This window comes from Moellerella wisconsensis (assembly GCF_022592395.1).
GTDB lineage: Bacteria > Pseudomonadota > Gammaproteobacteria > Enterobacterales > Enterobacteriaceae > Moellerella > Moellerella wisconsensis.
In genome coordinates, this window is the sequence record NZ_CP093242.1 from 865,073 (window position 1) to 922,743 (window position 57,671).

General features: G+C 41.2%; 49 protein-coding genes and 9 tRNA genes (1 of these 58 cut by a window edge). 34 read left to right on the forward strand and 24 right to left on the reverse strand.

The window, feature by feature from the left end; all coding sequences use genetic code 11:
- The 5 genes from leuS to MNY66_RS03705 all read right to left on the reverse strand — a co-directional run.
- A protein-coding gene (leuS, locus tag MNY66_RS03685) for a leucine--tRNA ligase (RefSeq protein WP_241501456.1) crosses the window boundary here: on the reverse strand, window positions 1–1,123 show its start. It extends 1,460 nt beyond the left edge of the window; only the first 1,123 of its 2,583 coding nucleotides appear in the window; it begins with the start codon at window positions 1,121–1,123; the stop codon falls past the left edge of the window.
- A gap of 317 nt (window positions 1,124–1,440) precedes the next feature.
- Window positions 1,441–2,166, reverse strand: a complete 726-nt coding sequence (locus tag MNY66_RS03690) for an amino acid ABC transporter ATP-binding protein (protein ID WP_047255762.1) — start codon at window positions 2,164–2,166, stop codon at window positions 1,441–1,443.
- Complete coding sequence (gene gltK / locus MNY66_RS03695) at window positions 2,163–2,843, reverse strand: glutamate/aspartate ABC transporter permease GltK (RefSeq protein WP_047255761.1); 681 nt, start codon at window positions 2,841–2,843, stop codon at window positions 2,163–2,165. The genes MNY66_RS03690 and gltK overlap by 4 nt, the downstream gene beginning before the upstream one ends.
- 1 nt (window position 2,844) lies before the next feature.
- Entirely contained in the window at window positions 2,845–3,585 is a 741-nt protein-coding gene (locus MNY66_RS03700; protein WP_241501457.1) for an amino acid ABC transporter permease, read from the reverse strand.
- A 131-nt stretch (window positions 3,586–3,716) separates the two neighbouring features.
- A complete protein-coding gene (locus tag MNY66_RS03705; RefSeq protein WP_047255759.1) occupies window positions 3,717–4,610 on the reverse strand; it encodes a glutamate/aspartate ABC transporter substrate-binding protein in 894 nt (297 codons plus the stop codon).
- Window positions 4,611–5,410: 800 nt separating this feature from the next.
- Between MNY66_RS03705 and MNY66_RS03710 the strand changes: the two genes are divergently transcribed.
- From MNY66_RS03710 to MNY66_RS03725, 4 genes are read left to right on the forward strand one after another with little or no spacing between them, the layout of a single operon-like run.
- A complete protein-coding gene (locus MNY66_RS03710; RefSeq protein ID WP_052956385.1) occupies window positions 5,411–5,812 on the forward strand; it encodes a hypothetical protein in 402 nt (133 codons plus the stop codon).
- 49 nt (window positions 5,813–5,861) lie between these two features.
- Window positions 5,862–7,967 (forward strand): protein-disulfide reductase DsbD family protein, encoded by a 2,106-nt coding sequence (locus tag MNY66_RS03715; RefSeq protein WP_047255758.1) that lies wholly within the window; start codon window positions 5,862–5,864, stop codon window positions 7,965–7,967.
- Window positions 7,964–8,707, forward strand: a complete 744-nt coding sequence (locus tag MNY66_RS03720; RefSeq protein WP_241501458.1) for a DsbA family protein — start codon at window positions 7,964–7,966, stop codon at window positions 8,705–8,707. The genes MNY66_RS03715 and MNY66_RS03720 overlap by 4 nt, the downstream gene beginning before the upstream one ends.
- A gap of 8 nt (window positions 8,708–8,715) precedes the next feature.
- Entirely contained in the window at window positions 8,716–9,216 is a 501-nt protein-coding gene (locus tag MNY66_RS03725; protein WP_047255756.1) for a protein disulfide oxidoreductase, read from the forward strand.
- A gap of 99 nt (window positions 9,217–9,315) precedes the next feature.
- Here MNY66_RS03725 and lnt read toward each other — a convergent pair whose 3' ends face one another.
- The 5 genes from lnt to miaB all read right to left on the reverse strand — a co-directional run bounded on the left by lnt (window position 9,316) and on the right by miaB (window position 14,801).
- Entirely contained in the window at window positions 9,316–10,851 is a 1,536-nt protein-coding gene (gene lnt / locus MNY66_RS03730; RefSeq protein WP_241501459.1) for an apolipoprotein N-acyltransferase, read from the reverse strand.
- Window positions 10,851–11,735: a CNNM family magnesium/cobalt transport protein CorC gene (gene corC, locus MNY66_RS03735; RefSeq protein ID WP_047255754.1), complete on the reverse strand. Its 885-nt coding sequence runs from the start codon at window positions 11,733–11,735 to the stop codon at window positions 10,851–10,853. Before corC ends, lnt begins: the two co-directional genes overlap by 1 nt.
- Before the next feature lie 82 nt (window positions 11,736–11,817).
- Window positions 11,818–12,285 (reverse strand): rRNA maturation RNase YbeY, encoded by a 468-nt coding sequence (gene ybeY / locus MNY66_RS03740; RefSeq protein ID WP_047255753.1) that lies wholly within the window; start codon window positions 12,283–12,285, stop codon window positions 11,818–11,820.
- A complete protein-coding gene (locus tag MNY66_RS03745; protein ID WP_047255797.1) occupies window positions 12,282–13,283 on the reverse strand; it encodes a PhoH family protein in 1,002 nt (333 codons plus the stop codon). The genes ybeY and MNY66_RS03745 overlap by 4 nt, the downstream gene beginning before the upstream one ends.
- An 87-nt stretch (window positions 13,284–13,370) precedes the next feature.
- Window positions 13,371–14,801, reverse strand: a complete 1,431-nt coding sequence (gene miaB / locus MNY66_RS03750) for a tRNA (N6-isopentenyl adenosine(37)-C2)-methylthiotransferase MiaB (protein ID WP_047255752.1) — start codon at window positions 14,799–14,801, stop codon at window positions 13,371–13,373.
- A 510-nt stretch (window positions 14,802–15,311) separates the two neighbouring features.
- Here miaB and ubiF point away from each other — a divergent pair.
- Complete coding sequence (gene ubiF / locus MNY66_RS03755) at window positions 15,312–16,493, forward strand: 3-demethoxyubiquinol 3-hydroxylase (protein WP_241501460.1); 1,182 nt, start codon at window positions 15,312–15,314, stop codon at window positions 16,491–16,493.
- A gap of 189 nt (window positions 16,494–16,682) precedes the next feature.
- Here the strand turns inward: ubiF and MNY66_RS03760 are convergent.
- From MNY66_RS03760 to nagB, 9 genes are all read right to left on the reverse strand, one after another.
- Window positions 16,683–16,756, reverse strand: a tRNA-Gln gene (locus MNY66_RS03760).
- Window positions 16,757–16,761: 5 nt separating this feature from the next.
- A tRNA-Met gene (locus MNY66_RS03765) sits at window positions 16,762–16,838 on the reverse strand.
- Between the two features lie 53 nt (window positions 16,839–16,891).
- A tRNA-Gln gene (locus MNY66_RS03770) sits at window positions 16,892–16,966 on the reverse strand.
- A 39-nt stretch (window positions 16,967–17,005) separates the two neighbouring features.
- Window positions 17,006–17,080: transfer RNA gene (locus MNY66_RS03775), tRNA-Gln, on the reverse strand.
- Window positions 17,081–17,133: 53 nt separating this feature from the next.
- Window positions 17,134–17,218: transfer RNA gene (locus MNY66_RS03780), tRNA-Leu, on the reverse strand.
- 12 nt (window positions 17,219–17,230) lie between these two features.
- Window positions 17,231–17,307, reverse strand: a tRNA-Met gene (locus tag MNY66_RS03785).
- Between the two features lie 563 nt (window positions 17,308–17,870).
- Complete coding sequence (gene nagC / locus MNY66_RS03790; protein WP_241501461.1) at window positions 17,871–19,094, reverse strand: DNA-binding transcriptional regulator NagC; 1,224 nt, start codon at window positions 19,092–19,094, stop codon at window positions 17,871–17,873.
- Window positions 19,095–19,112: 18 nt separating this feature from the next.
- Complete coding sequence (gene nagA / locus MNY66_RS03795; RefSeq protein WP_241501462.1) at window positions 19,113–20,270, reverse strand: N-acetylglucosamine-6-phosphate deacetylase; 1,158 nt, start codon at window positions 20,268–20,270, stop codon at window positions 19,113–19,115.
- A 94-nt stretch (window positions 20,271–20,364) separates the two neighbouring features.
- The gene (gene nagB / locus MNY66_RS03800) at window positions 20,365–21,168 is read right to left on the reverse strand and encodes a glucosamine-6-phosphate deaminase (RefSeq protein ID WP_241501463.1); all 804 of its coding nucleotides are present in this window, start codon (window positions 21,166–21,168) and stop codon (window positions 20,365–20,367) included.
- A 362-nt stretch (window positions 21,169–21,530) separates the two neighbouring features.
- On the opposite strand from nagB, the gene nagE reads away from it, so the two are divergent.
- Together nagE and glnS are read left to right on the forward strand one after the other, a co-directional pair.
- Window positions 21,531–23,558 carry an N-acetylglucosamine-specific PTS transporter subunit IIBC gene (nagE, locus tag MNY66_RS03805; RefSeq protein WP_241501464.1) on the forward strand — a complete coding sequence of 676 codons (2,028 nt, stop codon included), beginning with the start codon at window positions 21,531–21,533 and terminating at the stop codon, window positions 23,556–23,558.
- Window positions 23,559–23,937: 379 nt separating this feature from the next.
- Window positions 23,938–25,608, forward strand: coding sequence for a glutamine--tRNA ligase (glnS, locus tag MNY66_RS03810; RefSeq protein WP_241501465.1), 1,671 nt, complete (start codon window positions 23,938–23,940; stop codon window positions 25,606–25,608).
- Between the two features lie 170 nt (window positions 25,609–25,778).
- Here glnS and MNY66_RS03815 read toward each other — a convergent pair whose 3' ends face one another.
- The gene (locus tag MNY66_RS03815; protein WP_047255745.1) at window positions 25,779–26,207 is read right to left on the reverse strand and encodes an EamA family transporter; all 429 of its coding nucleotides are present in this window, start codon (window positions 26,205–26,207) and stop codon (window positions 25,779–25,781) included.
- Window positions 26,208–26,590: 383 nt separating this feature from the next.
- Here MNY66_RS03815 and MNY66_RS03820 point away from each other — a divergent pair, with 383 nt between their 5' ends.
- Together MNY66_RS03820 and MNY66_RS03825 are read left to right on the forward strand one after the other, a co-directional pair.
- A complete protein-coding gene (locus MNY66_RS03820; RefSeq protein ID WP_047255744.1) occupies window positions 26,591–26,803 on the forward strand; it encodes a YbfA family protein in 213 nt (70 codons plus the stop codon).
- Between the two features lie 543 nt (window positions 26,804–27,346).
- Window positions 27,347–28,090 (forward strand): type 2 GTP cyclohydrolase I, encoded by a 744-nt coding sequence (locus MNY66_RS03825; RefSeq protein WP_047255743.1) that lies wholly within the window; start codon window positions 27,347–27,349, stop codon window positions 28,088–28,090.
- A 538-nt stretch (window positions 28,091–28,628) separates the two neighbouring features.
- On the opposite strand, the gene MNY66_RS03830 is transcribed toward MNY66_RS03825, so the two are convergent.
- Complete coding sequence (locus MNY66_RS03830) at window positions 28,629–29,933, reverse strand: citrate synthase (RefSeq protein WP_047255742.1); 1,305 nt, start codon at window positions 29,931–29,933, stop codon at window positions 28,629–28,631.
- 631 nt (window positions 29,934–30,564) lie between these two features.
- Here MNY66_RS03830 and sdhC point away from each other — a divergent pair.
- The 22 genes from sdhC to MNY66_RS03940 all read left to right on the forward strand — a co-directional run bounded on the left by sdhC (window position 30,565) and on the right by MNY66_RS03940 (window position 50,871).
- Complete coding sequence (gene sdhC / locus MNY66_RS03835; RefSeq protein ID WP_156171010.1) at window positions 30,565–30,945, forward strand: succinate dehydrogenase cytochrome b556 subunit; 381 nt, start codon at window positions 30,565–30,567, stop codon at window positions 30,943–30,945.
- Window positions 30,939–31,283 (forward strand): succinate dehydrogenase membrane anchor subunit, encoded by a 345-nt coding sequence (gene sdhD, locus MNY66_RS03840; protein ID WP_047255740.1) that lies wholly within the window; start codon window positions 30,939–30,941, stop codon window positions 31,281–31,283. The genes sdhC and sdhD overlap by 7 nt, the downstream gene beginning before the upstream one ends.
- On the forward strand, window positions 31,284–33,050 hold the full coding sequence (sdhA, locus tag MNY66_RS03845; RefSeq protein WP_053909039.1) for a succinate dehydrogenase flavoprotein subunit: 1,767 nt from the start codon (window positions 31,284–31,286) through the stop codon (window positions 33,048–33,050).
- Between the two features lie 35 nt (window positions 33,051–33,085).
- The gene (locus tag MNY66_RS03850; RefSeq protein ID WP_047255738.1) at window positions 33,086–33,802 is read left to right on the forward strand and encodes a succinate dehydrogenase iron-sulfur subunit; all 717 of its coding nucleotides are present in this window, start codon (window positions 33,086–33,088) and stop codon (window positions 33,800–33,802) included.
- A 310-nt stretch (window positions 33,803–34,112) separates the two neighbouring features.
- A complete protein-coding gene (gene sucA / locus MNY66_RS03855; RefSeq protein WP_047255737.1) occupies window positions 34,113–36,920 on the forward strand; it encodes a 2-oxoglutarate dehydrogenase E1 component in 2,808 nt (935 codons plus the stop codon).
- 14 nt (window positions 36,921–36,934) lie between these two features.
- A complete protein-coding gene (gene odhB, locus MNY66_RS03860) occupies window positions 36,935–38,152 on the forward strand; it encodes a 2-oxoglutarate dehydrogenase complex dihydrolipoyllysine-residue succinyltransferase (protein ID WP_241501466.1) in 1,218 nt (405 codons plus the stop codon).
- A 133-nt stretch (window positions 38,153–38,285) separates the two neighbouring features.
- On the forward strand, window positions 38,286–39,452 hold the full coding sequence (sucC, locus tag MNY66_RS03865) for an ADP-forming succinate--CoA ligase subunit beta (RefSeq protein WP_047255735.1): 1,167 nt from the start codon (window positions 38,286–38,288) through the stop codon (window positions 39,450–39,452).
- Window positions 39,452–40,327, forward strand: coding sequence for a succinate--CoA ligase subunit alpha (gene sucD / locus MNY66_RS03870; RefSeq protein WP_047255734.1), 876 nt, complete (start codon window positions 39,452–39,454; stop codon window positions 40,325–40,327). Before sucC ends, sucD begins: the two co-directional genes overlap by 1 nt.
- 1,164 nt (window positions 40,328–41,491) lie before the next feature.
- Window positions 41,492–43,060 (forward strand): cytochrome ubiquinol oxidase subunit I, encoded by a 1,569-nt coding sequence (cydA, locus tag MNY66_RS03875; protein WP_047255733.1) that lies wholly within the window; start codon window positions 41,492–41,494, stop codon window positions 43,058–43,060.
- A gap of 14 nt (window positions 43,061–43,074) precedes the next feature.
- Window positions 43,075–44,214 carry a cytochrome d ubiquinol oxidase subunit II gene (cydB, locus tag MNY66_RS03880; protein ID WP_053909034.1) on the forward strand — a complete coding sequence of 380 codons (1,140 nt, stop codon included), beginning with the start codon at window positions 43,075–43,077 and terminating at the stop codon, window positions 44,212–44,214.
- 12 nt (window positions 44,215–44,226) lie between these two features.
- Window positions 44,227–44,343 carry a cytochrome bd-I oxidase subunit CydX gene (gene cydX, locus MNY66_RS03885; RefSeq protein ID WP_072057345.1) on the forward strand — a complete coding sequence of 39 codons (117 nt, stop codon included), beginning with the start codon at window positions 44,227–44,229 and terminating at the stop codon, window positions 44,341–44,343.
- Window positions 44,343–44,630, forward strand: a complete 288-nt coding sequence (ybgE, locus tag MNY66_RS03890) for a cyd operon protein YbgE (protein WP_047255731.1) — start codon at window positions 44,343–44,345, stop codon at window positions 44,628–44,630. The genes cydX and ybgE overlap by 1 nt, the downstream gene beginning before the upstream one ends.
- A gap of 131 nt (window positions 44,631–44,761) precedes the next feature.
- Window positions 44,762–45,157 carry a tol-pal system-associated acyl-CoA thioesterase gene (ybgC, locus tag MNY66_RS03895; protein ID WP_053909033.1) on the forward strand — a complete coding sequence of 132 codons (396 nt, stop codon included), beginning with the start codon at window positions 44,762–44,764 and terminating at the stop codon, window positions 45,155–45,157.
- The gene (gene tolQ, locus MNY66_RS03900) at window positions 45,154–45,837 is read left to right on the forward strand and encodes a Tol-Pal system protein TolQ (protein ID WP_047255729.1); all 684 of its coding nucleotides are present in this window, start codon (window positions 45,154–45,156) and stop codon (window positions 45,835–45,837) included. Before ybgC ends, tolQ begins: the two co-directional genes overlap by 4 nt.
- Window positions 45,838–45,854: 17 nt before the next feature.
- Window positions 45,855–46,277, forward strand: a complete 423-nt coding sequence (tolR, locus tag MNY66_RS03905; protein ID WP_047255728.1) for a colicin uptake protein TolR — start codon at window positions 45,855–45,857, stop codon at window positions 46,275–46,277.
- 38 nt (window positions 46,278–46,315) lie between these two features.
- A complete protein-coding gene (tolA, locus tag MNY66_RS03910) occupies window positions 46,316–47,500 on the forward strand; it encodes a cell envelope integrity protein TolA (RefSeq protein WP_241501467.1) in 1,185 nt (394 codons plus the stop codon).
- 135 nt (window positions 47,501–47,635) lie between these two features.
- Entirely contained in the window at window positions 47,636–48,940 is a 1,305-nt protein-coding gene (tolB, locus tag MNY66_RS03915; protein WP_047255726.1) for a Tol-Pal system beta propeller repeat protein TolB, read from the forward strand.
- Between the two features lie 49 nt (window positions 48,941–48,989).
- Window positions 48,990–49,490 carry a peptidoglycan-associated lipoprotein Pal gene (pal, locus tag MNY66_RS03920; protein WP_047255725.1) on the forward strand — a complete coding sequence of 167 codons (501 nt, stop codon included), beginning with the start codon at window positions 48,990–48,992 and terminating at the stop codon, window positions 49,488–49,490.
- Window positions 49,491–49,508: 18 nt separating this feature from the next.
- Complete coding sequence (gene ybgF, locus MNY66_RS03925) at window positions 49,509–50,273, forward strand: tol-pal system protein YbgF (RefSeq protein ID WP_047255724.1); 765 nt, start codon at window positions 49,509–49,511, stop codon at window positions 50,271–50,273.
- A 217-nt stretch (window positions 50,274–50,490) separates the two neighbouring features.
- Window positions 50,491–50,566, forward strand: a tRNA-Lys gene (locus tag MNY66_RS03930).
- Between the two features lie 71 nt (window positions 50,567–50,637).
- Window positions 50,638–50,713, forward strand: a tRNA-Lys gene (locus MNY66_RS03935).
- A gap of 82 nt (window positions 50,714–50,795) precedes the next feature.
- Window positions 50,796–50,871: transfer RNA gene (locus tag MNY66_RS03940), tRNA-Lys, on the forward strand.
- Between the two features lie 510 nt (window positions 50,872–51,381).
- On the opposite strand, the gene MNY66_RS03945 is transcribed toward MNY66_RS03940, so the two are convergent.
- The gene (locus MNY66_RS03945; RefSeq protein WP_047255723.1) at window positions 51,382–52,245 is read right to left on the reverse strand and encodes an aminoglycoside 6-adenylyltransferase; all 864 of its coding nucleotides are present in this window, start codon (window positions 52,243–52,245) and stop codon (window positions 51,382–51,384) included.
- A gap of 192 nt (window positions 52,246–52,437) precedes the next feature.
- On the opposite strand from MNY66_RS03945, the gene nadA reads away from it, so the two are divergent.
- The 3 genes from nadA (at window position 52,438) to aroG (ending at window position 55,572) form a co-directional block, all read left to right on the forward strand.
- Entirely contained in the window at window positions 52,438–53,478 is a 1,041-nt protein-coding gene (gene nadA / locus MNY66_RS03950; protein WP_241501468.1) for a quinolinate synthase NadA, read from the forward strand.
- Between the two features lie 61 nt (window positions 53,479–53,539).
- Entirely contained in the window at window positions 53,540–54,262 is a 723-nt protein-coding gene (pnuC, locus tag MNY66_RS03955; protein WP_047255721.1) for a nicotinamide riboside transporter PnuC, read from the forward strand.
- Window positions 54,263–54,519: 257 nt separating this feature from the next.
- Window positions 54,520–55,572, forward strand: coding sequence for a 3-deoxy-7-phosphoheptulonate synthase AroG (gene aroG, locus MNY66_RS03960; RefSeq protein ID WP_241501469.1), 1,053 nt, complete (start codon window positions 54,520–54,522; stop codon window positions 55,570–55,572).
- A 77-nt stretch (window positions 55,573–55,649) separates the two neighbouring features.
- Here the strand turns inward: aroG and MNY66_RS03965 are convergent, their stop codons facing one another.
- On the reverse strand, window positions 55,650–56,423 hold the full coding sequence (locus MNY66_RS03965; protein WP_241501470.1) for a hypothetical protein: 774 nt from the start codon (window positions 56,421–56,423) through the stop codon (window positions 55,650–55,652).
- Window positions 56,424–56,590: 167 nt separating this feature from the next.
- Complete coding sequence (gpmA, locus tag MNY66_RS03970) at window positions 56,591–57,343, reverse strand: 2,3-diphosphoglycerate-dependent phosphoglycerate mutase (RefSeq protein WP_047255719.1); 753 nt, start codon at window positions 57,341–57,343, stop codon at window positions 56,591–56,593.
- Window positions 57,344–57,671 lie beyond the last annotated feature (328 nt).

Sequence of the window (57,671 nt, forward strand, 5' to 3'; positions counted from 1 at the left end):
TTGCAGATTCGCTGATATCAGGTTGATTTCCTTCGGTATCAGCAATTACTGCTTTAATAGGTAATGAATATTTATGCGCAAATTCCCAATCACGTTGGTCATGTGCAGGAACAGCCATAACTGCTCCGGTGCCGTATTCCATCAGCACAAAGTTAGCTACCCAAATAGGTAGTTTTTCTTGAGTTAAAGGATGGACAGCATAAAAGCCGGTGGCTAAACCTTTTTTCTCCATGGTCGCCATGTCAGCTTCGGCCATTTTAGTCGCACGACATTCTTCAACAAAAGCAGCTAGTTGAGGATTATTCGCTGCTGCTTCTTGAGCTAACGGATGCCCAGCAGCTACGGCAACATAAGTCGCTCCCATAAAGGTATCAGGGCGAGTGGTATAAACCGTTAACTTGTCATCGCGGTCAGCTACATTGAAGGTGATTTCTACCCCTTCAGAACGACCGATCCAGTTACGCTGCATGGTTTTAACCTGTTCAGGCCATTCATCTAGCTTATCTAAATCATTCAGCAGTTCTTCCGCATAATCGGTAATTTTAATAAACCATTGTGGAATTTCTTTGCGTTCTACCGGAGTATCGCAGCGCCAGCAGCAGCCATCAACTACTTGTTCGTTAGCTAATACGGTCAGATCATGTGGGCACCAGTTAACCGCTGAGGTTTTTTTATACACTAATCCTTTTTCATACAGCTTAGTGAAAAACCATTGTTCCCAACGATAATATTCTGGTGTACAGGTGGCAATTTCGCGATCCCAATCGTAACCAAAGCCTAACATTTTGAGTTGGCCTTTCATGTAATCGATATTTGCATAGGTCCAAGGCGCGGGTGCAGTGTTGTTTTTAACTGCGGCACCTTCTGCTGGCAGACCAAAAGCATCCCATCCAATTGGTTGTAGCACGTTTTTGCCGAGCATACGCTGATAACGAGAAATAACATCACCAATGGTGTAATTACGAACGTGGCCCATATGCAGTCGACCAGAAGGGTAAGGTAGCATTGACAGGCAATAGTATTTTTCTTTGCTGTTGTCTTCTGTCACTTTGAATGTTCTTTTTTCTTCCCAGTGACGCTGTACTTGAGATTCTATGTCTTCTGGACGATATTGTTCTTGCATGGCACCGATAATCCTGTGGTGAGTAAAGCTACTCAGTAGCGTGAATGTCTTAATTAGTTTAGATCCGCATAGCATAGCGGATTACACCGTAAAACAACAATAGCTGTTACCTGTTGAATAAAACAGAAAACCGTTTTTATTGCATCTTGATGAGTATATCCGATGATTTTACTCTCTTGAATCTAACAACTTAACTAAAAATGAAGGTGATTGGTATTGTTTGACGTGAAAAAATAGTAATAGCGATAAAAACAAATTCCCAAAGAGCACCGCTCCTTGGGATTATAATGATAATAAATAGCGGGGTGAGTATCTGATTAGTGCAGAATTTTAGCTAAGAAATCTTTAGCTCGCTCGGATTTAGGATTGGCGAAGAAATCTTCTTTTTTACTGTCTTCGACAATTTTACCTTCATCCATGAAAATCACTCGATTCGCTACTTTTTTCGCAAATCCCATTTCATGAGTGACAACCATCATGGTCATCCCTTCATTGGCTAGCTCGACCATAACATCCAGAACTTCGTTAATCATTTCAGGATCAAGGGCCGAGGTCGGCTCATCAAACAGCATGGCGATAGGATCCATACATAAGGCGCGAGCAATGGCGACCCGCTGCTGTTGACCACCAGAGAGCTGTGATGGAAATTTATTGGCATGGGTCGAAAGGCCGACACGCTCTAATAATTTTAACCCTTTCGCCTCGGAATCCGCTTTACTGCGGCCTAACACCTTGATTTGTGCCAAGGTCAGGTTTTCAATAATAGATAAGTGAGGGAATAGCTCAAAGTGCTGGAAAACCATACCCACTCGGGAGCGCAATTTCGCTAAATCTGTTTTTTTGTCGTTTACATGAATTTCATCGACAAAAATATCGCCTTGCTGGATAGGTTCTAAGCCATTGACTGTTTTTATTAAGGTGGATTTGCCCGAACCAGAAGGCCCACAAACTACCACAACTTCGCCTTTTTTGACGTCTGTTGAGCAGTCAGTAAGCACCTGAAACTGACCATACCATTTGGATACATTTTTCAGGGTAATCATGAAACCGTCCTTTTCTTAAGATAGTTCACCAGCATAGACGCAGAAAAACTAATAATAAAGTAAACAAAACCTGCAAATAATACCATTTCTACTTGGGTTCCATCGCGATCGCCGATATTGGTCGCCATACGGAAGAAATCAGTCAAACTTAATACATAGACTAACGATGAATCTTGAAAGAGCACAATCCCTTGAGTTAATAGTAGGGGAACCATCGCGCGAAATGCCTGAGGTAATATAACTAATCTCATCGACTGCATGCGTGTCATCCCTAACGCTAAAGCCGCTGAAGACTGTCCGCGAGCAATACTCATAATGCCTGCCCGTATAATTTCTGAATAGTAAGCTGCTTCAAAAAGTGAAAAGGCTATCATCGCAGAGATTAAACGAATATCACTTTTTGGGGATATTCCTAGAACATTTTGTAATAAGTTAGGCACTATTAAATAAAACCATAGCAGCACCATCACTAAAGGCACGGAGCGAAAAATATTTACATATAATGCGGCAAACCAGCTGACTAGCTTAAAGCGTGAAAGACGCATCATAGCAAGTATTGTACCCCACACAATTCCGACGGCGATTGCTGTGAGGGTAATTTTTGCGGTAATAATCAAGCCGTCAACCAGAAATGGCCAGCTAGGAACGATTGAGCTCCAGTTAAATTCATAAAACATATCAGCGCCCTCCGGTGGAGCCAGGTAACCGTACTTTGCGTTCAACTAAATGCATTAACAGCATAATGACTAGATTAATGCCGACATAGCCTAAGGTGATAGCGGTAAATGATTCCCAAGCATGAGAAGAGTAATCGAGTAATTTGTTAGCTTGTGCTGCCATATCGACTAATCCAATGGTGGATGCAATCGCAGAGTTTTTGACCAAATTGAGCATTTCAGAGGTCATTGGCGGCAAAATAACCCGGTAGGCATTAGGCAGTAATACATAGCGATATGTTTGCGGTAATGTTAGACCTATGGCGAGGCCAGCACTTTTTTGTCCTCGTGGTAGTGATTGAATCGCGGCACGAACTTGCTCTGTCATGCGGGCTGCGGTAAATAAGCCTAGGCATAATGTTGATGAAACAAAGAATTGAATATTAGGATTGAGTTCGCCTTTAAACCAGTCCCCGATAGATTCAGGAAGCAGTTCTGGAACCACTAAATACCAAGCGAAAAATTGTACAATTAGCGGAACGTTACGAAATAACTCGACATATATCGTGCCAATCATTGCTACAGATTTATTGGGTACAGTACGTAAAATCCCGAAAAATGAGCCCACCAGAAAAGCAATAATCCATGCGCAAATCGACAGTGTGACAGTGACTTCAAAACCGGAGATTAACCAGCCTAAATAGGTAGTATTACCAAATGGAGCATCCTGTAAGAATATCCCCCAGTTCCAATCAATAGACATATGCAACTCCCTGTGGGTTATAAATTTAGCCCCAATAACCGGCAAAAATATGCGAGGCGGGGAACGACCGCCTCGCGATAAGTACTGCCAGTACTACCCCATATTTATTTTTAGTCAGTCTAATTTTTTAATTAGTTCAGCGCTTTATCATTTGGATGTTTAAACAGAGCTTTCATTTCATCTGACATGGCAAAATGTAAGTTAAGGTTTTTCGGTGGTGTGGGTTGTTCAAACCAACGGTTATATGATTTGTCGGCTACGCCAGAAGTTTGGGCGCTGGCAATGGTGTCATCAACCAGTGTTTTAAATTGCGGGTCATCTTTGCGCAGCATGCAACCGTAAGCTTCTTCGGATTGCGGTTTACCAACGATTTCCCAAATATCTGGTTTTTTAGCTTTGGCGCGTTCACCTGCAAGCAACGCATCATCCATCATAAAAGCGACTGCACGCCCAGATTCTAAAGTACGGAAAGCATCGCCATGATCTTTGGTACTGATGATGCGCATGCCCATTTTTTTCTCATCATTGAGTTTATTTAGCATAACTTCGGAGGTGGTTCCTGAAGTAACAACCACGTTTTTACCGGCTAAATCAGCAAAATCTTTTACACCAGAACTATTTTTGGTTAATAATCTGGTACCTACCACAAAGATAGTATTAGAAAAGGCGGCTTGTTTTTGTCTTTCTACATTATTAGTAGTGGAACCACATTCAAAATCATAAGTTCCATTTTGCAGTAACGGAATGCGATTTTGTGAAGTGATTGGTATTAATTTAACGTCTAAGTTCGGCATATCGAGCTTTTTCTTGACTGCGGCAACAATTTGATCTGAATAATCTTGTGAGTAGCCGACGACCTTTTGGCTATTATCATAATAAGAAAAGGGAACTGAAGATTCACGGTGCCCAACTACGATGACTCCATTATCTTTGATTTTTTTCAATGTACCGGTTAATTCTTCTGCCTGAGCTGCGCACGTTGCGCCCAGTATCATCATTGATAAAATCAGTTTATTCATACGCATATACAGCTCCTTGATAACATCATTTAGACTTGTGGTCTGTTGTGTTTGCTAATGTCTCGCCTTGGCGATCACCGGCTGTTCATTTGATATGTGTTTAGTTAATGTTAAAATCTAATTAAATTTGTTATTAATTGATAACATTTTGTTTTCAATTCGCGAGCTGCTTCGCATATTGCTTGGATTTTCATCATTTATTGCACTGTTGCTGTATTATTACTGCACTATTACTGCACTATTTTGGTTCGTGATTCACTGTTGTGGTGAATGTGAAATAATTAATTGCAATGAAATGGCAATAATAGAGCATTAAAACAGCAATCAAGACGATTATTACTTCCATAGTAAGATTACGTTGCAAGTTCAATGCCAAATTGAATCGGAACAATATTTAGTCGGAACAATATTTAATCTGAATAATAGAAATAGTGACACAATCGATGAATAAGCAGTTGTTTTAAGATGATGAATAGGCGGTTGTTTTAAAGTGATATCGTGGGCTGAGTTGATTTTAAATCGACAAAATTTCATTAGGCTGAGTTATTCAGTTATTCCTTCATTATTGTCTAGATTTACTGTGTGAGAGTGCGATTTGGCTTTGTAAAGTTAAATGATGTTGCTTGTTTCAATAGATTGGCTGTGTAAGATTAGCCACTAATATTGCGGCTAAATTGTGCTAAGTTACGATACTAGATGCGCTAAGTGATGATTTAATGTGCGCGAAGCTACGATTTGATATGTGCCAAGTTACGGATAAAACTCCCTATAATTAATAGGTTTGCTTAGGATTAGGTTAACAGATAATGAATAGCAGCATGGCGTTAGCGAAAGGAAAAGTATTAGCTATTTTGCTTTGTCTGATGGTGCTATTTTGCCTCAATCAGCGAGCACTAGGTGAACGATTGTCCCATCATCACTTATCATCGCCAGTCGTCTCAGGCAGTCTTTTCTTGCCCGCAGAATCAATTCAATCACACGCATCTGGCTATAATGACAACGGTAAAATTTCTATTTGTGAACTCAGCGCTAAGTCGTTATTGCCTTTATTTCCCCTCGCTTTAGAACCTTTATTTATCTGGTACTTTACTTTGGCGGCATTAACTTTACTCTGTTATCGTTTTCCGCGTCGCGCCAAACAACGCAGTGATAAATATCCACCTCCCCGTGTTCGGCTACATCTCCAATTTTGTAACCTTCGAGATTAGAAACCCATTAAATTCAATTAATTAATGGATTTTAACTTTGGAGGAAACTATGCGTTTTATTATTAATTCGTTTTTAACTGTTATCATATTTTTTTCGATTAACCTGCACGCGGCAGACAGTGGTTGGTTAACAGAAAAAAATAATTCTCATGCCGCTGTTCGCTTATTATCATCTGCGCCTATTAATGGGCATATTGAATTATTGCTGGATATTAAATTAGCTCAGGGATGGAAAACCTATTGGCGCTCGCCGGGTGAAGGTGGGATCGCGCCTGAAATTAAATGGCAATCACCGGTTGAAGCCAGTCAATGGTTTTGGCCGACCCCTCATCGTTTTGATGTGGCCGGTATTTCTACCCAAGGCTATTCTGGCGATGTCAGTCTGCCTATCGAACTCAAGGTTTCAGAATCACTGAAATCATTAGCGGGCGTATTAACCTTATCAACGTGCAGTAATGTTTGTGTATTGACTGATTATCCTTTTGAGTTAGATCTTACCCAATCGGCACCGGGCGATTTTGCATGGTTATTTAATCAAGCTAAAGGCACAGTTCCGGCTGAAAAAGGATTAGTTGAGCAGGCAACAGTAGGATTTACTGGTAATCAATTGGTCATTAACTTAAATAAAACCAATGAGTTGTCGTGGCAACAGCCCGAGCTATTTATTGATTATCCCGAGGGTACCGCACTGAGTGTGCCGAAAATAAATAGTTCAGCACAGACATTAACCGCGATTATTGATGTTACTGATGATTGGGGGGATAGCGCACCAGATCTTAGCGGAGAAACGCTCTCTTTTGTGGTTGTTGATCATGGGGTTTCTCAGCAGATTAAACAGCAAATTACACCGCATGGCGGTAATGTCACCCAGATAAATACTTCGACGTCTTCGTTAGCTGCTATTCCTTTGTGGCAAATGGTCGCCTTTGCGCTATTAGGCGGCTTAATATTGAATCTAATGCCATGCGTATTGCCGGTATTAGCGATGAAATTGGGATCAATTCTGTATGTGCCGCAAGGCCAACAGCAGACAATTCGGCGCCAGTTTTTACTTTCGTCCTCAGGAATTTTAGCCTCGTTCTGGCTGTTAGCGCTGTTTATGACGTTACTCCGGGCTGGGCAGCAGGTGATTGGCTGGGGAATACAGTTCCAAAATCCTTGGTTTATCGGCTTTATGGTGCTAGTAACTGCGCTATTTAGTGCCAATTTATTGGGATTATTTGAAATAAACTTAGGCAGTAAAACCAATACTCGTCTAGCGACGTTGGGCGGGCAAGGTAATGCCGGTCATTTTTGGCAGGGCGTTTTTGCCACATTATTAGCGACCCCATGCTCCGCGCCTTTTTTGGGTACTGCGGTCGCATTTGCATTAGCTGCACCTATCGCTGAATTATGGCTAATATTTACTGCCTTAGGGATAGGAATGAGCTTGCCATGGTTATTAATTGCCGCCTTCCCTGCGGTGGCTCGGCTTCTTCCTAAACCCGGTCGCTGGATGAATATCTTGCGTGCAGTACTGGGGGCGATGATGTTGATTTCGTGCTTATGGCTAATTAGCTTAATGAGCGCGCATATCGGATATATCTACTCGTTAATTATTGCCATTATACTATTGTTAGTTTTATTAATTTTTATTGCGAAGCATTATGGTTATCGAGTAGCGGCAATGACTTTTCTTTTATTTAGTCTACTGGCAGCGGGCTTTGCATGGTCAACTTATAGCGATAATTCGGCGACCAATCGCTCGTTGGTTCGAGATAGCATTAACTGGCAGCCATTGACACAAGCTGCTATCGATCAGGCATTATCTGAGAACAAACGGGTTTTTGTTGATGTCACCGCCGACTGGTGCGTTACCTGTAAGGCGAATAAATATAATGTATTGCTGCGAGACGACGTTCAACAAGCATTAAGTGCGCCAGATGTGGTAGCGTTACGAGGCGATTGGACTAAACCGTCAGCTGAAATTAATCAATTTTTACAACAACGTGGACAGGTTGCTGTGCCGTTTAACCAAATTTATGGTACTGCAATTAAAGAAGGCAAAATATTATCTACATTGCTTGATCGAGAAGAGCTTTTATCCGTTTTAAATCAGGCATCGACCTTAAATCAGGTATCGACGGCCAATCAGGCGCAAGGAGCCGAAAAATGAAAAAAACACTGCTAGCAATATTACTTTCATCATTCACCCTAAGTTTAGGCGCAGTCAGTATGGGCGTACAAGCCGCCCCATTATCGGCAGATCAGGAAGCACAAGTGCGTGAATTAGTGCGTGATACGTTGATTAAAAATCCAGAAATTCTGGAAGAGGCTATCCAAGCATTGCAGGCTAAACAATTTGAGAAACAACAGGCTCAAGTGCAAGATACGATCAAAGCAGAACATAATGCACTATTTAACGATCCCGCCAGCCCTCGTATTGGCGCCAAAGATGCCAAATTAGTCTTAGTGAGCTTTACCGATTATAACTGCCCGTATTGCAAACGCTTTGATCCACAATTGGAAGAGATTGTTAAAAAATATCCAGAAGTAGCCGTGGTGATAAAACCGTTACCGTTCAAAGGGCAGACGTCATTAGAGTCATCTCAATTAGTTTTAACTCTGTGGGAGCAAAACCCTGAGGCGTTTCAAAAATTACATCAAAAATTGATGCAAAAACAAGGCATACTGACCGAAGATAATATTAAACAAGCATTAAAAGCGACGGGTAATGAGACGTTGGTGGCGAATGATAAAAGTAAATTGACCGTCAAAAATAATTTACAATTAGCCGAGAAATTAGGCGTTCAGGGGACACCTGCAACGTTAGTAGGGGAAGAAATGATCCCCGGTGCTATCGATCAACAGCAGTTGGAGCAGATTGTTAAGCAGCAATTGGCAAAAGTTAAATAATTAATCTCATGACCCGACTAAGAAAATGGTTGAAAGAGATTATTGTGCTGGTGGTGATAATTTTTATCGCCACTACTGCTATGGACTGGTGGCGCAAACCGGCTCATCTTGCTCCGCAGCTATTAGCCCCGATGACGTTAGCTAATGGCGAATCTGTTTCATTGGCACAGTTAAGCCGAGATAAACCGATTTTAGTCTACTTTTGGGCGACATGGTGCGGGGTGTGTAAAATGACCTCACCTATGGTGGCTGAGCTAGCCGCGGCGGGCGTGCCGGTAATTTCTGTGGCGATCCGCTCTGGCGATAGTCAGCGATTATTGCAGGGGATGCACAAAAAAGGGCTTAATTTTCCTGTGATCAATGATATAGATGGCCAAATATCAGCCTTAGCTGCCGTGAGTGCTACGCCGAGTTTTATGATTATTGATCACGGTGAAATGGTCAGTTTTACTTCTGGCTGGACCAGTTATTGGGGACTAAAAGCGCGCTTATTGCTGGCCGCCCTATGATTTAAGCCATCGATAGCTAACTATTTTAGACATAATATTGAAAAGCCTGCCATGGAGAATATCTATTCCATGGCAGGCTTTTTTGATCTGCACGAAAATTTAGCGGCGGTATTTTCGCCCAGCAATCAAGGCGATGGCACCGAATAAGGCGACCACAATCCATAATGGCCAGTGACTCCAACGGGCATAAGGAGTTAAACCCTGGGTTGGCGTGACTTGTGCTGAGAGTGCGGCGGCTTCAAATTGTGGTAATTGTGCTTGGATAGACCCATCTGGGCGAATGAACGCAGTGATCCCATTATTAGTAGCGCGCAATAATGGACGGCCTAGCTCAAGTGCTCGCATTCTTGCCATCTGGAAATGCTGCCATGGCCCAATTGAGCGCCCAAACCATGCATCATTGGAAATAGTCAGTAAATAATCGGTATCAGGTTTAAAGTTATCTCTAACTTGTTGACCCAAAATAATTTCGTAGCAAATTGCCGCAGTAAGCCGCATGTTACCCGCTATCAGCTGTGCTTGCTGATAATCACCTCGGCTAAAACCGGACATGGGCAGATTAAAGAATGGAGCAATAGGGCGTAGCAGATCCTCAAGCGGTACAAACTCGCCAAAAGGCACTAAATGATGTTTGTTATAGCGGTCTTGAGAGAGATAGCGATAAGGTGTTTTTTCGCCTAACACTATAATACTGTTATAAAATTTATAGCCACCTTCTGCCCGTTGTTGTACATCAACAATTCCGGTAACTAAACGCGTATTTTCAGTTCGCAGCAAGGTGTCAAGAGACTGTAGCCAGGCTTGGCTATCAGCTTCAGAAGTAGGAACCGCAGATTCAGGCCAAATAATGGTCGATGCTTTACCGATATAGGGCAGAGAGAGCTGAATATAAATCTGTTTAGTTTTATCGAGAAATTCAGGATCCCATTTTAATGATTGGGGAATATTGCCTTGGATAAGCACGATTTCACGGGTTTTCTCATTAATAGGCGTATACCACTGAAGTTGTTTAACGCTTAGCGGTAGCAATAATAATAGGGCGGCAATCCCTAGCGCGATAAACCGACGCTGAGCGAGGGAAAACACAATTAACCCACTAATAACCATTAACAGCAGGGTTATCATTTCTACGCCAACAATTGGCGCCAGTCCTTTTAATGGACCATCAATTTGACTATAGCCGAATTGCAACCACGGAAAGCCAGTTAATACCCAACCGCGTAGCCATTCAGTGAGTTGCCAGATTACGGGCGCAGCGAAAACTAATCGATAAACGGTTGTTTTAGGAAAGAATTTATTCAGTAATGCCCCAAACAACGCCGGATAAAGAGCTAAATAAGCAGCAAGTAAGATAACCAGCAGTACGTTAACCGCGGTGGGCATACCGCCAAAATCAGCAATGCTGACATAAACCCAATTAACACCGCTACCAAATAAGCCGAATCCCCAGCAAAACGCAATATTGAACGCTTGTTTAGTGGTGCGTTGTAAGGTTAAGCACAGCAGGGCAGATAACGAAACAATTGCCGCCGGCCAGAAGTCAAAAGGAGAAAAAGCCAGCGTTCCACTGGCTCCGAAAATTAACGCCAACAGCAATCGTGGCCATTGGCGTGAGTATAATGAAGCAGCTGCCATTATTTTTGTTCTTCATCCAAATCAGGAATAGATGCTTCGTCGGGGATTTTTACGTGCAGCTGAATAATCCGACGACTGTCGGCCATAGCAACTTTGAACACATAATCATCGATGGTGATGGTCTCACCACGAGAAGGTAAGTGACCAAAGGCTTGCATCACCAAACCGCCTACAGTATCCACTTCTTCTTCGCTATAATGGGTATTGAAGGCTTCATTGAAATCTTCAATTTGCATTAATGCACGAACAGAAAAAGTGTGGCGAGTCAGTTGGCGGATATCAACATCATCTTCATCATCGTATTCATCTTCAATTTCACCGACAATCAACTCAAGAATATCTTCGATAGTCACCAAGCCGGAGACGCCACCAAATTCATCAATCACAATCGCCATATGGTAGCGCTGAGATCTGAATTCTTTCAGTAAACGGTCAACACGTTTACTTTCGGGCACCACAACCGCAGGACGCAATACTTTATCGATGCTGAATTGTTCGGAGTCGGAGCGCATGAATGGCAGTAAATCTTTTGCCATCAGCAATCCCTCAATATGATCTTTATCTTCGCTGATCACCGGAAAACGAGAATGTGCAGAGTCAATAATGACATCGAGGCATTCATCGAGTGGTTGATTCCGTTTTAGTGTCACAATTTGTGACCGAGGGATCATGATATCGCGAACTCGCTGATCGGCAATATCCATCACACCTTCGAGCATTTCTCGGGTATCAGGATCGATGAGTGAGTTTTGTTCTGAATCACGAATGAGTTCTACCAAGTCATCACGATTTTTTGGTTCACCGTGAAATAATTGGTTTAACAGTGCAAAGAACCCTTTCTTAGGACCAGGGGTGTCATTACTAGAAGAATGATCGTCGCTCATGGCGTTTTATTTTTAGTTTCCTATATAGAAGTAATAATGGATTGTTATAGTGCTAATATTTAGCATAAAAATCAAAGAATGATTAATCTTTTTCAATCAAATAGGGATCTGAGTAACCTAATTGAGCTAAAATTTCTGTTTCCAGTGATTCCATTTCTTCGGCTTCTTCATCTTCAATATGGTCATAGCCTAGCAGATGCAGACAGCCATGAATTACCATATGAGCCCAATGTTCTTCGGCAGTTTTTTGCTGTTCTTTTGCTTCCAACTCAACAACTTGACGACAGATAATCAAATCACCTAATAGCGGTAATTCTATTTCTGGCGGTGCTTCGAAAGGGAATGATAGTACATTAGTCGATTTATCTTTTCCACGATAAGCTAAATTTAACTGATGGCTTTCTGCATCATCAACGATACGAATAGTCACTTCGCTTTCTGGCTGAAATTGTGGCAATACTGCATCTAGCCAGCGTTGAAATAGCGCTTCATCAGGAAGGCCAGTGAGATCTTCACTGGCAATTTGTAAATCAAGGATAACTGAACTCATGAATTGTCTTCTTGTTTTTCAATCAGTTTTTGCTGTTCTTTTTCGAGACGCAGCACATGACGACGTTTTTGGTCTTGTTCTTCCCATGCTTCATAGGCCATAACAATTTTGGCCACGATAGGGTGTCGTACCACATCTTCACTGTGGAAGAAATTAAAGCTTAGCTGATCGACGTCAGACAACACTTCAATAGCATGTCTTAATCCCGATTTATTACCGCGAGGTAAATCTATTTGAGTAATATCCCCAGTGATCACCGCTTTGGAATTAAACCCAATTCGGGTTAAGAACATTTTCATTTGTTCAATGGTGGTATTTTGGCTCTCATCCAAGATAATAAATGCATCGTTTAATGTACGTCCGCGCATATAAGCCAGAGGAGCGACTTCGATAACGTTACGTTCAATCAGTTTTTCAACTTTCTCAAAGCCTAACATTTCAAATAATGCGTCGTAAAGTGGACGTAAATAAGGGTCAACTTTTTGACTTAAATCACCGGGCAAAAAGCCCAGTTTCTCACCCGCTTCAACTGCCGGACGAGTTAATAAAATTCGACGAATTTCTTGGCGTTCTAAAGCATCTACTGCTGCCGCTACCGCCAAATAAGTTTTCCCGGTTCCCGCGGGACCAATCCCAAAGGTAATATCATGATCGAGAATATTAGCAATATATTGCGCTTGATTTGGTGTTCGCGGTTTAATCACACCGCGTTTAGTTTTGATATTAACCGCTTTACCAAAGTCAGGAATACTATCGGCTGATTGCTCTAAAACTTGGCTTTCAGTGATCGCTAAATGAATTTGTTCTGGTTCAATCTCGGGGATCACCCCTCGAATTGGCGCAGTATCCACATATAATTGACGCAAAATTGCGCTAGCTGCCTGGATATTTAATGCCTTGCCCGCCAGTTTAAAACGATTATCTCGGCGATTTATTTCTACGCCCAGACGACGCTCAAGCTGTTTGATATTGTCATCAAATGGCCCGCAGAGGCTCATTAAGCGCTGATTATCTGCGGGTTCAAGGAATATTTCTTGGGTCGCTATTTGCGAAGATTTTTTTTCAGTCACTGATTATCTCTATGTTTAAGGCTGATAACTGCCAACACCGATTTCATTTTCCTTACGGGTGCGAGCAATAACAGACTCTGGGGATTCATGTACGCGTAAATCCATTTGATCTTCGGTACGGATAACTTTACCGCGCAGTGAGTTAGCATAAACACCGACAATTTCTACATCGACAAATTTGCCTATCATATCTGGTGTGCCTTCAAAGTTAACCACGCGGTTACTTTCAGTTCGCCCAGCCAGTTCCATCACATTTTTACGCGCAGGGCGTTCAACTAAGATTCTTTGAACACTGCCTACCATGGCACGGCTAAAATTCATAGCTTGTTGGTTGATTCGCTGTTGCAGTAAAAATAGACGTTGTTTTTTCTCTTCTTCGCTCACATCATCAGGCAGATCGGCTGCCGGTGTTCCTGGGCGTGGGGAATAAACAAAGCTAAAACTGAGGTCGAAATTAACATCAGCAATTAACTGCATCGTTTTTTCAAAATCATCCTGAGTTTCGCCGGGGAAGCCGACAATAAAATCAGAACTTATCAGGATATCAGGTCGTGCTTTGCGCAATTTGCGAATAATGCTTTTATATTCTAATGCGGTATGCGCGCGTTTCATCAAGGTAAGAATTCGGTCTGAGCCACTTTGTACTGGTAAGTGTAGATAGCTGACTAATTCGGGCGTATCTTTATACACCTCAATAATATCGTCAGTAAATTCAATTGGATGGCTAGTAGTGAAGCGAACACGGTCGATACCATCAATCGCTGCAACTAAACGTAATAATTCGGCAAAAGTGCAAATATCACCATCGTAAGTGGCTCCACGATAGGCGTTAACATTTTGACCAAGCAGATTAACTTCACGTACTCCTTGGGCTGCTAGTTGCGCTATTTCAAATAAAATATCATCTGATGGGCGGCTAACTTCTTCGCCTCGGGTATAGGGAACCACACAGAATGTGCAGTATTTATTGCAGCCTTCCATAATTGAAACAAATGCGCTTGGGCCTTCTGCTCTCGGCTCCGGCAAACGGTCAAATTTTTCTATTTCAGGGAAACTAATATCGACAACAGGGCTACGAGTTCCTTTAACCTGATTAATCATTTCTGGCAGACGATGCAGTGTCTGTGGACCAAAGATAATATCAACACTCGGCGCGCGCTGCCGTATAAAATCGCCTTCTTGAGAGGCAACACAGCCACCGACGCCAATGATAATATCGGGTCTACTGTCCTTGAAATATTTCCAACGACCTAATTGATGGAATACTTTTTCTTGTGCTTTTTCACGGATAGAACAGGTATTTAACAGTAAAATATCCGCTTCTTCAGGCACTTCGGTCAATTGATAACCGTGAGTACTTTCGAGTAGATCTGCCATTTTAGATGAATCGTACTCATTCATCTGACAGCCCCAGGTTTTAATGTACAGTTTTTTTATTGTCGACATTTCTCTATCCGATGTTTTCAGAGTAGCTAGTGTAATGGACTCCGAAACGCATTGTAAACCCACCATACTTTTTTGTTATTTCTACAACCGTTAAATTAGCTAATTATTTGAAGCTATTAGCTGTTTCTTGGCTCAGGTATAAGAGCGCGCGACGGATTGTGACAAAATAACGTTTATTCCTACAGTCGTTATAATAATAATGGCTGTATTTATAAGTTTAGCATGTTGGGTAAAAATCCAAAGTCCGATCCGTTAGTGAATACAGTATTACATTTTGATTATGGACAGTATGCGATCATGCGATAAATGTAATAATCAATCGCTGCCTTGTTGTAAATTATCACTTGGAATCTGTATCCACAGAGCAGGCAGAATGCCTGTAATAAGTTTAATTGTTATTGTATTCATTTGCGATGGCAGTGACCAGCGTTACACGAAGAGATATTCCCTGTCAGCGGAGAAATTTTTCGGTAAACTACAGAAATCAAACAGTTAATAGCGGCTAATGTGATGAATAAGTTAATAAAAAATTATGATATTGTAGTTGTTGGTGCCGGTATGACGGGTGCAGCAGCAGCATTGGGGTTAGCACAAGAAGGTTTTAATGTGGCACTGCTCGAAAAAGCACCGCCAGCACCTTTTGATGCTAACTGCCCACCTGATGTACGGATCTCAGCGATTAGCTGTGCGTCTGTTGAATTACTAAAACAACTTGGCGCATGGGAAAATGTTCTTAACATGCGTTCAGCACCATATCGACAATTAGAAACATGGGAAGAACCTGGCTCAAATGTGATTTTTGATGCCAAGAGCCTAGGTCTGCCTGAATTAGGTTTTATGGTCGAAAACCGAGTGTTACAGCTTGCGTTGTGGCAAGAATGTGAAAAATATCCTAATTTACAGCTTATTTACCCTGCCACGTTGCTGCAAATGGAAAAACAAATCGACGGCTGGTTATTGACGCTGGAAGGGCATGAGGCCATCGAAACTAAATTAGTTATTGGGGCTGATGGTGCGCGTTCACAAGTGCGGCAATTTGCCGGGATAGGTAGCCGTGGTTGGCAGTATCGTCAATCTTGTATGTTGATTACAGTACAAACTGAGACGCCTCAGCAAGAGACTACTTGGCAGCAGTTTCATGCTTCCGGTCCTCGTGCTTTTTTACCGCTGTATGATAATTGGGCATCACTTGTTTGGTACGATAGCCCAGCGAAAATTCGCCAGTTACAGGCGATGTCGATGCCACAATTAAGCCAAGCTATTCAAGTGGCATTTCCTGAGCGTTTAGGCGCAGTGACCCCTCTCGCAACGGGGGCTTTTCCATTAAATAGACATCATGCTAATCGTTACGTTGATCAAGGATTGGTGTTAATTGGTGATGCGGCACATTCAATTAATCCGTTAGCGGGGCAAGGGGTCAATTTAGGTTATCGGGATGTGGATGTCTTGCTGCAAGTGCTGACAGAGGCTAAGCAATATTTACAACCATGGCATACGCTTTCAGTTCTTAAACGTTATCAACGCCGTAGAATGCCGGACAATTTGATTATGCAGGCAGGAATGGATATTTTTTATCTGGCCTTTAGCGAAAGCTTGCCGGGCTTAAAAACGCTGCGTAATTTGGGATTAATGACGGCACAACGCGCCGGAGAAGCCAAAAAGATCGCCCTTAAGTATGCGTTAGGTTTGTAGTTTATTGCGATTAGCCGTTGCTCTCTCCATGACGGTTATAGCGTAATGGGGAGCCAATTTCTGGGTTTATTTGCTTATTTAAGCGAAGTATAAACCATAGAATAAATATGGAGCTTATTGAAGTTACATAAAATAATAGGGATTAATATAGAAGGTTGTAGATAATGCGAAATAGAGAGTAGGGAGATATGGCTGGGGTACCAGGATTCGAACCTGGGATGCTGGAATCAGAATCCAGTGCCTTACCGCTTGGCGATACCCCATTAGATGGTGGCTATGACGGGATTCGAACCTGTGACCCCAACATTATGAGTGTTGTGCTCTAACCAGCTGAGCTACATAGCCTTTGGGTAACTCTGTCTATTCAATTTTTTATAACGATTGGAATATCAGGAAGATGGCTGGGGTACCAGGATTCGAACCTGGGTATGCTAGGATCAAAACCTAGTGCCTTACCGCTTGGCGATACCCCACCTGAAAGGCTATCGTAAAACTAAATATGTTAGTCAGGATGGCTGGGGTACCAGGATTCGAACCTGGGCATGCTAGGATCAAAACCTAGTGCCTTACCGCTTGGCGATACCCCACCTGAATAACTGAACTACTTTAACTTGTTTTACTAACAACGTGAAGAAGGAAATGGTGCGGGAGGCGAGACTTGAACTCGCACACCTTGCGGCGCCAGAACCTAAATCTGGTGCGTCTACCAATTTCGCCACTCCCGCAAATAAAAAAGATGGTGGCTATGACGGGATTCGAACCTGTGACCCCAACATTATGAGTGTTGTGCTCTAACCAGCTGAGCTACATAGCCATCTTTTTTTCTGCAAACCTTCATCGGCGTTGCGGGGCGCATTATGCGTATTACAGACAAACTCGTCAACTGCTTTTTTAAAAAAACTTGTAGAAATGTGTTTGTTTGTTTGTTCAATAATCATTTTGTCGTCAAATTAATCAAAAAACAAGGATGAATTGATCATTTAGCCAGTTTAATTCATTTTAATCGATAAAAATAAAATGGCCTAAAACAGAAAGTTTATCGTGATAGCGTAATATTAAAGTCCAATATAATCGTCAGATCAAAAAGCCGGTTATAGCTCAATAATAAAAATGCCTGAATGTTAGGTTATCAGTGTGAGGTCATGTCGTGGAAATTTAGTATGCCATCGATGTACAAGATTATATTAATCGATGATATGAAAATTAGGCTACGGTGTTACAGATTAATTCTTCGGATGTGAGGAGAAGACGTGTGGAGAAAAAGAAAAAAATAGCCAAACAATCAAGCAGTACAGCAAATAGAGGTGTAAGGCAAACGATTGAAACACCCGATATGGCCTGTATCGTTTACAGACCATTTTATACATCAAGTTATATTTAGCTATCTAATAATAATTGTAATAGCTCTCCGTTGAGCATAGCGCGTTTGGTGAGGGCAAATGCTCCTATTGCGGAGTTATGAACCAACTGAGAGGTGACAATCGGTAAATCCTCACGAAATTCTTTTAACGTTTGTGCTTGAATACAGCTTTTAATTGCGGGCAATAAGATTTTTTCTGCTTCGGTTATTTCACCAGCAATAACGACTTTTTGCGGATTAAATAAATTGATAGCGATAGCAATTGCTTTACCAAGTTGTCGCCCAACATTTTGAATAACTTCTGTGGCTAAAGGATCATTTTTATTAGCGGCTTGGCAAATGGCTTTAATTGAGCAATTTTGTAAGGTCAGGCTACTTGAATAACCTTGTTCGATACGCTGACGAACCCGTTGTTCAATTGCTGGGTTAGCGGCAATTGTTTCTAAACAGCCAAAATTACCACAATGGCAAGGCTCACCGAGAGGATCAATTTGAATATGCCCAATTTCGCCTAAATTTCCGCGTTGATTGAGAAGTATTTCATTATTAATAATTACCCCTGCGCCTGTACCTCGATGAATACGGACTAATAATGAATCAGCGCTATCCCGAGTGGCGCCGAAATAATTTTCAGCCAGTGCCAAACTGCGGATATCATGTCCAACGTAGCAGGTTACTTTGAAATGATGCTGTAAATTATCGACGAGATGCCAGTTATTTACTTTAATATGTGGCATATAGTAAATAATACCGTTATCTGGATTAACCAGACCCGGTAAGATAACTGAAATCGCAATTAACTCTTTAATTCGTCGTTGATAATGGCTGATAAACTCCTCTAAGGCAGCGATTAGTTTATCTTCTACTTGTTGCTGTTCTGACTCAGGGATTGGATAATGCTGCTCGCACAGGGCTTTGCCGCTTAAATCGTATAACGCGATAGTGGCGTCATAACGGCCAAGGCGAACTCCAATAGTATGAAAACTTTTGTGCTCAGAAACGATAGAAATTGCGCGGCGTCCACCCGTGGATGCTTGTTGATCCACTTCTTTGATTAAACCGCGATCTAATAACTGACGGGTGATTTTAGTCACACTCGCCGGGGCTAATTGGCTTTGTTCGGCAACTTGTATGCGCGAGATGGGCCCTTGCTGATCGATTAGCCTATAAACAATGGCACTGTTTAATTGTTTGACTAGATCGATGTTACCAATTTGCTTTAGCGAGTGGTTATAATTCATCAGATTATTTGCTCATTATCAATAGACTTGTTGTCCGTTAACAAAAGTGGCGAGAACGCGATAATCGTTGCTGAATGCGGTTAGATTAGCCACTTTTCCCGGCTCGATAGAGCCTAAGCGCTCTTCCACACCAATTGCACGGGCCGGATAGAGAGTCGCCATTCTAAGTGTTTCGTCTAATGCAATCCCAACATGTTCAACGCTGTTTTTTACCGCTCCAATCATGGTTAATGAGGAGCCGCTGAGTGTGCCATTTTCATCGACACACAATCCATCGCGGTAGTATATGGTTTTACCTGCAAAGATAAAATGATCCATTTCACTGGTTTTAGGATCCAAACCTGCCGGTGCTGTCGCGTCGGTGACTAAGATTAACTTATCGCCTTTTAATTGTTTACTACTGCGGATATTCGCCCATTGTACATGCAGTCCATCAGCAATAATGCCGGCATAGACTTCAGGAGTATCATAAATTGCACCGACTAAACCGGGACCACGGCCTGAAATATAAGGCATGGCATTAAATAAATGAGTTGAGAAACGGATACCAGCTTGAAAACCTTGGCGTGCTTCTTCATAAGTAGCATTAGAGTGCCCGGCAGATACGACAATTCCAGCGTCGGTTAGTTGACGAATAAATTGCTTACCAACTATTTCTGGCGCTAAAGTTACTTTAGTAATAGCACTGGCATGTGCAGTCAGATAATCAATCATTTCAGCAGAAGGCTGACGAATAAATTCAGGGTTATGGGTCCCTTTTTTAATTAAATTAATATAAGGGCCTTCAAGATGTAATCCTAATGCCTGATTTTTATTAGTTTTTAGGTATTGGCTCATTACATCGATACCGTGCTTCATTAATTCATCGGAGCAGGTGATTAATGTTGGCAGATAGCTAGTACAGCCGGTCTGCTGGTTGGATTGTTGCATGATTTCTAAATTTTCAATGCTGACATTTTCATAATTATCATTGAATTGCACTCCACCACAGCCATTAACTTGTAAGTCAATAAATCCTGCAGATAAAATTGCACCGTTCAGATCATGGCAAGTTAGCTCGGTGGGCAGTTCATCGACCGGACAAATTTGTTTAATCAATTCACCTTCGATAATAACCGCATGATTTTCTAGTCTTTCATGACCAGTGTAAATAATACAATTAGTTAAAGCATACATCGATGTAGCCTCCTGAGGTTACTGCAATATGAGGGACACCGACCTGTACTGTACTGCGCAGGCCGGGTGATTGAATTATTTAGCGCTAAATTGATTAGCTAAATTGATTAATAATATCAGCTTCTAATTGGCGGAAATATTTTAAGGTTTTTACTTTTAATTCGAGCGTAGCATTTTCGTCACATACAATGATTGATTTTGGATGCATTTGTACGCAGCTAATCGTCCACATATGATTGACAGATCCTTCAATTGCCGCATGTACCGCCATCGCTTTATTGGCACCGGTAGCTAAAATCATAAGTTCTTCCGCATCCATTAATGTAGCAACACCGACAGTTAATGCATATTTAGGAACTTGATTGATATCATTATCAAAGAAACGTGAATTAGCCACACGAGTTTCGGGGGTTAAAGTTTTAATCCGAGTACGTGAGGACAATGAAGAACCAGGTTCATTAAAGGCAATATGGCCGTCATTGCCTACCCCACCCATAAACAAATTAATTTTTCCGTAGCTACGAATTTTATCTTCATAACGTTGACATTCAGCCTCGACATCGGCTGCATTTCCATTAAGAAGGTTGATGTTTTCTTCGGGAATATCAATATGGTTAAAAAAGTTTTCATGCATAAATGTATGGTAGCTCTGTGGATGATCAGCAGGAATACCAATATATTCATCCATATTAAACGTGACCACGTGTTTAAAGCTGACTTGACCTTGATTATATAGTTTTATTAAGGCTTGGTAAGTCGCTAACGGTGTGCCACCGGTCGGTAATCCCAATAAAAAAGGACGTTCGGCTGTTGGATTAAATGCATTGATTTTGTTGGCGATATATTGAGCAGACCAGATACCAACATCTTTCGCATTTGCTAGAGGTAGAAGCCTCATGATTAAGTTTCCTCAAATAAATCAATTAAGTTGCAAGATGTTCCTTCAATATATTAATTTATTGTATATATTGCGTAGGGAACGTGATTCTCTATGAGTCGTTCGGGTAAATCCAGTAGATAAGATAATTTTCATCTTAAAATAAGTTGCGTTAGTTTGCTAGTACTTTGCGCTGTTGATTAATTTTTATCTTGAAGTTAATCACATTTGAGTGTTATTTTTTTCGCATCGCGAAATAATTAATTTAAACTATGTATTGCGGTACATACATATATAATTCTTTATTGAGTTAACTTAATACTGCTTAAAAAGAATTAGGCCAAATAAAATCCCGTAACTATGGGCTATAAAAGGGGAATTTAGTGAATATTCTGAGCTATTTACAGCGGATAGGGCGGGCATTGATGGTCCCGGTCGCGGTATTACCGGCTGCTGCAATTTTAATGGGGATTGGTTACTGGGTCGATCCTAACGGTTGGGGAGCAAATAGTGCGATTGCTGCCTTATTAATCAAATCCGGTGCGGCCATTATCGATAATATGTCGGTATTGTTTGCTATCGGTATTGCCTACGGGATGTCGAAAGATAAAGATGGTGCGGCAGCATTAACCGGCTTTGTGGGATTCCTGGTTGTCACTACACTCTGCGCCCCGGGCTCTTATTCAATGATAATGAGCATACCTTTAGATCAGGTACCTACGGCATTTAATCATATTAATAACCAGTTTGTCGGCATTCTAGTCGGTGTGTTGTCTGCTGAATTGTATAACCGCTATAGCGGTGTTGAGCTACCTCGCGCGTTGTCATTCTTTAGTGGGCGGCGCTTGGTTCCGATCCTTGTTTCGTTCTTAATGATTTTATTGGCTTTCATTTTAATGTATGTATGGCCATTCATTTATAACGCGCTGGTGGCTTTTGGTGAAAGTATTAAAGATCTCGGCTCGGTCGGTGCAGGGATTTATGCGTTCTTTAACCGTTTATTAATTCCTGTTGGCTTACATCATGCATTGAACTCGGTATTTTGGTTTGATGTTGCGGGCATTAACGATATTCCTAATTTCCTTGGTGGTGCTAAATCAATTGAAGAAGGCTTAGCGACTCCGGGAATTACTGGTCGTTACCAAGCAGGTTTCTTTGCGGTGATGATGTTTGGTCTGCCGGGAGCGGCATTAGCTATTTATCATTGTGCTAAGCCTGAAAATAAAGCTAAAGTGGCGGGTATTATGATGGCGGGGGCTTTCGCCGCCTTCTTTACTGGTATCACTGAGCCCTTAGAATTCTCATTCATGTTTGTGGCGCCAGTACTGTATGTTATTCATGCGTTCTTAACCGGGGTTTCGGTTTATATTGCTGCAACGATGGAGTGGATTTCAGGCTTTGGCTTCAGTGCGGGTCTGGTTGATATGCTGTTGCAATCGCGTAATCCATTAGCTGTTCATTGGTATATGTTGATTGTTCAGGGCTTAGTTTTCTTCTGCTTATATTATATTATTTTCCGTACAGTGATTAAAAAATTCAATTTAATGACACCTGGTCGTGAAGAGAATGCAGAAGATGAAACTGTCGATGGTTATGATGAAAATGTAAGCCCGGCAGATACAACTGATACTGATATTCAAAAAGAAGCTCGTCAATATATTGCTGCGGTGGGTGGCAGCGAAAATATTACTAATATTGATGCGTGTATAACGCGTTTACGCTTGGCGGTAAAAGATTCCGAACGTGTCAATGATGCCGTTGCTAAACGTTTAGGCGCTTCTGGTGTCATTCGTTTAAATAAGCAAAGTGTTCAAGTGATTGTCGGTACGCGAGCAGAATTAATTGCTAGCGCAATGGGTGAAGTTATCGCTAAAGGTCCGGTTGCAGCAGCAAGCGTGGCTGTAGCTTCTCAGCCACAACAGCAAGCGGAGGTTAAAAAAGCCAAAGGCGAAGTGGTATTATCGTTAGTTGCGCCGGTCAGTGGTCAATTATATGCACTGGATGATGTGCCTGATGAAGCTTTTTCTAGCCGAATTGTTGGCGACGGCGTGGCTATCAAACCGACTAGCAGCGAAGTTTTAGCACCAGCCGCAGGAACAGTGGTTAAAATCTTTGAAACTAATCATGCTTTTTGTATTGAAACCGATAATGGCGTAGAGCTGATAGTCCATATGGGGATTGATACTGTGGCATTGAAAGGTAAAGGTTGCTCGCGTTTAGTCGAGGAAGGTACAGTAGTTGACGCTGGACAGCCTATTTTGAATTTAGATTTGGCGTATTTAAACGCTAATGCTAAGTCAATGATTAGCCCTGTAATTATTAGTAATATCGACGATTATGCTGAGATAGAAATTCTGGCAACTGGCGAAGTTAAAGCCGGTGAAACGGTTCTATATCGGATCCTTAAATAAAGGCGGTTTATATTGACGGTTAAGTCGCCGCTAATAAGCCGTAGCGATTAAATTATCGTTGTTAAACAGGGGAGCGAAGTCTTCCCTGTTTTTATTTTGTTGATTTGATTTTTTACTCTTAGCTATCATTTTTTGTCTTTTAGCCACCAATGATAAAATAATTAACTGTGGCATGATAAAGTGAAAAAATTAGGTTATTCATCGTATTGTAATAGCAATATATATTGCAGAATAACTTTCAAATAAAGTTGAATTATTTCATACTGAATAATAAATTTAGCTTTTCCCCCCGCGAATAACATCAAACGGTTGTTTCCTACTGTTTTATAGTAGAATATACACGGTTATTATCGCGCTTTTGCATTGAGGAATGATGACAATGAATGAGGCTGATGCCCGCCCAACAAACTTTATTCGTCAGATCATAGATGAAGATCTGGCCACTGGAAAACATACGACTGTTCATACGCGTTTTCCCCCAGAACCAAATGGCTATTTGCATATTGGACACGCTAAATCAATCTGCCTGAATTTTGGTATCGCGAAAGATTATCAAGGGCAATGTAATTTGCGTTTTGATGATACCAATCCAGTGAAAGAAGATGTGGAATATGTTAATTCTATCCAGAATGACGTCAAATGGTTAGGATTTGAGTGGAGCGGAAAGGTTCATTATTCATCGGACTATTTCGATACACTTTATCAATATGCAATTGAGCTGATTAACAAAGGCTTAGCTTATGTTGATGAACTTAGCCCAGAACAAATTCGTGAATACCGTGGCACGTTAAAGCAACCGGGCAAAAATAGCCCATATCGTGACAGAACAGTAGAAGAAAACTTAGCGCTATTTGAAAAAATGCGTGCCGGTGAATTTGCTGAAGGTACTGCGTGTTTGCGAGCTAAAATTGATATGGCATCACCTTTTATTGTGATGCGCGATCCGGTTATTTATCGGATTAAATTTGCTCATCATCACCAATCTGCCGATAAATGGTGCATCTACCCGATGTACGATTTTACCCATTGTATTTCTGATGCATTGGAAGGGATTACTCATTCACTGTGTACTCTTGAATTCCAAGATAATCGCCGTTTGTATGACTGGGTATTAGACAATATTTCGATTGATTGTCACCCAAGACAGTACGAGTTTTCGCGTTTAAATCTTGAATACACCGTGATGTCAAAACGTAAACTGAACCAATTGGTGACTGAAAAAGTTGTCGATGGCTGGGATGATCCCCGTATGCCAACAGTTTCAGGTTTACGTCGTCGTGGTTATACAGCGGCATCAATCCGTGAATTTTGTCAGCGCATTGGTGTGACTAAACAAGATAACAATGTTGAAATGGCCTCATTAGAATCGTGTATTCGTGATGATTTAAATGAAAACGCACCACGCGCCATGGCAGTAATCGATCCCGTTCGCTTAGTGATTGAAAACATGCCAGAAGGCGAAGAAATACTGACGATGCCTAATCATCCGAATAAACCGGAGATGGGAACTCGTCAAGTGCCTTTCAGTCGTGAAATTTATATCGATCGGGCTGATTTCCGTGAAGAAGCTAACCGTCAGTACAAGCGTTTAGTGCTGGATAAAGAAGTGCGTTTGCGTAATGCGTATATCATTAAAGCAGAGCGTATTGAGAAAGATGCTGAAGGCAATATCACCACGATTTATTGCACCTATGATGCTGATACGTTGAATAAAGATCCTGCCGATGGTCGCAAAGTAAGAGGCGTTATTCATTGGGTCAGTGCTCAGCATGCAGCGCCGGCTGAAATTCGTCTTTATGATCGTCTGTTTACTGTGCCAAACCCAGGCGCAGAAGAAGATTTCTTATCAACAATTAATGCCGAATCATTAGTGATCCGCCAAGGCTTTGTTGAGCCAGGATTACGTGGCGCTGAACCAGAAAAACCGTATCAGTTTGAGCGTGAAGGTTATTTCTGTGTTGATAATCGCCTAAGCAGTACAGATAAATTGGTGTTTAACCGCACGGTTGGTCTGAGAGATACTTGGACTAAGATTGAAAATAAAGGCTAATCGCGTTTATTTTTAATTATCATACTAAAAACCCGCTAATGAAGTGACCAACTTTATGGGGTCACTTCATTAGCGGGTTTTTTTATGAGTAAGAATACTTAATTGGTTTAATTTTATACCGCGATAAAGTTGATTGTGAGCGACTAGTTACTTTTAGATTTAGCGCTTATTTAGCCCAAAGCGACCATTAACGCGCCAGCGGTGATCAATGCCACGCCTCCGGCTGCGACTAACGACAGTTTTTCGCCAAATAAAATGACTGCAAAAATAACGGCAAATACCACACTGAGTTTATCAATTGGCGCAACTTGAGATACGTTGCCATTTTTGATGGCTAAAAAATAGAATAGCCACGATAGTGCCCCAGCAATCCCACTTAATGCAATAAAAACAATGGCTTTTTTATTTGCAATAATTTCACTGATCAAGTTCAATTTGCCTTGAACAACCACCACACCGACTAAAAATATCGCCATGATAACCGCACGAATCGCAGTTGCTGTATTGGCATCTAGATTTTGTAAACCAATTTTTCCGAAAATAGCCACTAAAGCAGCAGTGATCGCTGATAGTAATGCATAAATAAGCCAAACGCTCATGGACAATAAATCTCATTCTCATTATGAATAGGTTGGAATGATAGAATATATTGACTTAAATGTGTATGACATTTTGAATCGAAATTAGCGGCAAGGGATTGTTTACGTAATGTTAATTTTATGACCTAAATGATAATAAAATAATATCAATTTGTTATTATTTGTAATTTAATTACAGGCATTACCATTTTATAGTGATTTTTATCACAAAAAAAGTGGTCAGATGAGTAGTAAAATTACGCGGCATGGCGTAAAATTTCAGCGTACTAGCCTAATTGATTTAAGTTAGTAATTATTTAAGCGGTTATTTTTAGTATTTACCAATCTATGTATTTACCAATAATAACCACTATCTACGATGTAATATTATAGGAGGATCGGTGATGACATATTATCGCGAATATACCCAACGTCAGATTATCTTACGCCGTACTGCCGCTATTATTGTTGGCGTTCTTGCTTTTCCAATTATGATCTTTTACCGAGATCGCGGGCGTTTTTATAGCTATTTGCACCGTGTATGGGCCAAAACAAGTGATAAACCCGTTTGGTTAGAGCAATCGGAATTGACGTTAGAAATGACTAAACGCTCTTAATGGGGGTTTATCTAAACCTAATGTATAAAATCAAGCGCTAGAAAAATAGCAAATAACGGATGATGAGTTTCGGTTACAAGCAATGATGTTGGCATAATTAATACGTAGAATTAAGATGAATAGTTTTATGCTGGCTGATTGATGGCATCCTACCGCAGCGTTTGTATCCTAGGGCGGTTATTGATGATTAACTCTCTGGCTGACAATTAATTCCACACTAAATTTTTCTTTAAGCTATATTTCAAAGTTATATTTTAAAGTTATATTTCAAAGCTATATTTTAAAGCTATATTAGTATCCCTAATTTTAGACAAGATGATGTAAGTACTGTCGCTCAGCGCCAATAATATAATGAATAACGCTGTGCTGTAAGGTGCTCAACATGATTGTCGTATTATAATTTTTTATTTATTTTCTATTATTGTTTTTTTCTCTGCGGAGAGTAATCGCGCGGTTTGTGCTAATATTAATAACTGTTATTGGCGTTATAAACATAGCCAAGGTGTGATTTATTAAGCGGTAAAAGGATGAAACGATGAAACGATGCGTAATTTATTTCTAGAAAACCTGATTAATAATGAATTAAAAGTTAATGAATTTCAGGATTATGCGCCTAATGGATTGCAAGTAGAAGGGCGACCGCATGTACAAAAAATTGTCACGGGCGTGACCGCTTGCCAAGCATTGTTGGATAAAGCTGTAGAGCTAGATGCGGACGCGATTATTGTTCATCATGGCTATTTTTGGAAAAATGAACCGGTCGTTATTAAAGGAATGAAACGTAAGCGTTTACAAACCTTACTGTGTAATGAAATTAATTTGTATGGTTATCATTTACCATTAGATGCACACCCTGAATATGGCAATAATATTCAATTAGCCTATCAAATGGGAGTGAAAGTGGATGGTTATATTGAGCCTCTGCTACCGTTTGGTTTTTTTGATCAGCCGATTCCAGCGGCAGAATTACTTGCACGTTTAGAGCATCGTATGGGACGCAAAGTATTGCACTGTGGCGATAATGCAAAAGATGAAATCCGTCAAATCGCTTGGTGTACCGGCGGTGGGCAAGGCTTTATTCAACAAGCTGCCGAGTTTGGTGTGGATGCGTTTGTGACCGGTGAAGTTTCTGAACAAACTATTCATATTGCGCGCGAAATGGGGATCCATTTCTTCTCTGCCGGGCATCATGCAACCGAACGTTTTGGTATTATGGCACTGGGAAAATGGTTAGCCGATGAACATAATCTGGATGTTACTTTTGTTGATATCGATAATCCAGCCTAATGAGCCTGTCTGACGATAGATTATAGTTGAGCTTCCCTCGCTAAAGTGGTCAAGTTGACCGCTTTTATTTTGCCTAATTATTGATTAACCAATATAAATCGCACAATGCCAGCCCAGCATCAGCTAATTTTTTGAGTATCATTCATATCATTAACCCGCTAGTTGGCTCTTCTAATATTTAATCCGCTTAAAATATGCGGTTTATTCATCCAAAATTAGTATTTATCGGCAAATAATTGGATTAATTAATATTCTGAAATGTGATTAATGTCGCATTTATACAAATTTTATATACCTACTTATCGATGAAAATAGGGGCGGTAAAATCATATTTTTTACATTTACCTGCTTGATATTGGCTTGATGGAGTCGATTAAATAGAAATAATAGGTAGAATTGGTCAGTTAAAATAGGCGGCGGGTATAAATAATTGCTGTAAATAAGAGATAAAAAACCCCACTAATGTGGGGTTTTAGTTCTGTTGTAGGGACAGATATCTTTAGTTTTAGACCGTTAGTTGAGCGGTATTTTTCCGCAATTATTTTTGGCTGTTAACGGTATTACTTTTAAAATCACGTTTATCATAACCGGTATAAAGCTGGCGTGGGCGAGCGATTTTTAGGCCGTCATCATGCATTTCATTCCAGTGCGCAATCCAACCAATAGTACGAGCAATAGCAAAAATCACTGTAAACATTGTTGATGGAATTCCCATGGCTTTCAGTATGATACCTGAATAGAAGTCCACGTTTGGATACAGTTTTTTCTCAATAAAGTATGGGTCGTTTAATGCGATGCGTTCTAACTCCATAGCCACTTCTAACAAACTGTCGTTTAGGCCCAGTTCGGTGAGAACTTCATGGCAGGTTTCGCGCATGACTGTGGCTCGCGGGTCATGATTTTTATAAACGCGGTGACCAAAGCCCATCAGACGGAATGAGTCGTTTTTATCTTTAGCGCGATTAATAAACTCAGGAATATGCTCTACGGTTTTGATCTCTTCGAGCATCCGCAAGCAGGCTTCGTTAGCCCCGCCATGTGCTGGTCCCCATAGTGATGCGATACCTGCCGCTATACAGGCGAATGGATTAGCGCCAGAAGAGCCAGCGGTACGCACGGTAGAAGTCGATGCATTTTGTTCGTGATCAGCATGTAGAATAAGAATTCTGTCCATTGCACGTTCTAGCACCGGATTTACTTTGTATTCTTCACACGGTGTAGCGAACATCATATGCAAGAAGTTACCTGCGTATGACAAGTCATTACGTGGATAAATAAAAGGTTGTCCGATGGAGTATTTATAACACATTGCGGCGACAGTCGGCATTTTGGACAGCAGACGGTAGGCGGTAATATCACGGTGACGTGGATTATTAACATCTAGTGCATCATGATAGAAAGCAGCTAGCGCACCAGTAACACCACAGAGCACTGCCATTGGGTGTGAATCGCGGCGGAAGCCTTGCAGCAGACGGGTGATTTGCTCATGGATCATAGTGTGGCGAGTCACCGTATATTTGAATTCTTCGTACTGTTCGACAGTCGGGATCTCGCCATACAGCAAAATATAGCAAACTTCGAGGTAGGTCGATTGCGTCGCAAGCTGATCAATCGGGAAGCCACGGTGCAGTAGGATACCTTTATCACCGTCAATAAAGGTGATTTTTGATTCACAAGACGCGGTGGATGTGAAGCCGGGATCGTAGGTAAAATACCCTTTAGAACCAAGCGCTCGTACATCAATAACCGGTTGGCCTAATGTTGGAGTTAGGATACCCAAGTCAATAGATTTTTCACTGCTGCCAGCACTCTCAATGGTTAGCTTAGCTTTGTTATCAGCCATTTACTGTCTCCTTAGCGCGCGATAATCAACCCCTAACAACCTAATCTTAGCGTTATACTGTGTCTTACGGCATTGTGCCATTAGTGCATGAAGGAAATCAGGCAGCTATCACACAAACATATGTAATTTAATTTTTGCCGACAATATTCTTATAGGTTGTTAACAGGTCTGTCGATGTTATGTTCTATTGTTGTTTTATTCCACAATAACACTAAACTTTGTATGGATAACAATTATTTCATAACTTTTGTTTTTGCTTTTCCTGCCGATAATCTTAATTAACGGCATTTAGTCTATTTGCTAGCCCTATATGTAAGGTAAATGTTGATTCTTTGTCAAATAAGACGAGCGAATTTATATAAATTGTTTAAATCGTGATCCTTCTCACTGTTCAGGCTAAATGTCTCCAAACATATTGTGTGGGAATTGTAATGATGATGTGAAGCACATATACTGCGGCAAGGTCTCCGGATTGCCTGATGTAGGAGCACCCAGCGTAATCAACGTACAACTTTTTTAAACATGATGGATTAAAGTTTTAGTTAAGTTGTGTTTTGTATCCCGTAGCGCTGTATGATTTCCCGCCCCAGGTCCGGAGGAAGGAAAATAATAAAAGAGCTGTGTGGGCTAAATTGTGAAAAAACAAAGACCTGTCAACCTTGATTTGCAGACGATCCAATTTCCGATCACTGCTATCGCCTCGATCTTACACCGTGTCTCTGGCGTAATTACCTTTATCGCAGTTGGTATACTGCTGTGGTTATTGGGCACCTCTCTATCTTCGCCAGATGGATTTCAATATGCGTCTGAATTAATGACTGGCTTTTTTGCTAAGTTTATTCTTTGGGGCATTCTTACTGCATTGGCTTACCATATCTGTGGCGGTATTCGTCATATGCTGATGGATTTCGGTGTTATTGACGAAACATTAGCGGTAGGTAATCTTTCTGCAAAAGCCGCATTTGCTATCACCATCATCTTGTCAATTCTAGCGGGGGTATTGGTATGGTAAGCAATGCATCTACTTTTGGCCGTTCCGGTATCCATGATTGGTTACTGATCCGCGCCTCTGCAATCATCATCGCTTTATATATAGTTTATCTTGTTGGCTTCGTGGCTATTAACGATATAACTTACGAAGTTTGGCGTAGTTTCTTTGCCTCCTCAGTAACTAAAGTGTTTACTGTCCTTACATTGTTATCGATTTTAGTACACGCATGGATAGGTTTGTGGCAGGTATTGACTGACTACATAAAACCGGTCGCGTTGCGCCTAGTTCTACAATTTTTATTAGTTGTGGTGCTGCTGGCTTACTTAATTTACGGAACAATTGTGGTGTGGGGTGTATAAATGAAACTGCCAGTAAGAGAGTTTGATGCTATCGTTATTGGTGCGGGTGGTGCAGGTATGCGCGCCGCACTACAGATTTCTCAAATGGGCCTTAGTTGCGCCTTATTATCTAAAGTTTTTCCGACTCGTTCTCATACAGTATCCGCGCAAGGGGGCATTACCGTTGCTCTAGGAAATACCCATCCGGATAATTGGGAATGGCATATGTACGATACTGTCAAAGGCTCTGATTATATTGGGGATCAGGACGCTATTGAATATATGTGTCAAACCGGTCCAGAAGCTATTTTAGAGCTGGAGCATATGGGATTACCTTTTTCTCGTTTAGATGATGGAACAATTTACCAACGCCCATTTGGTGGTCAATCTAAAAACTTTGGTGGTGAGCAAGCGGCACGTACTGCGGCGGCAGCTGACCGTACGGGCCATGCTTTATTGCATACTCTGTACCAACAAAATCTGAAAAACCATACTACGATTTTCTCTGAATGGTATGCGCTTGATCTGGTGAAAAACCAAGACGGCGATATTGTCGGTTGTACCGCTATTTGTATGGAAACTGGCGAAGTCGTCTATTTTAAAGCTAAAGCGACAATCTTGGCGACCGGTGGAGCAGGGCGGATTTACCAATCCACCACTAACGCACATATAAATACTGGCGACGGTGTTGGTATGGCCGTTCGTGCAGGTGTGCCTCTACAAGATATGGAAATGTGGCAGTTCCATCCTACCGGAATCGCAGGCGCGGGAGTATTGGTTACCGAAGGTTGTCGTGGTGAAGGCGGTTATTTACTGAATAAAGATGGCGAACGCTTTATGGAGCGCTATGCGCCAAACGCCAAAGATTTAGCCGGTCGAGATGTAGTGGCGCGTTCTATTATGATTGAAATTCGTGAAGGCCGCGGTTGTGAAGGCCCGTGGGGACCTCACGCGAAATTAAAACTCGATCATTTAGGCAAAGAAGTTTTGGAATCACGCTTGCCGGGTATTTTAGAATTATCTCGCACATTTGCTCATGTCGATCCTATCAAAGAACCTATTCCAGTAATTCCAACGTGTCATTATATGATGGGCGGTATTCCGACCAAAGTGACGGGGCAAGCATTACGGATTAATGCTAACGGCGAAGATGAAGTCATCCCAGGCCTGTTCGCTGTCGGTGAGATTGCTTGTGTATCCGTTCATGGCGCTAACCGTTTAGGCGGTAACTCCTTGCTTGATTTAGTGGTCTTCGGCCGTTCTGCGGGCTTGCATTTGAAAGAGTCACTGATGGAACAAGGTACTATGCGTGATGCTAGCGAATCTGATATTGATGCTGCATTAAGTCGCTTTAATCGTTGGGAAAGTACTCGTACGGGTGAAGATCCGGTTGAAATTCGTAAAGCGCTACAAACCTGCATGCAGCATAATTTCTCGGTATTCCGTGAAGGTGATGCGATGGCGAAAGGATTAGAAGAGCTAAAAACTATCCGTGAACGCTTACAAAATGCGCGTCTTGATGATACCTCAACAGAGTTTAATACCCAACGAATTGAATGTTTAGAGCTGGATAACTTGATGGAAACTGCTTATGCCACCGCGCAAGCAGCTAACTATCGTACAGAAAGCCGTGGAGCGCATAGCCGCTTTGACTATCCGGATCGCGATGATGCTAACTGGCTGTGTCACTCTCTGTATTTACCGCAATCTGAAACGATGACACGTCGCGAAGTCAACATGCAGCCTAAATTGCGTGAAGCCTTCCCACCAAAAATACGTACCTATTAATGCGTGGTGTTAATCCAGTTGCGGAGAAATAAATTATGAAATTAGAATTCTCGATTTATCGTTATAACCCCGATGCAGATAATGCGCCACGCATGCAGGATTACACGCTCGACGTTCCTGCTGGCCGAGACATGATGCTGCTCGATGCGTTGATTGCGCTAAAAGAACAAGATCCCACGTTGTCATTCCGTCGTTCTTGCCGTGAAGGTGTTTGTGGCTCAGATGGCGTAAATATGAACGGTAAGAATGGATTGGCATGTATTACTCCATTGTCAGTATTATCGCGCCCGGGCAAGAAAATAGTGATCCGTCCATTACCAGGGTTGCCGGTTGTTCGCGACCTGATTATTGATATGACGCAATTTTATACTCAGTACGAAAAAATTCGTCCTTATTTAATCAATGACAACAAAAATCCACCTGCGCGTGAAAATCTACAGACGCCTGCTCAGCGTGAAAAATTAGATGGTTTGTATGAGTGTATTTTATGCGCATGTTGTTCAACCTCTTGCCCATCATTTTGGTGGAATCCAGATAAATTTATCGGGCCCGCAGGGTTACTCGCTGCATACCGTTTCTTAATAGATAGTAGAGATACTGAAACCGATGGCCGATTAGATGATCTGAACGACGCTTTTAGTGTTTTCCGCTGTCATAGCATAATGAATTGTGTCAATGTATGCCCTAAAGGGCTAAATCCAACCAAAGCTATCGGTCATATTAAGTCTATGTTATTAAAACATAGTGCATAATAGGATGTTAGTGGTGTAATTATGAGTCTCCTGCGGTGTCATTTTTGCCGCAGGATTTAACCGAAAAATACGATGACGAAGAGCAATAAGTGCCAACTGCAAATGATGAAGATACGTGCTTAGTGAGGGACCTTTAAAAACTGCCAACAGTTCTTAAAGGTTCCTTAAAAAGGGAAATCCTCAGCAATAAGAGGACCCAAAGAGAGAACATGCACAAAGCACGTCCAGATGAACCTTTATCGACACCGCTTAATCGCGGTATTAGTTAATAACGGCGAAAACTAAAGCTTTAGTAGCTTGAGGGATCACAATGCAGAACGGCGTAATGAAGGACTGGCTGGATTCAAGTTTTCTGGCTGGCGCAAACCAGTCTTACATAGAGCAACTCTATGAAGATTATTTAACTGACCCTAATTCCGTTGATGCCGGCTGGAGAGAAATTTTCCAGCAGTTACCTGACGCAGGCTCCAACGGAGAGCAACCCCACTCACAGACGCGCGATTACTTTCGCCGCCTAGCGAAAGAATCTACCCGCTATAATACATCTGTCAGCGATCCTCAATTAGATGCAAAACAAGTTAAAGTATTGCAGCTGATTAACGCATTCCGCTTCCGTGGACACCAGAATGCGAATTTAGATCCCCTCGGATTATGGAAACAGGAACCCGTTCCTGATTTAGACCCTACTTTTCATAATCTCACCAAAGCTGATTTAGACGAAACCTTCAACGTCGGTTCTTTTGCTATTGGTAAAGAAACGATGAAATTAGGCGAGCTATACGATGCCCTGAAACGTATTTATTGCGGTTCAATTGGTGCTGAGTATATGCATATTACCAATACTGAAGAAAAACGCTGGATCCAACAACGTTTAGAATCTGTACAAGTCAGTGACATTTTCACTAAAGAAGAAAAATGTCGTTTTTTAGCCGAGTTAACCGCAGCTGAAGGATTAGAACGCTATCTGGGGGCTAAATTCCCGGGGGCCAAACGTTTCTCATTGGAAGGTGGTGATGCACTGATCCCAATGCTGAAAGATTTGATTCGTCATGCAGGAAAACAAGATACCCGTGAAGTGGTACTGGGTATGGCGCACCGTGGACGTCTAAACGTTCTGGTTAATATTTTAGGTAAAATTCCTTCAGAGCTATTTGATGAGTTTGCCGGTAAGCATAAAGATCACCTAGGTACAGGTGACGTTAAATACCATCAAGGTTTCTCTTCTGATTTCGCTACTGAAGGTGCCAAAGTTCACTTGGCGTTAGCGTTTAACCCATCTCATTTAGAGATTGTTAGCCCGGTGGTTATTGGTTCTGTTCGTGCGCGTCGTGACCGCTTAGATGAAGCTCGTAGCAATATGGTCTTGCCAATTACTATTCATGGTGATGCGGCGGTGACAGGCCAAGGCGTAGTTCAAGAGACGTTAAATATGTCTCAAGCGCGAGGCTATGAAGTTGGCGGTACTGTTCGTATCGTGATCAATAACCAGATTGGATTTACAACGTCTAACCCGAAAGATGCACGTTCAGCCGAATATTGTACCGATGTAGTGAAAATGGTGCAGGCACCAATTTTCCACGTTAATGCGGATGATCCTGAAGCTGTCGCATTTGTGACTCGTTTGGCATTAGATTTCCGTAATACCTTTAAACGCGATGTGATGATTGATTTGGTTTGCTACCGCCGCCATGGTCATAACGAAGCTGATGAGCCAAGTGCAACGCAGCCAGTAATGTATCAAAAAATCAAGAAACACCCGACACCGCGTAAAATCTATGCGGATAAATTAATCGAGCAAAATATCGTTACGGCGAATGATGTCACAGAAATGGTTAACGTTTATCGTGATGCATTAGATCGTGGTGATTGTGTGGTTGAAGAATGGCGTCCAATGGGGCTGAATGCTTACACTTGGGAACCGTATCTTAATCACGATTGGGATCAAGATTATAAAGCTCAGTTCGATTTAAAACGACTGCAAGAACTCGGTACTAAACTGAGCACTATTCCAGAAGAAGTGGTCATGCAGTCTCGGGTTGAGAAGATTTATAACGACCGTGCTGAAATGGCCAAAGGTGAGAAGTTATTAGACTGGGGCGCGGCTGAAACTTTAGCGTATGCAACCTTAGTTGATGAAGGCATTCCTATCCGTTTATCTGGTGAAGATGCTGGCCGTGGCACGTTCTTCCATCGCCATGCGGTTATCCATAATCAAACCAACGGCTCAGTTTACGTTCCATTAGCCAATATTCATAATGGTCAGGGCGTATTTAATGTCTGGGATTCCGTGCTGTCAGAAGAAGCAGTACTGGCGTTTGAATATGGCTATGCGACCACCGAGCCCCGTACATTAGCTATCTGGGAAGCTCAATTTGGTGACTTCGCCAACGTTGCTCAGGTTGTTATCGACCAGTTTATTAGCTCTGGCGAACAAAAATGGGGACGTATGTGCGGTCTGGTCATGCTGCTACCCCACGGCTATGAAGGCCAAGGTCCAGAGCACTCTTCTGCGCGATTGGAGCGTTATTTGCAATTATGTGCTGAGCAAAATATGCAAGTTTGTGTCCCGTCGACACCAGCTCAGGTTTATCACATGCTGCGCCGCCAAGCATTACGTGGAATGCGCCGTCCATTAATCGTGATGTCACCTAAATCACTGTTACGTCATCCATTAGCGGTTTCTAGCTTGGAAGAATTAGCTCACGGTAAATTCCAACCAGTCATCGATGAAATTGATCCACTGGATACGAAAAATGTGAAACGCGTTGTGATGTGTTCCGGTAAAGTTTATTACGATTTATTAGAACAACGTCGCAAAAATGCCCAAACTGACGTGGCTATTATCCGTGTGGAGCAGCTGTATCCATTCCCTCATGATGATATCCAGCAAATTTTTGCTGCATATGCACATGTTAAAGATTTCGTTTGGTGCCAAGAAGAACCATTAAATCAAGGTGCTTGGTACTGTAGCCAACATAATTTCCGTGAAGCTATCCCATGTGGGGCATCTTTACGTTATGCGGGTCGTCCTGCTTCCGCTTCCCCGGCAGTTGGATACACCTCCGTTCACCTAGAGCAGCAAAAAGCTTTAGTTGATGACGCTCTGAACATTGAATAATTAAAGGATAGAAAATGAGTAGTGTAGAAATTCTTGTTCCCGATCTTCCTGAATCCGTTGCTGATGCGTCGGTTGCCACATGGCATAAAAAACCAGGTGACAGCGTCGAACGTGATGAAGTTCTGGTTGAGATTGAAACCGATAAAGTGGTGTTAGAAGTTCCAGCTAGCGAAGCCGGGGTGCTAGAAGCAATTATTGAAGAAGAAGGCGCCACTGTTCTATCTAAACAATTGTTAGGACGTATTCGTCTTGGTGATAGCACTGGCATTCCAGCAGAAGTTAAAGATGTACAGAGTTCAACGCCTGCACAGCGTCAAACAGCAAGCCTAGAAACTGAACATAACGATGCGCTTAGCCCAGCAGTACGTCGTTTAGTCGCAGAGCATGACCTTAATCCTGCTGATATTAAAGGCAGCGGGGTCGGTGGACGATTAACTCGTGAAGATGTTGAAAAACATGTTGCTACTGCAAAATCTGTCGCGCCAGTAGCCCCGGTTTCTGCGCCTCAAGCGCCCGCGGCTCCATTAGCTCACCGCAGTGAAAAACGAGTACCAATGACACGCTTACGTAAACGTGTCGCTGAACGTCTGTTAGAAGCTAAAAATAGCACGGCTATGCTAACAACATTCAATGAAATCAATATGCAGCCAATTAAAGACCTGCGTAAGCAATACGGTGAAGCGTTCGAAAAACGTCACGGTGTTCGCTTGGGCTTTATGTCTTTCTACATTAAAGCCGCAGTTGAAGCCTTAAAACGCTATCCAGAAGTGAATGCATCTATCGATGGTACTGATGTTGTTTATCATAACTATTTTGATATCAGTATTGCGGTATCCACGCCGCGTGGTCTGGTAACTCCAGTCTTACGTGATGTTGATGCAATGAGTATGGCGGATATCGAGAAAGCGATTAAAGAACTCGCGGTGAAAGGTCGTGACGGTAAACTGACGGTTGAGGATTTAACCGGAGGTAACTTCACTATCACTAATGGTGGTGTGTTTGGCTCACTGATGTCTACGCCTATTATTAATCCACCACAAAGTGCGATTTTAGGTATGCATGCGATTAAAGATCGTCCAATGGCGGTGAATGGTAAAGTTGAAATCTTACCAATGATGTACTTAGCACTGTCTTATGACCACCGTCTGATTGATGGTCGTGAATCCGTTGGATTCTTGGTAACAATTAAAGATATGCTGGAAGATCCAGCGCGTTTATTACTGGACGTATAGCAACATAACAGGGTAGCCAAGAGCTACCCGGTCTGAAATAAAGGAGGTAATAGCGTTTTAAAGTGCGCTATTACCGTAACAACAGTAGGAGGCGTATTTGCGCCTCTTCAGACTCAATTATGGATAGAACATCATGAACTTACACGAGTATCAGGCGAAACAGTTATTTGCACGCTATGGTTTGCCAGCACCGACAGGCTATGCTTGCGATTCTGCAGAACAGGCTGTTGAAGCCGCAAAAAAAATCGGTAATGGCCCTTGGGTGATTAAATGTCAGGTTCATGCAGGTGGACGTGGTAAAGCGGGTGGCGTGAAAGTTACCAGTAATCTTGATGAGATAAAAGCATTTGCAGAAAAATGGTTAGGTCAGTATTTAGTGACTTATCAAACAGATGCGCATGGTCAGCCAGTTAATCAAGTATTGGTTGAAGAAGCGACAGATATCGCGAGAGAATTATATTTAGGTGCAGTAGTTGACCGTGGCACACGTCGTGTAGTGTTCATGGCATCGACAGAAGGTGGTGTGGAAATTGAAAAAGTGGCGGAAGAAACGCCAGAGCTTATCCACAAAGCAATTATTGATCCATTAACTGGCCCTATGCCGTATCAAGGCCGTGAGTTAGCGTTTAAATTGGGCCTTAGCGGTAAACAAGTTAGTCAATTCGCTAAAATTTTCATGGGCTTAGCAACCATGTTCTTAGAGCGTGATTTAGCGATGGCTGAAATTAACCCATTGGTAATTAATACTCAGGGCGAACTAATTTGTTTAGATGGTAAATTAGGTATTGATGGTAACGCACTGTATCGTCAAGCTGAATTGCGCGAAATGCGCGATGAATCGCAAGAAGATGCCCGCGAAGCGCAAGCAGCGCAGTGGGAGTTAAACTACGTTGCGCTTGATGGCAATATTGGTTGTATGGTTAACGGTGCAGGATTAGCGATGGGCACCATGGATATTGTTAAACTGCATGGTGGTTCTCCGGCTAACTTCCTTGATGTTGGCGGTGGTGCAACTAAAGAACGTGTGACTGAAGCATTCAAAATTATTTTGTCGGATGACAATGTAAAAGCTGTTTTTGTTAATATTTTTGGTGGGATCGTTCGTTGTGACCTGATTGCTGACGGCATTATTGGCGCGGTTGAAGAAGTGGGCGTTAGTGTTCCGGTTGTGGTACGTCTTGAAGGTAATAACGCAGAATTAGGTGCACAAAAACTGGCAGATAGTGGCTTAAATATTATTGCCGCAACCAGCTTGGCAGATGCAGCGAAACAAGCAGTAGCAGCAGCGGAGGCTAAATAATGTCTATTTTAATCGATAAAAATACTAAAGTAATTTGCCAAGGTTTCACCGGTAGCCAAGGAACTTTCCATTCAGAACAAGCGATTGCTTATGGCACGCAAATGGTTGGTGGAGTTACTCCGGGCAAAGGTGGTACTCAACATTTAGGTCTGCCAGTATTTAATACGGTTCGTGAAGCTGTCGAAGCTACAGGCGCTACTGCCTCCGTTATTTATGTGCCAGCACCATTTTGCAAAGATTCCATTTTGGAAGCTATCGACGCGGGGATTAAATTGATTATCACTATTACAGAAGGCATTCCTACGCTGGATATGCTGGTGGTTAAAGTGAAATTAGATCAAGCCGGTGTTCGTATGATAGGTCCTAACTGTCCGGGAGTTATCACTCCGGGTGAATGTAAGATTGGTATTATGCCGGGCCATATTCATTTACCGGGCAAAGTTGGGATTGTTTCGCGCTCAGGAACATTGACCTATGAAGCGGTAAAACAGACTACTGACGCAGGCTTAGGTCAATCAACTTGTGTGGGTATCGGTGGCGATCCCATCCCAGGCTCTAACTTTATTGATATTCTGAAATTATTCCAAGAAGATCCACAAACTGAAGCTATTGTTATGATAGGTGAGATTGGTGGTACGGCAGAAGAAGAAGCCGCGGCGTTTATAAAAGAACATGTGACTAAACCTGTTGTTGCTTATATCGCGGGTGTTACGGCACCTAAAGGTAAACGTATGGGCCACGCTGGCGCAATTATTGCTGGCGGTAAAGGTACAGCTGATGAGAAGTTTGCCGCTCTTGAAGCCGCAGGCGTCAAAACAGTACGCAGCCTCGCTGATATTGGCGAGGCAGTTAACTCCCTATTAGCTGCTAAATAATATTAACGTATAGTTGTTTGATAAATAATTTAATTATCAATTAATTAGAAGATTATTGAACAAGTAAGTTAAACATCAGCAAGACACTCTAAAAGCTACCTTATAGGTAGCTTTTTTATGTTTAAATTAAGTTAATAAGTGATTTTTGGTTTTAAAATACACGATTATTGATGGTTTTAATCTGTATGATTAATATTTTCATACGATAGAAAAATAACATTTAACCTACATTGAGTGTTTTATCGCATAATTAACGTGCGATTATTGTGTGTTGCAACCGTTGATCTAAGTGAGATTGCTTATTTGCTGAGATTCCTTTGATTTATATATGAAAATATGAATTTAGATTATTAATTTACATAAAATAGCATATATTTTAGGGTGAGGTAGTGAGTGGGGTGATCTCAACCAATTGAATTTATATTGTTTTTTATTTTCCGTACTAGGCGGGTTATTCAATTTATTTACTTGAGTAAAATAGTCGAATATAAAGAATTGCTATTTATAATGATATTAATAATAGTTATTAAATAGACTTTATTAAATTATTTTATTTCTTATAAACGCAACTGAAAAATAAAAAAATAATATATAAATTAGACAGTATTAATTGGATATTTTAAATATAGTGACTTGAGGTGATGATATATTTAATATTTTTATTCAATAATATTAGAGAAGAATAGATTACCTATCTTTTGTATCAATAAAAGATGAAAGTTAACTTTCTTGTGCTATTTTTTAAAATTAGAACCTAGTTTTGTTTCTGTAAATAACAGGTGGTTAACATCTAAATAACTTAAATAATGGCATAAGTCGATTAATTAACAATTATGAAAAAAATGCAGTAAATCAATTTATTAAGTGCTGGCAATATTCACCTAAATTGCTTAAATTGTTGCTAGATCAATTACTCTATTTTTTAGTCGTGGATATAAATTTTGATGTAAAGTCAGAATTCGAATCTGAGTCACGCAAAATTAGTTTATTGTATGTGAAGATAAGCGTACTATTATTAAGGTGTCTATTGAGTTTTTGGTTTGGTTAATTATTTGTTGTCATAGAGGCATTTATTGCTGGTAGTTAAGAGGTTTTCCTATTATAAAAAATTGGAAGCCGGGTTGCCGCATGTCGGTGTCTTCCTGCTAGGAGCAAGGAGTCAAGATGTTTGATATTGTCGAACTGTCACGATTACAGTTTGCCTTAACCGCAATGTATCACTTTCTGTTCGTTCCATTAACGCTAGGTATGGCGTTTTTGTTAGCGATTATGGAAACGATATATGTGCTGTCGGGCAAGCAAATATATAAAGATATGACCAAGTTCTGGGGTAAGTTATTTGGTATTAACTTTGCTCTGGGTGTTGCTACAGGTTTGACTATGGAGTTCCAATTCGGGACTAACTGGTCATATTTCTCCCATTACGTGGGTGATATCTTCGGTGCCCCTCTGGCAATCGAAGGCCTGATGGCGTTCTTCCTAGAATCAACCTTCGTAGGTCTATTCTTCTTCGGTTGGGATCGTTTAAGTAAAAAACAACATCTCGCCGTTACTTGGTTAGTTGCTTTAGGTTCTAACTTCTCTGCATTGTGGATTTTGATTGCCAATGCTTGGATGCAAAACCCTGTTGCTGCCGACTTCAATTTTGAAACTATGCGCATGGAAATGCTCAGCTTCTCTGAGCTGGTACTAAATCCAGTAGCACAGGTCAAATTTGTTCATACAGTGGCTGCTGGTTACTGTACAGGTGCAATGTTCATTCTTGGTATTAGCTCTTACTACCTGCTTAAAGGCCGTGATGTTGCGTTTGCAAAACGTTCATTTGCGGTTGCTGCAAGTTTTGGTATTGCTGCGGTATTATCCGTTATCGTACTGGGTGATGAATCTGGTTACGAAATGGGTGATGTGCAGAAAACCAAACTCGCCGCGGTTGAAGCCGAGTGGGAAACCCATGCACCGCCAGCATCATTTAATTTGATTGCTTGGCCTGATACCGAAAAAATGGAAAATAAATTTGCGATTCAGATCCCATGGTTGATGGGTATCATCGCAACGCGTTCCATCGATACCCCGGTTTTAGGTCTAAAAGACTTAATGTCTCAGCATGAAGTTCGCGTCCGTAACGGTATGGTGGCTTATGGTCAACTACAAGAATTATTAGCGGGCAATAAAGATCCAGCACTGCGTGAATCTTTTGGCGAAAACAAAAAAGACCTCGGTTATGGCCTGTTGCTGAAACGTTATACTGAAAACGTCACTGATGCGAGCGAAGCAGACATAAAAGCTGCGGCGAAAGACAGTATCCCTAATGTAGGTCCTCTGTTCTGGGCATTCCGTATCATGGTTGCTGTTGGCTTCCTGTTACTGCTCATTATTGGTCTCTCTTTCTTATCTGTTGTCCGTAACCGTATCGGTAAAAGTAAATGGCTGCTGCGTATGGCGCTATTTGGTATTCCATTACCGTGGATTGCCGTTGAAGCTGGTTGGTTTGTCGCAGAATATGGTCGTCAGCCTTGGGCAATTGGGGAAATATTACCAACTGCTGTAGCTCATTCTACTTTGACTACCACTGACCTCATCTTCTCAATGGCGCTGATCTGTGGTCTGTATACGCTGTTCTTAATTGCCGAAATGTTCTTAATGTTCAAATTTGCCCGTAAAGGACCAAGTAGTCTGAAAACTGGTCGTTACCACTTTGAACAGAAAAACACCTCTGCACAAGACGTTCAGTAAACAGGAGTCCACTTATGTTTGATTATGAAGTTCTTAGATTTGTGTGGTGGATACTGATCGGTATTTTACTGATTGGGTTTGCTGTCACAGATGGTTTTGACATGGGCGTTGGCTTTTTATTACCAATTATTGGTAAAACGGATACCGAACGCCGCATTATGATTAACTCAGTTGCGCCGCACTGGGATGGTAACCAAGTTTGGTTAATCACAGCCGGTGGTGCATTATTTGCTGCATGGCCAATGGTTTATGCTGCGGCATTCTCGGGTTTCTACATGGCCATGATTTTAGTTCTGGCTGCGTTATTCTTCCGTCCGGTAGGCTTTGACTATCGTTCGAAGTTAGAAAATCCAAAATGGCGTAACATGTGGGATTGGGGCCTGTTTATCGGTGGTTTTGTTCCTCCATTAGTTATCGGCGTTGCATTTGGTAACCTGCTATTAGGTGTTCCATTTGAAGTTAATTCACAGCTGTATTTGAATTATACCGGTAATCTATTTGGTTTATTAAACCCATATGGTCTGCTTGCAGGTGTTGTCAGCTTGATGATGATCGTTACACAGGGCGCAACCTATTTACAGATGCGTACTTCGGGTGAGTTACATTTGCGTAGCCGCAAAACAACTTACTTGACTGCATTACTCACGCTTTTAGCGTTTGGCGGGGCAGGTGTATGGTTAGTCATGGGCATCGATGGTTATGTTGTGACTTCAGTATTAGACACCAAAAGTGTTTCTAATCCGTTAAATAAAGAAGTTGCTGTTCAGGCAGGTGCTTGGTTAACTAACTTCCATAACTATCAAGCGCTGTGGGCATTACCTGCATTAGGTTTAGTGTGTCCTTTATTGACCATACTATTTACTAAAGCAGATAAAGGTGCTTTGGCATTCATAACCTCTTCATTGACGATTGCATGTATCATTTTGACTTGTGGTGTTGCGATGTTCCCATTCATCATGCCTTCAAGCATCATGCCAAATGCAAGTCTGACAATGTGGGATGCAACTTCTAGCTTGTTCACACTTCAGGTTATGACTGTTGTTGCGATTATTTTTGTTCCGATTATTTTGGCTTACACTTCTTGGTGTTATTACAAAATGTTTGGTCGTCTGGACAAAAAATTCATCGAAAGCAACAATCATTCACTGTACTAAGGAGCATAACACATGTGGTATTTTGCCTGGATACTTGGCACGCTGTTAGCATGTAGCTTTGCAGTGATAGCAGCTTTAGCGCTAGAGCATGCGGAAAGCTCAAAAGCTGCTAATGATGGCGAAGAATAATGTTGGCAGATAAATGCTACCAACTGATGGATAAGGGGCCAGTGAGGGCCCTTATCCTCATTTTAGCGCTCGTCATGGCAGGTTGTGTCATGTGGGATCCTTCCCAGTTCGCTGCGAATACGAGTTCATTTAAGATTTGGCAGGGTATTATTCTTATTTGGGCTACGTGTGCTGCTGTGATTTTTGGGGTAGGTTTTCGCCCACATAAATTGATTTGGCGAGTTATTTTTCATCCGCTCATCGCCGCAATCATCCTCATTTGGGGACTTTTCCGCTTCTTCAGTTAATCCCCTATCTATTATGGGCTACTCGGCCCATAATATTTTTTCTGTTCTTTACGTGCAAATCATTCCAATAATGCAGCGTCTTCAGTATAGTGGCACGGTTAATTAATTTAACCTAAGCTGGAGTGATTAATATGTTGTCTCGATGGCCTATTCGCATTTATTACGAAGATACTGATGCGGGTGGGGTAGTTTATCATGCACGCTATTTGGCTTTTTTTGAACGAGCCAGAACAGAAATGCTACGCGAGAAAGGTATTAATCAGCAGAGTTTATTGGCGATGAATATTGGATTTGTGGTTCGTAGTATGCAAACTGATTTTCTAGCACCCGCCAAATTAGACGATTTGTTAGAAGTTGAAACTAGCCTTATTGAGATAAAACGGGCCTCTTTAACTTTTGCTCAGCGGTTAGTTAATTCACAAGGGAAAGTACTTTGTCGGGCAGAAGCCCTTATTGCTTGTGTTGACATATCTAAAATGAAGCCTACAGCGCTTCCTAAGTCTATTGTCGCGGAGTTTAAACAGTGACTGACATGAATATCCTGGATTTATTCCTGAAAGCGGGCCTATTGGTTCAGTTCATTATGCTCATTTTAATCTGTTTTTCGATTGCATCTTGGGCGATTATTTTTCAACGGACAAAAGTATTAAATGCGGCGACTCGAGAGTCAGAAGCCTTTGAAGATAAGTTTTGGTCTGGAATTGAATTATCTCGTTTATATAAAGAAAGTCAGGCTCGCCGTGATGATCTGAGTGGTACTGAGCAGATTTTTTATTCTGGATTTAAAGAGTTTGCCCGCTTACATCAAGCGAACTTACATGCACCAGAAGCAGTAGTGACTGGGGCAACTCGAGCGATGCGTATATCAATGAATCGAGAAGTCGAGTCCTTAGAAAATAATATTCCTTTTTTAGGTACCGTGGGATCAATTAGTCCATATATTGGTTTATTTGGTACGGTATGGGGAATTATGCATGCTTTTATTGCACTAGGTTCGGTTAAACAAGCAACATTACAGATGGTCGCTCCAGGGATTGCAGAAGCATTGATTGCGACGGCTATTGGTCTGTTTGCAGCAATTCCCGCTGTTATGGCATTTAACCGACTTAACCAGCGTGTAAATAAGCTAGAACAAGGTTATGACAACTTTATGGAAGAGTTTTTGGCGATTTTACATCGTCAGGCCTTCACCTCTGATAAGAAATAAAATGGGGAGAGAAGCGAATGGCGCGCAATAGTCGCAAACGTGAGCTGAAATCCGAAATCAATATCGTTCCTCTGCTGGACGTGCTTTTGGTTCTGTTGTTAATTTTTATGGCAACTGCACCCATTATTTCACAGAGTGTAGAAGTTGATCTGCCGGAGGCAACGGACACACAAACCGTTGCAAGCACCGATAATCCACCTGTCATCCTTGAAGTCGCAGGTGTTGGACAATATAACATGCTGATTGATGGCGAACGCCTTGATTTACTGCCACCGGAACAAATTGCTGCTGAAGCAAAATCTCAGCTTGAAAAAAATCCGAAAACAGTCTTTTTGATTGGCGGTGCGAAAGAGGTTCCTTATGATGAAGTGATCAAAGCATTAAATCTTCTTCATCAAGCGGGCATTAAGTCAGTGGGTTTAATGACTCAGCCACTTTAGTGCCGGGTTAGCATTGATTCTAATTTTGGATACCAGTCGTGGGAAAGACAAAAGAGCAAAAAAATAAGTTAAGCCGCTCAGTGCTCACCTCGGTGGTTTTGCACGTCGTTTTAATTGGCTTGATCGTTATTGGCTCACTAACCTCTGTGGTTAAATTAGGTGGTGGCGGGCAGGAAGGTACTGTGATTGATGCTGTGATGGTGGATCCAGGCGCAGTCGTTGAACAATACAACCAAATGCAACAGCAACAAAACAGTGCTAAACAGGCGACACAAGAACGTAAAAAGCAAGAAGAAAAACAAGCGGCAGAATTAAGAGAACAGCAAGCGCAGGAACAAAAACGACTGCAAAAATTGGAAGAAGAACGAATCCAAGCAGAGCGGATGTCAGAAACACAGCGCAAGCAGGCTGAAGAAGCACAGAAACAAGCCGCGGCAGAAGCGGCTAAAAAAGCGCAAGAACAGCAAAAAGCGGCGGAAGAAGCCACGGCCAAAGCACAAGCTGAAAAAGAAAAATTAATTAAGCAACAAGCTGATGCTCAGGCTAAAGCTGAAGCTCAAGCCAAAAAAGAAGCTGAAGCGAATAAAGCCAAAGCCAAAGCCGAAGCTGAAGCCAAGGCAAAAGCAGAGGCTAAAGCGAAAGCCGAAGCCGATGCTAAAGCCAAAGCAAAAGCGGATGCAGAGGCTAAAGCGAAAGCCGAAGCCGATGCTAAAGCCAAGGCAAAAGCGGATGCAGAGGCTAAAGCAAAAGCCGATGCTAAAGCCAAGGCAAAAGCAGATGCAGAGGCCAAAGCGAAAGCCGATGCGAAGAAAAAATCTTCCGAGTCAGCCAAACAATCATCTGCTGTTGATGATTTATTAGGCGACTTAACCTCAAATGGACCGAGTTCAGAAGGGGGAGCTGCCGCAGCAGGGAAGGGAGGCGGCAAAAAATCAGGGGCATCAAATGCTGATGTTGATAATTATCTCGGAAAAGTAAAAGCTGCGATAGAAAGTAAGTTCTATGACTCTAATACGTTCAAAGGAAGAACTTGCGAATTTAGGATTAAATTTGCTCCAACGGGGATGTTATCGAGCATAACACCTACGAATAATCCTAATAACGATCCTGCTCTGTGTAATGCGGCTATCCGGGCAGCTAATTCGGCAAAAATACCAAAACCATTAACTAGTGTGTATGAGTCACTAAATTCGCAGGTAAATATTTTAGAATTTAAACCTTAATTTTGCTTAAGGCTGTATAATAAATTACAGTCCTTTAGCATAAATAGTTTTCACACTATCTAGTTTTGTTAGTGTTCCTTTGTTAATATTCAGCGAATTATTGCGTTTATGAATACCGCGGTAAGGGAGATAAGAATGAAGCAGGCTGTAAAACAGACTTTTAAAGTCATGATTGGATTTTTAATGTTATGGGCAACCCTTGCTCAGGCTGAAGTTCGTATTGAAATCACTGAAGGTGTCAATTCAGCACAGCCTATCGCTGTGGTGCCATTTAAATGGTCCGGTTCTGCAACGCCACCACAGGATGTGGGACAAATCATTAGCGCTGATTTACGCAATAGTGGTAAATTTAATCCGATTGAACCTAGTCGTATGCCACAACAACCAGCAACTGCGTCAGAAGTTGTTCCTGATGCATGGACAGCTCTGGGGATTAATGCCGTGGTTGTCGGGCAAATTCAACCGGCAGCAGACGGTAGCTTTATTGTAAGCTATCAGTTAGTTGATGTCGTTGGTTCACCAGGAACGGTATTATCGCAAAATCAATATAAAGTCACCCGTGATTTATTGCGTTTAGCGGCGCATACTGCGAGTGATGAAGTATTTGAAAAATTAACCGGTATTCGTGGAGCATTCCGTACACGTATCGCTTATGTGGTAAAAACCAATGGCGGTAAATATCCCTATGAATTACGTGTTTCTGATTACGATGGATATAATCAATTTACCATTCATCGTTCTCCGGAGCCTTTGATGTCACCAGCTTGGTCACCGGACGGTGATAAACTGGCGTATGTTACTTTTGAAAGTGGCAGTTCTGCACTGGTTATTAGAACGTTATCAACCACCGCTGTACGTCAGGTTGCTTCATTCCCACGTCATAACGGTGCACCATCGTTCTCTCCAGATGGTAAAAAACTGGCATTTGCTTTATCGAAAACAGGCAGTTTGAATTTATATGTTATGGATCTAGCGAGTGGTCAAATTCGTCAAGTGACTGATGGCCGTAATAATAATACTGAGCCAAGCTGGATGCCTGATAGTCAAACATTGGTTTATACCTCTGATCAGGCCGGTAGACCACAGATCTATAAAATTAATATTAATGGCGGTACGCCTGAACGTGTGACCTGGGAAGGTACACAAAATCAGGACGGTGATGTTAGCCCAGACGGTTCTTTCCTTGTTATGGTCAGTTCCGGTGGCGGTCAACAACATATCGCTAAACAGGATCTAGCAACGGGTAACGTTGAATATTTAACGAAAACGTTTCTGGATGAAACGCCAAGTATCGCACCTAACGGCACTATGGTTATTTACAGCTCATCCCAAGGCTTGGGCACTGTATTGCAGCTAGTTTCGACCGATGGGCGTTTCAAAGCGCGTCTTCCGGCAACTGATGGACAGGTAAAATTCCCTGCCTGGTCGCCGTATCTGTGATGCATAATAATAAATGTAATGTATGGCAAACTATTTAAGGATTATAAAGATGCAACTGAATAAAGTGCTCAAAGGGTTGATGTTAGCGTTACCTATCATGGCTGTTGCAGCTTGTAGCTCAAACAAAAACACTGATCAGACTGGTACAGATTCTTCTATGAATCAAACCACTAACTCTGGTCTGTCTGCAGAAGAACTGGCACGCCAGCAAATGCAAGAGCTGCAAAATGAGAACGTCGTGTATTTTGGTTTTGATAAATATAGCATCTCGCCTGAATATGCTCAGCTGTTAGACAAGCATGCAGCATTCCTGCGCACTAACCCGTCTGTTCGTATCGTTGTTGAAGGTCATGCCGATGAGCGTGGAACTCCAGAATACAACGTAGCGTTGGGCGAGCGTCGTGCAGATGCAGTTAAAAAATATCTGCAAAGCAAAGGCGTTGCAGCAGACCAAATCTCTATCGTTTCATACGGTAAAGAAAAACCAGCAGTGTTAGGTCACACTGAAGCTGACTACGCGAAAAACCGTCGCGCAGTACTGGCTTACTAATAAGAGATTTAGTATCTAATGAACAGTAACTTCAGACGTGTGGTAGTTGGTCTGTCGTTATTGGTTGGCGTAGCGGTCAATGGGACCGCTACAGCCCGCGCGCCAATCATTAATGTCGGGTCAGGATCTAACAGTGATCGCCTTTCTCAAATTGAGACAGCGGTTAACTCTCAAGGCCAATTGTTATATCAAATTCAGCAGCAGCTTTCAGATAGCCAGCGTGATATTGATATGCTCCGCGGTCAAATTCAAGAAAATCAATACAAACTGAATCAGCTAGTTGAAAACCAAAAAGATCTATACATGAAGTTAGATCAGGTGAGTGGCAGCGATACACCCGCTGCATCTGCGGATAATTCATCTTCAACAACTCCAGCTCCAGCGGTATCTAGCCAGAGTGGTAACGAAAAAGATGATTATAATCAAGCAGTACAATTAGCGATGAATAGCAAATCGAAAGCGCAAATCGATGAAGCTATAAACGCATTACAAGGTTTTATTAAGTCTTATCCTAAGTCTTCTTATCAATCAAATGCTAATTATTGGTTAGGGCAGCTTAATTACAATAAAGGTAGCAAAGATGATGCCGCATTCTACTTTGCGACTGTGGTTAAGCAGTATCCAAAATCACAAAAAAGCAGTGAATCATTGTATAAAGTCGGTTTGATTATGCAAGATAAAGGACAAACAGATAAAGCCAAAGCGGTTTATCAACAAGTTTTGAAACAGTACCCAAATAGTACTGGCGCAAAACAAGCTGAAAAGAAACTTAGCGCCCTTTAATTATTAACCCCGAAGGGAAATATCGGTTATTTTCGGGGTTAAGCGAACGATAAGTGTGCACTTAAGCATTTTTTTCAAAAAAATCATTGCACCGCCGTCAGAAATCAGTAATATAAGCCGCCGTTGAGTTAGGAACTTGTCTGTTACAGATGAGTTGTCCAAGAGTCTATTTATTAGTCTTTAATTAATATCAACAAAAAATAAAAAAGTGAAAGATGGGTCGTTAGCTCAGTTGGTAGAGCAGTTGACTTTTAATCAATTGGTCGCAGGTTCGAATCCTGCACGACCCACCATCTTATTATTTCACTTGCCGAATAATTTTTTATTCAGCGATAATTAAGATAAAATATTAATACTATAAGATGGGTCGTTAGCTCAGTTGGTAGAGCAGTTGACTTTTAATCAATTGGTCGCAGGTTCGAATCCTGCACGACCCACCATCTTATTGTTAGTAAAGTATTTAGTAAGCCATTTAGCAAGCCACAAGATAAATATTATTAATTAATATTATCAGCTTCAAATGGGTCGTTAGCTCAGTTGGTAGAGCAGTTGACTTTTAATCAATTGGTCGCAGGTTCGAATCCTGCACGACCCACCATCATTTATATCCCCACATTTTATTATCTCTCTCATTATTTTAGTCCCATTTATATAAAACCGATTATTTAATTATTTATTCCAAATCATTATTATTTTTGAATGCATTAAGCATGTGTATATCAATGCAGTAATTGACGGTTAATACTGGATGCTAGGTAAAGCCTAACTGATTTAGCTATCATGTAATGGTTAGAGTATTCCTTCTGTTGACGCTATTATTATCCAAGATATTACTCTAATTGATTTATTGGCTTATCTGCGCTCGCTGATGCGTTTTATCTACTCACAGATAGATATACCTATATTGATTAGAATTCTTGCATATACAGCCGTGTAGAGGCGTTATAATTCGACAATAATCCATTTAGTTATTGTATTAATATTTTGATAATTAATTGAATTATAAATTTTTGAACTGATACTTTAAATAATCGTTTTTAAGGTAAATTTAAGCGTTTTATTTGCCGCCCAATGACGAGAGCGGCAAAACGATAAAATAGTTTTTTAATTAAATTAACTGGTTATCTAGCAAAATATCATTCGCCAATTCGGTTATTTTTTGGCTAACTGAAGAATAATCAGGATAATTCAATGCATTTGCTACTTCTTCGCTGGCTTCAGTAAAGGTGTCTAATAATAATATTAATCCACCCGCCGCTGTATTTGCATTATTAAAGTTGAATATTTTATCCATACAGGCTAGATATCGCTTAGGCATCCATTGGTTAAAAGACTTACCTTGATACCAGCAATCTTGGTTTGGATTATCAATCGTGACTAGCCACTCTAGCATTGTCAATAATCCATTTTTCATACTGTGATCGCGTTGCCATGCTAACCAACGTTCATCACGAGTGAGCAAAATAGCCACTTGATGGGCTTCAAACCAAAAATCGGTGACTAATGCATTAAATTGCTCGGGGCTAGGTAGTAATATGCGAGGATGTTGCTCCGGTATGTATTCAGGTAATCCATTAGTAACACCGCTTTTATCTAATAAAACCCCATAACCGCGCGCGTATATTGCATCGAGTCCGGCATGTTTCATGGCGGTTAAACGTATTGGCTCCGCAAATGTAAAATCAATTTTTCGACCTTGCTCAAAAATCACTAAACAGGTTGGCCAGTCGGGTTCATTGGGCTTTTCATTAGCTAATTGTAAAGTAATTAATGGGTTACCAAATTGATTTAACCATTGAGTTGATTGTGTAAAATCATTGACTCCCTGCCCCACGAACTCAATATCTAAATCAGAATAATTATCTACCCCAGTCACTCTCGCTCGAGAACCGGTCATAATTACAGCTTCAATGCGCGGATCTAACAGAGCAAACGAAATAATACGATTTAATAATTGGGCGGTAGATTCCATATATTTATCCAGATAAGCATTTAACCCTTAAGGATACCTGTAAATGATACGGAGAGAAACAGTTGAAAATAGGAGAGACTTCTTTATTTAGATCGGGTATCTTGTTTAGTATATTAAACAAAATAGTTAAAAAACCGTCATTACTTTGCAATTCACGACCAAATTAATCTCTATACTAAACAGAGAGAAGCTATGAGCGAATTTATTGATTTTAATCAGTCTATTTATCCGTTTCCGACCAAACCTGCTGCGCTCGATAATGCAGAAAAATCATTTTATCGCCAACAAATAAAAACGCTACTTAAAAAACACAATGCTGTGATTGTGGCACATTATTATACCGATCCTGAAATTCAAGCACTGGCTGAAGAAACTGGGGGCTGTGTTGCCGATTCATTAGAGATGGCACGTTTTGGGGCTAATCATCCGGCTTCCATCTTATTAGTTGCTGGCGTGCGATTTATGGGGGAAACAGCCAAAATTCTTAGCCCACAAAAAACGATATTAATGCCAACATTAGAAGCTGAATGTTCGTTAGATTTAGGGTGCCCTTCTGACGATTTTAGGCAATTTTGTGCACAACATCCAGAACGAACCGTGGTAGTTTATGCCAATACCTCTGCGGCGGTGAAGGCTCAAGCTGATTGGGTAGTGACTTCTAGTATTGCCGTTGAATTAATTGATCATTTGGATAGTCAGGGTGAAAAAATCATTTGGGCTCCAGATCGCCATTTAGGCAATTATGTTCAGCAGCAAACAGGGGCTGATATTCTGTGTTGGCAGGGCGCCTGTATTGTTCATGATGAATTTAAAATTCAATCGTTAGCTAAAATGAAAATGTTGTATCCTGCCGCGGCATTGCTTGTTCACCCTGAATCACCGCAGGCGATAGTTGAACTTGCCGATGTTGTTGGCTCCACCAGTCAGTTGATTAAGGCTGCACAGTCACTGCCAAATCAAGAACTTATAGTGGCAACAGACAAAGGTATTTTTTACAAAATGCAACAAGCCTGTCCTGAAAAAACGTTACTTATTGCTCCAACGGCAGGGGAAGGTGCCAGTTGCCGAACTTGTGCGCATTGTCCATGGATGGCGATGAACGGTTTACAGGCGATTGCTCAGGGGTTACAAGAGATGGGGGAAAAGCATGAAGTCCATGTTGATCTTGAATTACGCCAACAAGCGTTGCGCCCGTTAATGCGGATGCTAGATTTTTCTACATCATTGAAATAATTAAAGGCTATTTAAATAAGATCAAATTAAAAATTTAATTTCAATTAGGTAAGGGGATGGTATGGATTTCTTTAGTACAGCAAATATTTGGTTATATATACCCTTAGGTCAAGAAGGGTATCAGCTGTCGTATATTGAAGCAGTTGGAACGTTAGCAGGATTATTATGTATTTGGTTAGCTAGCCAAGAAAAAATTATTAATTATTTTTTTGGTATTATTAATGTCGTGTTATTCGGTATTATTTTTTTCCAAATCCAACTGTATGCGAGTTTGTTATTACAAGTATTTTTCTTTGTAGCTAATATTTATGGTTGGTATGCATGGAGCCGAGTCGATAATCATCAACAAGTGGAATTAAAAATCCGTTGGATGAGCCTACCAAAGACCTTGATTACCTTGATAGTCTCTATTTTAGCTATTCTTTTGCTTACCTATAATATCGATCTAGTTTTTGGCGTCTTAGCCGATCTGGCGATTAAGATCCTCAATATATTGGGTGCAGATTTAAGTGTGCCGGTATTAGAGCCTGACGCATTCCCATTCTGGGATTCAGTAATGACCATACTTTCTGTGGTTGCAATGATCTTAATGACCCGTAAATATGTTGAGAACTGGCTAGTTTGGGCAGTAATCAATGTGATTAGTATTGTTATTTTCTATCAACAGGGCGTATTGGCGATGTCAGTAGAATATTTAATTCTCCTCGGTATTGCCGTTAATGGTTCTCGTTTATGGATAAAATCAGCTAAAGAAAATGGTTCTGTACCTTTAGAACGCAATTAAGATAAGCAAAACAAAGTAAAAAGGCTAAAGTAGCATTCTCGAACTTTAGCCTTTTTTATAGTTATTCCTCAATTATCTGGGTTAAATCACCAAATATTCTGCTATAAAAAAGCCTTTCATACCTATATGTCATATAAAGCCAAAGAAAAAAACATTTTAGTGCTTAGAAAGGCTGTTTACACCGAGTGAATGAACAGTTAAATTAAAATCACAAAGATAATATTTTAATGATGTAATTGACAATGGACTAAACGGGTATGAATTATCAGAACGATGACGTAAGAATTAAAGAAATTAGAGAATTATTACCGCCAGTGGCATTATTAGAAAAATTTCCAGCGACCGATAAAGCTGCGTTTACCGTTCATGAAGCCCGCCATGCAATCCATAATATACTGACAGGGGAAGATGACCGCCTATTAGTCATTATTGGGCCTTGCTCAATTCATGATACCAAAGCTGCATTAGAATATGCGGAGCGTTTAAATGCCTTGCGAGATGAGTTAAAAGGCTCTCTTGAAATTGTGATGCGTGTTTATTTTGAGAAACCACGGACTACGGTCGGTTGGAAAGGTTTGATTAACGATCCTCATATGGATAATAGCTTTAATATTAATGAGGGATTAAAAATCGCCCGTCAGTTATTGCTGACAATAAACGATTTAGGCATGCCGACAGCGGGGGAATTCTTAGACATGATTTCTCCACAATATGTTGCAGATTTAATGAGTTGGGGCGCGATTGGTGCACGCACCACTGAATCTCAGGTACACCGTGAATTATCCTCTGGCTTATCGTGCCCTGTTGGTTTTAAAAATGGTACCGATGGTACGATTAAAGTAGCGATTGATGCGATTAATGCCGCTCGTTCTCCACATTGTTTCTTATCCGTGACTAAATGGGGACACTCCGCGATTGTTAAAACTACCGGTAATCCTGACTGCCATATTATTCTACGTGGAGGCAAAGAGCCGAATTACAGCGCTGAGCATGTCAGTGCTGTCCGCGAAGGGCTAAAGAAAGCCGGCTTAACCGAAAGCATTATGATTGACTTTAGTCATGCGAATAGCAGCAAACAATTTCAAAAACAGATGGATGTCGGGGCTGATGTTGCAGGACAAATTAGCCAAGGTGATAAAACCATCACTGGAGTTATGATTGAAAGTCATTTGGTTGAAGGTAATCAGGATTTGGCAGATAAACCCTTAGTCTATGGCCAAAGTGTTACTGATGCCTGTATTGGTTGGGCTGATACTGAAAAACTATTACGCCAGTTGTCTGATGCAGTAGAAACTCGACGTCAAAAGTAAGCTGAGAGTATGATAAAAAACCAGTGCATCAATTAATGCACTGGTTTTTTTTAATTAATTGATAGTTAAATAAATAGTTAAATACTGACAGTCGTCTGCGCTTCAGGCCCTGCTTGTTTAATCTCGGTTAGTAAACGATCGATATCAGTGTCTTGATCTTGTTGTATATCTTTATGATAAAAAACAAATTTACCGATTAATCCTTGGTGATTAATCAGTAAATAAAAATACGATTTTTTCTCTTTACCGACAGTGACCGCATCTAATGGGATTTGATAGCTATCGCTGAAAAAGGTTGGACGAAATATCAGCGTTTTATTTTTAATTGCCAATAATGGCGTACCATTGATGCGCCTTCCGATGATATAGCGAAAAATAGCTAGTACTATCAAAAACATCCCGAGGCTTTGCCCCATAGCAAATAGCACTATGCCTAATAGCAGCATTATTCCACTCAAAAAGGCATTTCTCTGATTGGTAAAATTAAGGCAAATATCATAGGTCGCGAGCGGAGAGCTGGGCTCAAATTTTCTAAAACGCCAGCGAGTCGCTGAAAAAGTCATACCGAAAATAAACACTAGGCTGATAGGAATAAACACCAAACCGCCGAGAAAAGCTAATATCATCGAGGTTTGAGGCCAATAACTCATTGTTAGCATACTGATAATTTGTAAAGGTACACTAATAGCCGCGATCACGATGAGGAACTTCATAAATTTTAATGCATTACCCGATGGCTCATGGGAAAACCCTACCGTTAGTTCATCGGTTTGTAGCATATAAATCAGTGTCACTAGCAAAGCAATATTGATAGCTAAGCCGATCCAGACATACATATTGAATTTATTCATTTTGTTATCGTAGTTAGTAAAAAAAGGCATAAGATGGTTATATCATAACTGTTTGGCTAATGATAAAAAATAGATTACTGCCTGCGCCTAATATGTGAGTTTGGCGTAGGATAAAAAAAGCCACTTCAGAGAGTGGCTTATTAGATGGCTAAATTGTTAGACTAAAATTATTTAGCTTTACCTTGGTTAGCGACAGCGGCCTGTTTTGCAGCGATCTCTTCTTGGTTACCTAGGTAATAATGTTTGATTGGTTTCATGTTTTCATCGAATTCATAAACCAAAGGTACTGCTGTAGGAATATTTAGGTTCAGAATTTCATCTTCGCCCATGTTATCCAAGTATTTTACCAGCGCACGCAGTGAGTTACCGTGTGCTGCGATAATGATTTTTTCACCTTTCGCGACGCGGGGTTTTATTTCTTGTTCCCAATAAGGAATAACACGATCGATAGTTGTGGCTAAACTTTCAGTGACAGGTAATTCGCTGTCTGACAGTTGAGCATAACGTGGATCATGACCAGGATAACGTTCGTCTTCTTTGGTCAGTTCTGGAGGCGTAATTGCAAAGCCGCGGCGCCATAATTTAACTTGCTCGTCACCGTATTTTGCTGCAGTTTCTGATTTATCTAAACCTTGCAGAGCACCATAATGACGTTCGTTTAGTTTCCAGCTTTTTTCAACTGGCAACCATTGCTGATCGACTTGATCTAGAATGTTCCACAGGGTATGAATTGCACGTTTTAAAACTGAAGTGTAGGCAAAATCAAATACGAAACCATCATCTTTCAGTAATTGTCCGGCTATTTTTGCTTCTTCACGGCCTTTATCAGACAGTTCAACATCAGTCCAACCAGTGAAACGGTTTTCTTTATTCCACTCACTTTCACCGTGTCTTACTAGAACCAGCTTAGTTACTGCCATAGTTCAAAACTCCTATAAGTACATTCATAAAAATTCGTTATCACTGATCACATTATAGGGATCATCAAGCCGAACGCTAGTCTGAACTGACTAATTACCCTGACTAAATCAAATATTTTTTGCTCAAGGTAGATTTATTGTTCAGCGGATAACCTATCTGCAGATTAATTTATCATAGCTGAGATACTGATTATTGATCTCAACCGTAGATCTCTCGCAGATAGATGAAAATATAATATATATATCCGATTTAACCCGAAGTGAAACGATACAGCAAGGCATAATTTACTGTTTTTAGCTCTACAGCCGTTATCAATTCACTTTGTGA

Excerpts from the sequence above, each read along its gene's own strand:
- MNY66_RS03690 (WP_047255762.1), bottom strand. The coding sequence starts at position 2,166 with ATGATTACCCTGAAAAATGTATCCAAATGGTATGGTCAGTTTCAGGTG.
- gltK (WP_047255761.1), bottom strand. The coding sequence starts at position 2,843 with ATGTTTTATGAATTTAACTGGAGCTCAATCGTTCCTAGCTGGCCATTT.
- MNY66_RS03700 (WP_241501457.1), bottom strand. The coding sequence starts at position 3,585 with ATGTCTATTGATTGGAACTGGGGGATATTCTTACAGGATGCTCCATTT.
- MNY66_RS03705 (WP_047255759.1), bottom strand. The coding sequence starts at position 4,610 with ATGCGTATGAATAAACTGATTTTATCAATGATGATACTGGGCGCAACG.
- MNY66_RS03710 (WP_052956385.1), top strand. The coding sequence starts at position 5,411 with ATGAATAGCAGCATGGCGTTAGCGAAAGGAAAAGTATTAGCTATTTTG.
- MNY66_RS03715 (WP_047255758.1), top strand. The coding sequence starts at position 5,862 with ATGCGTTTTATTATTAATTCGTTTTTAACTGTTATCATATTTTTTTCG.
- MNY66_RS03720 (WP_241501458.1), top strand. The coding sequence starts at position 7,964 with ATGAAAAAAACACTGCTAGCAATATTACTTTCATCATTCACCCTAAGT.
- MNY66_RS03725 (WP_047255756.1), top strand. The coding sequence starts at position 8,716 with ATGACCCGACTAAGAAAATGGTTGAAAGAGATTATTGTGCTGGTGGTG.
- lnt (WP_241501459.1), bottom strand. The coding sequence starts at position 10,851 with ATGGCAGCTGCTTCATTATACTCACGCCAATGGCCACGATTGCTGTTG.
- corC (WP_047255754.1), bottom strand. The coding sequence starts at position 11,735 with ATGAGCGACGATCATTCTTCTAGTAATGACACCCCTGGTCCTAAGAAA.
- ybeY (WP_047255753.1), bottom strand. The coding sequence starts at position 12,285 with ATGAGTTCAGTTATCCTTGATTTACAAATTGCCAGTGAAGATCTCACT.
- MNY66_RS03745 (WP_047255797.1), bottom strand. The coding sequence starts at position 13,283 with ATGAGCCTCTGCGGGCCATTTGATGACAATATCAAACAGCTTGAGCGT.
- miaB (WP_047255752.1), bottom strand. The coding sequence starts at position 14,801 with ATGTCGACAATAAAAAAACTGTACATTAAAACCTGGGGCTGTCAGATG.
- ubiF (WP_241501460.1), top strand. The coding sequence starts at position 15,312 with ATGAATAAGTTAATAAAAAATTATGATATTGTAGTTGTTGGTGCCGGT.
- nagC (WP_241501461.1), bottom strand. The coding sequence starts at position 19,094 with ATGAATTATAACCACTCGCTAAAGCAAATTGGTAACATCGATCTAGTC.
- nagA (WP_241501462.1), bottom strand. The coding sequence starts at position 20,270 with ATGTATGCTTTAACTAATTGTATTATTTACACTGGTCATGAAAGACTA.
- nagB (WP_241501463.1), bottom strand. The coding sequence starts at position 21,168 with ATGAGGCTTCTACCTCTAGCAAATGCGAAAGATGTTGGTATCTGGTCT.
- glnS (WP_241501465.1), top strand. The coding sequence starts at position 23,938 with ATGAATGAGGCTGATGCCCGCCCAACAAACTTTATTCGTCAGATCATA.
- MNY66_RS03815 (WP_047255745.1), bottom strand. The coding sequence starts at position 26,207 with ATGAGCGTTTGGCTTATTTATGCATTACTATCAGCGATCACTGCTGCT.
- MNY66_RS03820 (WP_047255744.1), top strand. The coding sequence starts at position 26,591 with ATGACATATTATCGCGAATATACCCAACGTCAGATTATCTTACGCCGT.
- MNY66_RS03825 (WP_047255743.1), top strand. The coding sequence starts at position 27,347 with ATGCGTAATTTATTTCTAGAAAACCTGATTAATAATGAATTAAAAGTT.
- MNY66_RS03830 (WP_047255742.1), bottom strand. The coding sequence starts at position 29,933 with ATGGCTGATAACAAAGCTAAGCTAACCATTGAGAGTGCTGGCAGCAGT.
- sdhD (WP_047255740.1), top strand. The coding sequence starts at position 30,939 with ATGGTAAGCAATGCATCTACTTTTGGCCGTTCCGGTATCCATGATTGG.
- sdhA (WP_053909039.1), top strand. The coding sequence starts at position 31,284 with ATGAAACTGCCAGTAAGAGAGTTTGATGCTATCGTTATTGGTGCGGGT.
- MNY66_RS03850 (WP_047255738.1), top strand. The coding sequence starts at position 33,086 with ATGAAATTAGAATTCTCGATTTATCGTTATAACCCCGATGCAGATAAT.
- sucA (WP_047255737.1), top strand. The coding sequence starts at position 34,113 with ATGCAGAACGGCGTAATGAAGGACTGGCTGGATTCAAGTTTTCTGGCT.
- odhB (WP_241501466.1), top strand. The coding sequence starts at position 36,935 with ATGAGTAGTGTAGAAATTCTTGTTCCCGATCTTCCTGAATCCGTTGCT.
- sucC (WP_047255735.1), top strand. The coding sequence starts at position 38,286 with ATGAACTTACACGAGTATCAGGCGAAACAGTTATTTGCACGCTATGGT.
- sucD (WP_047255734.1), top strand. The coding sequence starts at position 39,452 with ATGTCTATTTTAATCGATAAAAATACTAAAGTAATTTGCCAAGGTTTC.
- cydA (WP_047255733.1), top strand. The coding sequence starts at position 41,492 with ATGTTTGATATTGTCGAACTGTCACGATTACAGTTTGCCTTAACCGCA.
- cydB (WP_053909034.1), top strand. The coding sequence starts at position 43,075 with ATGTTTGATTATGAAGTTCTTAGATTTGTGTGGTGGATACTGATCGGT.
- cydX (WP_072057345.1), top strand. The coding sequence starts at position 44,227 with ATGTGGTATTTTGCCTGGATACTTGGCACGCTGTTAGCATGTAGCTTT.
- ybgE (WP_047255731.1), top strand. The coding sequence starts at position 44,343 with ATGTTGGCAGATAAATGCTACCAACTGATGGATAAGGGGCCAGTGAGG.
- ybgC (WP_053909033.1), top strand. The coding sequence starts at position 44,762 with ATGTTGTCTCGATGGCCTATTCGCATTTATTACGAAGATACTGATGCG.
- tolR (WP_047255728.1), top strand. The coding sequence starts at position 45,855 with ATGGCGCGCAATAGTCGCAAACGTGAGCTGAAATCCGAAATCAATATC.
- tolB (WP_047255726.1), top strand. The coding sequence starts at position 47,636 with ATGAAGCAGGCTGTAAAACAGACTTTTAAAGTCATGATTGGATTTTTA.
- pal (WP_047255725.1), top strand. The coding sequence starts at position 48,990 with ATGCAACTGAATAAAGTGCTCAAAGGGTTGATGTTAGCGTTACCTATC.
- ybgF (WP_047255724.1), top strand. The coding sequence starts at position 49,509 with ATGAACAGTAACTTCAGACGTGTGGTAGTTGGTCTGTCGTTATTGGTT.
- MNY66_RS03945 (WP_047255723.1), bottom strand. The coding sequence starts at position 52,245 with ATGGAATCTACCGCCCAATTATTAAATCGTATTATTTCGTTTGCTCTG.
- nadA (WP_241501468.1), top strand. The coding sequence starts at position 52,438 with ATGAGCGAATTTATTGATTTTAATCAGTCTATTTATCCGTTTCCGACC.
- pnuC (WP_047255721.1), top strand. The coding sequence starts at position 53,540 with ATGGATTTCTTTAGTACAGCAAATATTTGGTTATATATACCCTTAGGT.
- aroG (WP_241501469.1), top strand. The coding sequence starts at position 54,520 with ATGAATTATCAGAACGATGACGTAAGAATTAAAGAAATTAGAGAATTA.
- MNY66_RS03965 (WP_241501470.1), bottom strand. The coding sequence starts at position 56,423 with ATGAATAAATTCAATATGTATGTCTGGATCGGCTTAGCTATCAATATT.
- gpmA (WP_047255719.1), bottom strand. The coding sequence starts at position 57,343 with ATGGCAGTAACTAAGCTGGTTCTAGTAAGACACGGTGAAAGTGAGTGG.